The organism is Desulfocurvus vexinensis DSM 17965 (assembly GCF_000519125.1).
Classification (GTDB): domain Bacteria; phylum Desulfobacterota; class Desulfovibrionia; order Desulfovibrionales; family Desulfovibrionaceae; genus Desulfocurvus; species Desulfocurvus vexinensis.
Map to the genome: position 1 here is coordinate 1 of NZ_KI912582.1, position 56,651 is coordinate 56,651.

A 56,651-nucleotide genomic window follows, 5' to 3' on the forward strand; every position below is an offset into this window, starting at 1 on the left:
GAAGGAGCAGCGACCATGTACTTCGACGCCGAATATGAGTGTATGTCGCGCCAGGCGCTGGAGCAGGTGCAGCTTGAGCGCTTGCAGTCCACGCTCTCCCCCACCCCCTTCCCTGAAAAGGCGCTCTCGGGGGGGGCGGCCCGGGACAGCGTAATCTCCCCGGTCCGCATCAACCTTCCCAACCCCTCGCCCCTCCCCGGTCCGGGAATGCTGCGGCGGTCCCCCGCCGCAGCATTCCCGGACCGGCGTGCGGGGTCAAGGGGCCGTTGGCCCCTTGCGGGGGTCCAGGGGGCGGCGCCCCCTGGCGGGGTCTGGGGCAGCGCCCCAGCTACTCGGCGTCCAGGTCGCGGCCCAGGTAGGCGCGTTGCACGTCGCGGTTTTCCAGCAGTTCCTCGCTGGGGCCCTGGAGGATGATGCGTCCGGTTTCGAGCACGTAGCCCCGGTCGGCCACGCGCAGGGCCATGCGCGCGTTCTGTTCGACGACCAGCACGGTCAGCCCGAAGCGGTCGCGCAGTTCGCGGATATGGCGGAATATTTCGCGGCTGACCTGGGGCGCCAGGCCCATGCTGGGCTCGTCGAGCAGCAGCATCCGGGGCCGGGCCATGAGGGCGCGGCCGATGGCCAGCATCTGCTGTTCGCCGCCGGACAGGGTGCCTGCGGCCTGGGTGCGCCGGGAGTGCAGCACGGGGAACATGGTGTAGACGGCGTCCAGGTCCTGGGCGATGGCTGCGCGCTGCCTGCGGCCCCAGCGGTGGTAGGCGCCCAGTTGCAGGTTGTCTTCCACGCGCATGGGTTTGAAGACCTTGCGGCCTTCGGGCACGTGGGACAGGCCCAGGCGGACGATGGCGTCGGGGGCTGCGCGGGTGATGTCGCGCCCGTCCAGGACGATTTCGCCGCCGCTTGGGCGGTGCAGCCCGGAGATGGTGGTCAGGGTGCTGGTCTTGCCGGCGCCGTTGCCGCCGATGAGGGCGACGATTTCGCCGGGGCGCACGTGCAGGGAGGCGCGTTTGACGGCGTGGATCCTGCCGTGGTGGATGTCGATGTTGCGCAGGGTCAGCACGGTGGCCTCTAGAGCTCGTCGTCGCCCAGGTAGGCGCGCACGACTTCGGGGTTCTTCTGGATCTGCTGGGGCGTGCCCAGGGCGAGGTTGCAGCCGTGGTTGAGGACCATGATCTCGTCGGAGATGGTCATGACCAGGTCCATGTCGTGCTCGACCAGGACGACGGTGACGCCGAGGTCGTCGCGGATGCGGCGGATGAGGGCGCCCAGGGCGCGGGTTTCGGCCATGTTCAGCCCGGCGGCGGGCTCGTCGAGCAGCAGCAGGGTGGGGTTGGCGGCCACGGCGCGGGCCAGTTCCAGGGCGCGCTGCTGGCCGAAGGCCAGCTCGGCGGCTTGGGCGCTGGCCAGGTTTTCCAGGCCGACGAAGGCCAGGCGGTCCAGGGCATGGTCGTGGCAGCGGCGTTCCTCGCGGCGGTAGCGCGGGGTGCGCAGCAGGGCGTCCAGGGCCGAATAGCGCACATGGCGGTGGCAGCCGGTCATGACGTTCTCGGCCACGGTCATGTTGGAGAAGACTTCGAGGTTCTGGAAGGTGCGCACGATGCCTGCGCGGGCGCGGCGGAAGGCGGGCTGGGCGGTGATGTCGCGCCCGGCCAGGGCCACGGCGCCCGAGGCCATGCGCACCATGCCGGTGACGGCGCCAAGCAGGGTGGTCTTGCCCGCGCCGTTGGGGCCGATGATGCTGGTGATGGTGCCCTGGCGCACGGCGAAGTCCACCTCGGCCAGGGCCGTGACCCCGCCGAAGCGCACGGTGACGCCCTGGCAGCGCAGCAGCGGCTCAGCGGACATGGGGCCTCCGGGCGATGAGCAGGCGCGCCAGGCGCGCGGCGGCCCCGGCCAGGCCCTGGGGCACGAAGATGACGCACAGGACAAGGATGGCGCCGTAGAGCAGGGTTTCCACGTCTTCGAAGGCGCGCAGGAACTCGGGCAGCGCGGTGAGGAACACCGCCCCGGCCACGGCGCCCCACACGCTGGCCATGCCGCCCAGCACGACCATGACGATGAGCGTCACCGAGAAGTGGAAGCCGAAGGACGACGGGGCCACGAAGCCGAGGTAGTGGGCGTAGAGCACCCCGGCCACCCCCGCGTAGGCTGCGGAGAGCACGAAGATGAAGCGCTTGGCGCCGGTGATGTCGATGCCGGAGACCTCGGCGGCGCGCTCGCTGGTGTGGATGGCGCGCATGGCGCGGCCCACGCGCGAGTCGATGAGGTTCAGGGCGGCCCAGGCCAGCAGGGTCAGCACCGCGCCGGTGAGGTAGTAGTATTCGAGGTCGGACTCGAAGGCGTGGCCGAAGAGCGTCAGGCGCGGGATGCCCACGAAGCCGCTGGGCCCGCCGGTGAGTTCGATGGCCTCGTTGAAGACGATGTAGACGATGAGCCCGAAGCCCAGGGTGGCCATGGCCAGGGAGTGCCCCGAGAGCTTGAGGGTCGGGATGGAGATGGCGTAGGCCACGGCGGCGGTCAGCGCCACGCCGGCGGCGCAGCCCGCGCCCACGGGCCAGCCGCAGGTGGCGGTGAGCACGGCGGTGGTGTAGGCGGCCAGGCCGTAGAAGGCGCCGTGGCCCAGGCTGATCTGCCCTGCGTAGCCCAGCAGCAGGTTCAGGCCGATGACGACCATGGCGTTCAGGAAGGCCAGGATCAGGGTGGACAGGTAGTAGTCGTTGGTCAGCAGCAGCGGCATGGCCGCGACACCGGCGGCGAAGGCCGCCAGCGCGGCAAGGTTCCTGGCGCCATGGCCCATGGTTCAGACCCTGTGGGCGCTCTGGGCGCCGAAAAGCCCTGTGGGCCGTGCGAACAGCAGCACCAGCAGGATGACGAAGGTGATGGCGTCCTTGTAGGCCGAGGACACGAGCCCCGCGCCGAAGGCTTCGAGCACGCCGAGGATGAGCCCCCCGGCGGCGGCGCCGAAGGGGTTGCCCAGCCCGCCCAGGATGCAGGCCGCGAAGCCCTTGAGCCCGAGCAGGATGCCCACGTCGTAGCTGGTCATGGTCAGCGGGGCGAGGATGGCCCCGCCCACGGCGCCCACCAGGGCCGCGAGCATGAACGAGGCCAGGACCATGCGCCGCACGTTGACGCCCACCAGGGCGGCGGCCCCGGGGTCGTAGGAGCAGGCCAGCATGGCCTTGCCGTGGATGGTGGCGGTGAAGAAGGCGCGCAGCGCCGCCAGCATGGCCAGGGTCACGGCCAGCACCCACAGGCTCTGGGGCAGCATGGCCGCCCCGGCGAAGAGGATGGGCTGCATGCCCGAGAAGTGGGGCAGGGCGTGGGTGTCCTTGTCCCACAGCAGCATGACCAGCCCGCGGATGAGGATGGACACGCCGATGGTCACGATGACGAGCTGGATGGTGCTGGCGCCCTTGGCGGGGCGGATGGCCAGGCGTTCGACCAGCCCCCCCGCCAGGGTCGTCAGCACCACGGCCCCGAGCACGGCGGGCACCAGGGGCAGCCCGAGCACCTGGCCCAGGGCCACGGCGAGCATGCCGCCCAGCATCACGAACTCGCCCTGGGCGAAGTTGATGATGCCGGTGGTGTTGAAGATGATGGTGAACCCCAGCGCCGTCAGGCCGTAGGTGCTGCCCACGGTCAGCCCGGAGATGAGGTATTGCAGCAGGCTCGCCGTGTCCATGGGGCTACCGCAGCACCTTCCAGCCGCCGTTCTCGATGGCGACCATGACGAAGGAGGTGGGGTCCAGGCCGTTGTGGTCCTCGGGGCTGAAGTTGAACACGCCGGTGGCGCCCACGAAGCCGGTGGTGGCCTCCAGGGCGTCGCGGATGGCCTGGGGCTCGGCGGAGCCCGAGGTCTCGATGGCGGCCTTGATCAGCGCCAGGGCGTCGTAGGCGTAGCCGCCGAAGGTCGAGGGCGCGACGGAGAAGCGGGCCGTGTAGTCGGCCACATAGGCGGTGAGCACGTCCTTCTGGGCGTTGCCGTCCTCGATCTGGTCCACGGCGATCATGCGCCCGGCGGGCAGCAGCAGGCCTTCGGCGGCCTCGCCAGCCAGCTCGATGAACTTGCCCGAGGCCACGCCGTGGCTCATGTACAGCGGGGTGTCCATGCCGAGCTGCACGCGGTTGCGGGCGATGACGGCGGGCCCGGGGTTGGTGCCCCAGCAGACGATGGCGTCGGGGGCCAGGCCCTTGATCTTGGTCAGCTGCGGGGTCATGTCCGTGTCCTTGGGGCCGTAGATCTCGTCGGCCACCAGGGTGAAGCCCTCGGCGGGCAGCATCTCGGCCAGCACGGCGCGCCCGGCCTGGCCGAAGCCGTCGGACACGGTGAGGATGGCGACCTTGGAGAGCCCGGCCTGGCGCAGGTGCTCCAGGATGCGGGCCACGGCCTGGCGGTCGGACTGCGGGGTCTTGAAGACCCAGGGGTTCACGGGCTGCACGATCTTCTCGGCGGCGGCGCAGGAGACCAGGGGCACCTTGGCGGCGGGGAATTTGTTCATCACGGCCAGGGTGTTGCCCGAGACCGTGGGGCCGATGACGGCGACGACGCGGTCTTTTTTCAGCAGCTTGTCCACGGCGAGCACGCACTTGTTCACGTCGGTCTCGTCGTCGTAGATGACCAGCTCCAGCGGCCTGCCGAGGATGCCCCCGGCGGCGTTGATCTGGTCTTGCAGGAGCAGCAGGGTGTTCTTTTCGGGCTCGCCCAGGAAGGAGGCCGGGCCGGTGACGGAGAGCACGGCGCCGAGCTTGATGGGCTCTGCGGCGCGGGCCGGGGCCAGGGTGGACAGCAGCAGGCACAGGGCCGCCAGTACGGCGAAAAGGCGCATGGTCTTCATGCGGGTTCTCCCTTGCGGATTCAGAGGATGGACGGAAAGGGAACCGGGACGGCGGGCCTTGGGGCGCGCGCGTCCTTGCCAAAAAGCCGGGGGCCTAGCGGCTAAACTGGAAGATGCCGCCCGTGCCCGTCACGCCCCGGAATAGTCGCTGGACCATGGGGCGGGCGGTGGCGGCGGGGAAGGCGGTGGCGGCGGCGCCCGGGCGGGCGCCGCAGGGGACGGGGGCACGCCGGACCGCGCGGGGCCTGGCCAGGGCCAGGGCGTTTGCTGCGGTGCGGGTCATGCGCGTCCTCCTGGGAGAGCGGGTCGTGGTTGCGGGCCGCCCGGCCGGGCCGGAGCGTTTCCCGCGGCGGCTTGCGTGCCGCCGGGTTCCTCGTTTGTTGTCGAAACCGGGGCCGTTGTCAAGGCCAATAGATTATTGGCGCGGCGCCCCCGGGGGCGGGTGGCGGGTGGCGCGGTGCCCTGCTGCGGTCCCCGGGGGCGGGGCGTGCCGGCCCCTACTGCCCCTTGCCCGGCCCGCCCGGGGCGCACATGGCGCGGTACGCCGCGATGAGGCCGTTGGTGGAGGCGTCGTGGGCGGCGGGGTCGGGCTTGGCGGAGAGTTCGGGCAGGATGGCCTTGGCCAGCTGCTTGCCCAGCTCCACGCCCCACTGGTCGAAGGAGTTGATGTTCCAGACCACGCCCTGCACGAAGATCTTGTGCTCGTAGAGCGCGATGAGCGTGCCCAGGGTGGCGGGGGTCAGGCGCTCGTAGAGCAGGCTGTTGGACGGGCGGTTGCCCGCGAAGGCCTTGTGCGGCAGCAGGCGGGCGATCTCGGCGTCGGCGTGGCCCTCGGCGCGCAGGGCGGCCTCGGTTTCCTCCAGGTTGCGCCCGCGCATGAGGGCCTCGGTCTGGGCCAGGAAGTTGGAGACCAGCACCCGGTGGTGGTCGCCCACCGGGTTCAGCGGGTTGGCCGCGCACAAAAAGTCGCAGGGCACGAGCTTGGTGCCCTGGTGCAGCAGCTGGTAGAAGGCGTGCTGGCCGTTGGTGCCGGGCTCGCCCCAGACCACGGGGCCCGTGCCGTAGTCCACCAGGGTGCCGTCCAGGGTCGCGCTCTTGCCGTTGGACTCCATGTCGCCCTGCTGGAAGTAGGCCGGGAAGCGGTCCAGGTACTGGTCGTAGGGCAGGATGGCGTGGGTGCCGCAGCCGAAGAAGTTGTTGTACCACACCCCGAGCATGGCCAGGACCACGGGGATGTTCTGCTCCAGCGGCGCGCTGCGGAAGTGCTCGTCGGCCAGGAAGGCGCCTTCCAGCAGTTCCTCGAAGCGGGCCATGCCCACGGTGAGGGCGATGGACAGCCCGATGGCCGACCACAGGGAGTAGCGCCCGCCCACCCAGTCCCAGAACTCGAACATGTTGGCCGGGTCGATGCCGAACTCCGCCACGGCCCGGGCGTTGGTGGACAGGGCCACGAAGTGCCGGGCCACGTCCTTTTTCGCCGCGCCGGACTCCAGGAACCAGCGCTTGGCCGTGGCGGCGTTCATCATCGTCTCCTGGGTGGTGAAGGTCTTGGAGGCGACGATGAACAGGGTGGTTTCGGGGTTCAGGCGGCGCAGGGTCTCGTGGATGTGGGTGCCGTCCACGTTGGAGACGAAATGCGGCGCGGGGCCGTCGGCGTAGTGGGCCAGGGCGCGGCAGACCATGGTCGGCCCCAGGTCCGACCCGCCGATGCCGATGTTGACCACGTCGGTGATGCGCCGCCCGGTGTGGCCCAGCCAGGCGCCGCCGCGCACGGCCTTGGCGAAGGCGCCCATGCGCCCCAGCACGGCGCGCACCCCGGGCATCACGTCCTGCCCGTCCACGAGCACGGGGCGGGCGGAGCGGTTGCGCAGGGCGGTGTGCAGCACGGCGCGGCCCTCGGTGACGTTGATGGGCTGCCCGGCGAACATGGCCTCGCGTCGCTCGGGCACCTGGGCCTGGCGGGCCAGGTCCATGAGCAGGGCCATGGTCCGCTCGGTGATGCGGTTCTTGGAATAGTCGAGCAGCACGGGGCCCAGGCGCAGGGAGAAGCGCGCGAAGCGCTCCGGGTCCTTGGCGAACAGCTCGCGCATGTGCAGCGAGGACATTTCGCGGTAGTGCTCTTCGAGCGCCTTCCAGGCCGGAGACAGGGCGATGCTGGTCATGCGGGTTCCCTCGCGCGGCGCGGCTGGGGTTTGCGATGCTCGGTCAGCATGGGGGAAAAGCGCGGGCAAGTCAACGCGCCGGGGCGGCGGGGAACCGGGGGCGGGCAGGCGGGGAGGCGGCGGGCCGGCGCGGCGCGGCCGGGCGCAGGGGCAGCCCCCCGCGTCCGGCCGCATGCGTCAGTACATCAGCCCCGGCAGGAACAGCACGATCTGCGGGAACAGGAACATGAGCACGATGCCTGCCACGATGGCCAGCAGGAAGGGGATGGTGCCCTTGAAGATGGCCTCCAGGGTCATGCCCGGAACGAGCTTCTGGGACATGCCGAAGACCACATAGACGTTGATGCCCACCGGCGGGGTGATGACGCCCATCTGCGTCACCAGCACGATGATCACGCCGAACCAGATGGGGTCGTAGCCCAGGTGCTGCACCACGGGGAAGAAGATGGGGATGGTCAGCATGATCAGCGCCAGGGCGTCCATGAAGCAGCCGCCCACGAAGTAGATGGCGATGATCACGGCCATGACGCCGAAGGCGGGCAGGTCGAAGCCCGCCACCCATTCGGCCACGTTGAAGGGGATGCGCGTCACGGCCAGGAACTTGCCGAAGACCGTGGCCCCGGCCACCAGGAACAGCACCATGCACGAGGTGCGCAGGGTCTCCTCCAGGGAGGCAACGAAGGCCCGCCAGGGCAGCCTGCGCCGGGCCACGGCCAGCACCAGCACGCCCAGCACGCCGATGGATGCGGCCTCGGTGGGCGTGAACCAGCCGAAGAACATGCCGCCGATGACCAGGGCGAACACCAGCAGCGTATCCACCAGCCCGCCCAGGGAGCGCAGCTTTTCGGCGCGGCTGAAGCCCTCGCCCGCCGGGCCCAGGCTCGGGCGCAGGGCGCACTGGATGGCCACGGCGACGATGAACAGCGCCGTGAGCAGCAGCGCGGGCAGGATGCCCGAGACGAACAGCGCGCCGATGGACTGCTCGGTGAGCACGCCGTAGACGATGAGCACCACGCTGGGCGGCATGATCATGCCCAGGCCGCCGCCCGAGGCCACGCTGCCCGCCGCCAGGGAGTTGGCGTAGCCGTAGCGCTTCATCTCGGGGATGGCCACGGTGGCCATGGTCGCCGCCGTGGCGGGCGAGGAGCCGCATACCGCCCCGAAGGCCGAGCAGGCCGCCACGGTGGCCATGGCCAGCCCGCCGCGCACGTGCCCCAGGAAATGGTAGGCCGTGTCGTACAGCCGCCGCGAAATGCCGCTGTTGAAGGCCAGCTGGCCCATGAGGATGAACAGCGGGATGGTGGACAGACTGTAGGAGGAAAACGCCTCGAAGAAGCTGCGCGAGAGCAGGTTCAGCCCGCCCTTCCACGAGGTGAGCAGCGAAAAGCCGATGAAGCCCGTGAGGGTCATCACATAGGCCACGGGCATGCGGGTCATGAACAGCGCGATCATCACCGCGATGCCCAGGATTCCGGCCAGGGTCGGGTCCATCATCTGCCGTCCTTGGTGGTCAGGTGGCGCAGCACATCGCGCGCCAGGAACAGGGTGAACACGGCGAACCCGAAGGCCAGGGCCAGGACCACCAGGTGCGTCGGCAGGCCCAGGTTCATGGATATCAGCCCCGAGGCGCGCATGGTCAGGGCGTAGTCCACCATGCGCCAGGCCACCACGCCGAACAGGGCCATGGCCGTGGCGTTGGTCAGCAGGGCCACGGTGGCCCGGGCGCGGCGCGGCAGGCGGCGCACCAGGATTTCCACCCCGATGTGCACGCCCTGGGCGTGGGCATAGGGCAGGCACAGGGCCACGGCCAGGGTGGCCAGGATGGTGGTCAGCTCCTCGGAGCCGAACAGGGGCGTGTTGAACAGCCCGCGCCCGGCCACGTCGGCGCCGGTGAGCAGCGCCATGCCCATGAGGCAGGCGCAGGCCAGGGCGCGCATGACGGCTTCGAGGCGGTCCAGAAGGCGGGAGAGTGCGTGCATGGTTGTGCGTTCCGCTCGGGCAAAAGGGGAGCGGAGGCGGGCCGGGCTGGTCCGCCTCCGCTTGCGGTCGGTTGCGCCCGGGCTAGTTGCCCTGGGCCTTGAGAGCGGCCTGGGTGTACTCCAGGATCGCCTTGCCGTCCAGGCCCTTGGCGCTGACTTCCTGGACGTACTCGTCCAGGATGGGCGCGCAGATGGCGCTCCAGCGCGCGGCCTCGTCGGCGGCCAGGGGCACCACCTGCCCGCCCTTGGACAGGAAGAACTCCATGCCCTCGGCGTCGCTCTCGTCCCAGGCCTGGCCGTGGCGCACGGCCCACTCGGCGTTGAGCTCGCGGATGGCGGCCTGGGCCTCGGGGGGGATGGCCGCCCAGCGGGCCTTGTTCATAACAACATAGAAGGCGGTGGTGTAGGCCACGGCGTGGGATTCGGTCATGAAGTTGACCACCTCGCCCATTTTCCAGCCCTTGTTGGTCTCCACCGGGTGCAGCCCGCCGTTGACCACACCCTTCTGGATGGCCTGGTAGGAGTCGGGCATGGACATGGCCACCGGCGTGGCGCCCAGGGCCTGCACGACCTTGGCCGAGTTGCCCGTGGCGCGCAGCTTCAGGCCCTTCATGTCCTCCAGGGTGCGCACGGGCTTCTTGGCGGTGTGCAGCAGGCCCGGGCCGTGGGCGTGGAAGTACATGACCTCCACATCGTCGAACTCGGCGGGGCGGAACTTCTCGAACACGGCGTTGGCCACGGCGGTGGCCGCCGGGCCGCTGGCGTAGCCCAGGGGCAGGTCCACGGCGGAGATGACCGGGAAGCGCCCGCGCGTGTAGCCCGGGGCGCTCATGCCCACGTCGGAGAGCCCTTCCACCACGCCGTCGTAGATTTCCGGGGCCTTGGTCAGGGTGCCGCCGGGAAAGTAGTCCACGCGCACGGCGCCGCCGGTGCGCTTCTCCACCTCGGCGCACCACTGCTCGGCCAGCTGCGACTGGACGTGGGTGGGCGGGAAGAAGTTGGAGTAGGTCAGGGTCACTGTGCCTGCGGCGGCGGGCAGGGCCGCCAGGGCCAGGGCCAGCGTCAGCAGGGCGGCCAGGGCTTTGGTCATGGGGTTTCTCCGGGGTTGGTGTCGGGCCCGGGGCCGGGGGCCGGGGGCCTGGGGGTTGCGTAGTGGCGGATGAGCACCAGCGCGGCCTCGCGCACGTCGCGCGTGTCCAGGGTGCCGGTGCCCAGGGCGCGGTGGATCAGCAGGCCCTCGAACAGCGCGGTGTTCAGCGCGCCGAGCTTCTCGGGCGGGAAGTCCGTGGCCACATGGCCGCGCACCAGCTCGGCGAAAAGGCTGTTGGACAGCCGGTAGGCCCCGTTGTTGAGCTGAGCGCACAGGGCCTTGTCGCGCGAGACGTGCATGGTGAATTCCAGGAAGATGCGCGACCAGTCGCGGTCGTCGATGATCGACTCCAGGAAGTCCCAGATCACGTGCATGGCCTGGTCCAGGCTGCGGGCCTGGCCGATGCGCGCGTCGCGCTCGGCGCGGTAGGCCGCCAGCCGGGCCTGCACCACGTCCAGGAACATCTCGTCCTTGCTCTGCCAGTGGCGGTAGAAGCTGCCTTTGGCGTAGCCCGCGTGGCGGGTGATGTCGGCCACGGAGGTGGCGTCGTACCCCTGCGCGCCGATGAGCTGGGTGGCCGAGGCCATGAGCTCCTGGCGCGTCTGGAGCGATTTTTCCTGCTGTTTCCTGGCCATGTCCTGCCTGCCCTGTCGTGCGACCTGCGGTCAAAAAGTGACCGATGGTCACAACGGGATTATCGATTATCGCGCGGGACGGGCGGTGTCAAGGGAAAGCGGAGGGCCGGGAGCGGGAAACCAGGCGTGGGAATGCGGCGCGGCAAGAGGGCGGAGCCCGGCGCCGGGAAGGCGCGCGAGCCCGCGCGGCGGCGGGCGGCGCCAGTGCCGCAGCCAGCGCCGGGGGGGGGCGGCCCCGGCACAGGCCGCTGCCTGTTCGCGCCCCGCGCGGGCCTTGACGCCCGGGCGGGGGAGAACGCAGACTGCGGAGGCGGCTGGCGGCGGTGCCTCCGCCAGGCCCGTGCCCCCGTACTCCCGCGCCCCCGCGCCTCCGCGCCCGGGCGCCCCTGGCGCGGGGCTTGCATCCCCGCAGGGGGCGCGTCGGCTTTCCGGCGCGCCAGCATCCAGCCAGCAAGCAGCGAGGACGGCATGCACATCAAAAAACGCGTTCTGGTCACCGGCGGGTCCGGGTTCCTGGGGTCGTTCCTGTGCGAGCGCCTGCTCGCCGACGGCTGCGACGTGCTCTGCGTGGACAACTTCTTCACCGGCTCCAAGCGCAACATCAAGCACCTGCTGGACAACCCCTACTTCGAGCTCAAGCGCCACGACGTGACCTTCCCGCTCTATATCGAGGTGGACGAGATCTACAACCTGGCCTGCCCGGCCTCGCCCATCCACTACCAGCACGACCCCGTGCAGACCACCAAGACCTCCATCCACGGCGCCATCAACATGCTCGGCCTGGCCAAGCGCCTGCGGGCCAAGATCTTCCAGGCCTCCACCAGCGAGGTCTACGGCGACCCCGAAGTCCACCCCCAGCCCGAAGGCTACTGGGGCCGCGTCAACCCCATCGGCGAACGCTCCTGCTACGACGAGGGCAAACGCTGCGCCGAGACCCTGTTTTTCGACTACCACCGCCAGCACAGGCTGCGCATCAAGGTCGCGCGCATCTTCAACACCTACGGCCCGCGCATGCACCCCAACGACGGGCGCGTGGTCTCCAACTTCGTGGTCCAGGCCCTGCGCGGCCGCCCGCTGACCATCTACGGCGACGGCTCCCAGACGCGCTCCTTCTGCTACGTGGACGACATGATCGAAGGCTTCGTCCGGCTCATGAACAACACCCCCGACGACTTCACCGGGCCCATGAACCTGGGCAACCCCGGCGAGTTCACCATCCTCGAGCTGGCCGAACTGGTGCGCGAAATGGTCGGCGGCGGCTCGGACATCGAGTTCCGCCCCCTGCCCGGCGACGACCCCCGCCAGCGCAAGCCCGACATCACCCTGGCCCGCAGCGCCGCAGGCTGGGAGCCCAAGGTGCCCCTGCGCGAAGGCCTGGCCAGGACCGTGGACTACTTCGACACCCTGCTGCGCGACATGGACAGCCTGTAGCCGCAGCCCCCGCGCCCCGCGCGCTCCGGCGTCTTTCACGGGCCGCGTCCCACCCGGGGCGCGGCCCGCGCCTATGCCTGGACACCTGCCCCGGGTGTGCTACAACCACAGCTGAAGCAGCAGAACCCAGACACCCGGAGGGCGCCATGCGCACCAAGATCATCGCCACACTCGGTCCGGCCTCCATGGACAAGGAGATCATGCGCGGCATGGTCGGCCATGGGGTCCGCATCCTGCGCCTCAACTTCTCCCACGCCGACGCCGAATACTTCCGGCCCGTGGTCGCCGCCATCCGCGAGCTGGAGGCCGAGGAGAACATACCCCTCACCGTCATGGCCGACCTGTGCGGCCCCAAGACGCGCATCGGCCAGGTGGACGGCTCGCCGCTCACCGTGGAAAAAGGCCAAGTCGTCTGCCTCGGCCTGCCCGACGAGCGCCAGGGCGCAGAAACCGACAAGGTCTTCATCAGCCTCGACGTGCCCGCCCTGATGCACGACATCGCCGTGGACGACCCCGTCTACCTCTCCGACGGCATGCTCCAGTTCCGCGTGACCCGCGTGCTCAAGGCCGACCGGCTCTGCGAGATGCAGGCCCAAAACGGCGGCATCCTGACCTCCAACAAGGGCATCGCCTTCCCCGACAAGATTCACCCCATGCCCGCCCTCACCGACAAGGACCGCAAGGACCTGCGCGAGGCCCTGGCCATCGGCGTGGACGCCGTGGCCCTCTCCTTCGTGCAGACCCGCGAGGACGTCGAAGAGGCCAAGGAACTCATCCGCGCCCAGGGCCACTGGGTGCCCGTGGTCGCCAAGCTCGAACGCAAGCGCGCCCTGGACAACATCGAGTCCATCGTCGAGGCCGCCGACGTGGTCATGGTCGCGCGCGGCGACTTGGGCGTCGAATGCTCGCTCATGACCCTGCCCGTCATCCAGAAACGTATCATCCGCGCCTGCCGCCACGCCCAGAAGGCCGTCATCGTCGCCACCCAGATGATGCTCTCCATGGTCAAGAACCCCGTGCCCACCCGCGCCGAGGCCGCCGACGTCGCCAACGCCGTCCTCGACGGCTCCGACTGCGTCATGCTCTCCGAGGAAACCGCCATCGGCTCCTACCCCGTGGAGACCTGCCGCTTCATCGAAGGCATCGCCGCCAGCTCCGAAGCCTACTACCTGGAACGCCTGGGCGAACCCTACCGCCCCAGCAAGAAGCAGGATATCGTCAAGTACATGGCCTACTCCGCCTGCCTCATCGCCGAGCACGACGGCAGCCGCGCCCTGGTCGCCCACTCCTCCAGCGGCACCACCGCCCGCCAGCTCTCCAGCCGCAGGCCCGCCCAGGCCATCTACGGCCTGACCACCGACCCGCGCGTCATCCGCTGGCTCAATTTCTTCTGGAGCGTCAACCCCCGGCTGGTCACCACGGACATCGAGGACCACACCCGCCGGGCCATGGAATTCGTCAAGGCCTGCCCCGACTTCGCCCCCGGCGACAGCGTGGTCATCACCTCGGGCCGCCCCGAACCCCCGGGACAGACCAGCACCCAGACCAACACCATCCGCCTCTTCCGCAAATAGGCGCCACTCCCTCGGCCCATGCAGCATCGGCCCGGCCCGGAACACCCCCGGGCCGGGCCGTGCCGTTCGCGCGCCCGGGCCTGGCTGCCGCATTGCTGCCCGCGCGGCTGCCGGGGGCGTCGTTCGGGGGCTGCCGGGGGGCTGCCGGGGCGCCGCCCCGGACCCCGTCGGGGCGCTGCCCCGAACCCCGCCAGGGCGCTGCCCCGAACCCCGCCAGGGCGCTGCCCTGGACCCGCCAAGGGGCAAGGCCCCTTGGATCCCGCTCGCCCGCCCCAGGCGCTGCGGCGAAGCGCCGCAGCGCCTGGGGCGGGGATGTGGGGCGGGCCGGGGCGCGTTTTTCGGCCCGGGCCGGGCGTGAATCGCTGCGGGTGCAATCCTGGCGCGCGGCGCGGGCGCCGGGGCGTCACCCGGCCGTCGCCGCGCTGTAAAAAAAGGTGCAAAACAGGGCCGTTGGGGCTGGCCTTTTGCGGACGGTTCCGCTATGGCCTCAAGAGCCCCGGCGGGGTTTGCCGGCGCGAAAAATGCAGGTGCAAAAGTTGCTTAGGCAACTATTTTTGTGGCCGCGACAGTTGCTGTCGCAATCGTATTTCACATCGAGCAAGTGGGGTGTTTGTATGCGTAACGTGCTGCGGGTGGCTGGCCTGGCCTGTCTGGCCGTGCTGATGACGGCGGGTGGCGCCCTGGCCTCGGGCTTCGCCTTGTATGAATGGGACGCGCGAGGCATCGCCATGGGCGGGGCGGTCATGGCTTCGCCCCGGGACGCCTCGACCATCGCCGCCAACCCGGCGGGCATGACCGACGTGGAGGGCATGTCCCTGGTGGCCGGCGTCACCGGCATCAACCCGATGGCCAAGATCAATTTCGACGGCGCCTACAACGACGCCTCGGGCAAGTCCAACGTCTGGCTGCCGCCGCATACCTACTTCAGCGCCCAGCTCAACGACAAATGGTGGCTCGGCCTGGGCGCCTTCAGCCGCTTCGGCCTGGGCACCGAGTACGACGAGCAGTGGACCGGACGCTACAACGTCACCGAGGCCTCCATCCAGTCCCTGTCCGTCAACCCCAACCTCGCCTACAAACTGAACGACAAATGGTCCTTCGCCGTGGGTGGCGAGGTCATGTGGCTGGAGTTCCTGCAACGCAAGACCGTGGACCACGGCCTGGGCGTCGGCGGCCCCTGGGGCGTCAAGAACAACCCCAACACCACCAACACCGACACCGACGCCAAGCTGCTGGGCGACAGCATCGGCCTGGGCCTGACCCTGTCGGCCTACCACAAGCCCCTGGACTGGCTGAGCCTGGCCCTGACCTACCGCAGCCAGATCAAGCACACCGTCGAGGGTGACGCCACCTTCACCCGCCAGGGCACCCTGGCTCCGCCCGTGGCCGGCGCCTTCGGCACCGACTCCGAGGCCGAGGGCGACCTCATCCTGCCCGACAGCGTCAGCTTCGGCGTGGCCGTCAAGCCCATGGACAAGCTGACCCTGGAGGGCGACGTGGTCTGGACCCGCTGGAGCACCTACCAGGAGCTGCGCATCAAGTACAAGAACCGGCTTGTGCCCGGCGTGGCCTCCTCGAACCAGAGCACCTCCGTCAAGGACTGGCGCGACACCTTCCGCTACCAGATCGGCGCCGAATACGCCCTGTACGACTGGCTCGACCTGCGCGCGGGCTTCGTCTACGACCAGGAGGCCATCGCCCCCGACCACGCGGACTACATGATCCCCACCAACGACCGCATGCTCTATTCCGGCGGCCTGGGCTTCCACTGGGACCAGTGGACCCTGGACCTCGCCTACACCTACCTGGAAAGCAAGAACCGCGACTACGCCGCGCGGCAGAACGAGGGCGTCTTCGACTCCAAGGCCGTGGACCTGGAGACGCACATCGTCGGTGTCACCGTGGGCTACAAGTTCTAGCGCCGGGCACGGCGCGCAAAAAGGCCGGGATGGGCGACCATCCCGGCCTTTTCGCGTTCTGTGTCTGGTTTGGCCCGGCCCGGCGTGGCCCGGCGTGGCCCGGCTTGGCCTACGCGCCGGTGCCTGTTGCCCGGCGGATGGCCCCGTAAAGGTCCTGGACCTGGAAGGGCTTGTGCAGCACCGTCACCGGCAGGCCCGTCAGGTCCGGCTCGTGCCCGGGCGTGTGCCGGAAGCCGCGCAGCATGAGCACCGGCGTGCTCCCCGCCCGGGCCACCACGCGCTCCAGGTCGCGCGCCGGGGCGTCCCAGCAGACCAGGCCCAGGCGGTAGCCCGCGAAATGGTCGCCGCCGTTGAGCGCGCGCGGATGCACGGCCTCGGGCCGCAGCCCGGCCCCGGCCAGCACTTCGGCCAGCACCTCGCGCATGGGCGAGGGCGGGCAGACCAGCAGGGCCCGGTCCTGCCGCGGGCCACCGGGCGCGCCCGCAGCGGGGGCGGCGGGGGCGCTGGCCTCGGCCAGGGCCGCCAGGGCCGCGCGCATCCCGGGCAGGGTTTCGTCGCCCTGGGCGCTTGGCGCCGGGGGCAGGTCCAGGCTGCCGGGCCGCCGGGGGGGCAGGGGCGGCACCGGGGCCGGGGCGCGCCCGGGGCCTGCGGCGGGCGCCTGCCCGGGCGCCAGCACGGCGCGCAGGGCCGCCAGCTCGGCGCGCATGGCGGCCATGAGCCGGGCGCGGTCGGCCTGCCCGGCGGGCCCGTGCAGGCGCTCCAGGCGGTCCAGCCCGCGGCCCAGGCGGGCCAGCCCTTCCTGCAATCGCTCCTGGTCCTGCCGGGCGGGGGCGGCGGTGGCCAGCTCGCGCTGGAAGCGCTCGGTGGTCCGCGCGATGCCCGCCAGGGCGCCGCGCTCCTGCTTCAGGCGCATGACCGAGCCGTCCAGGAAGCGCTGGGGGCTCACGTCGCGCCGCCGCCCGGGCGTGTCGGCCTCGTCCAGGGTCTGGGCCAGGGCGGCCAGGTCGCGGGCCGCGCCGGAGCGCGGCGCGGCCTCGGCCACAGGCTTGCGCAGGCTGGCCGCAAGGCCCACGGCCTCGTCCTCCAGCACGCAGCCAAGGTAGCGGCAGTTGAGCCCCAGGTGCTTGCCCGCCGTGGCGCGCAGCTTCTCGAACACCAGCCGCCCCTGCTGGCGCCCGCGCGCGCGGTTCACGCAGATGAACGGGCTCCACCACAGCCCCGAGCGCGTGAGCACCTTGATCAGCGCATAGGCGTCGGTGATGGCCGTGGCATCGGGCGTGGCCACCACGACGAGGTCGCGCGCCGACAGGCACAGCGAGACCACCTGGGCGCTGATGCCCGGCGAATTGTCCACGATGAGGTAGTCGTAGCCGTCCAGCGCGGCGAACTGGGCCGCCAGGCGCATGCGCTCGGCGCGGGTCAGCTCGGCCAGCCGGGGCACCCCCGAGGCGCCGGACACCAGGTCCACCCCCGGGGCCACGGGCACGATGGCCTCGGCCATGGGCACGCCGCCGAAAAGCACGTCTTCCAGGGTTTTGTCCGGGCTCACGCCGAGCACGATGTCCACGTTGGCCAGCCCCAGGTCGGCGTCGAGCAGGCAGACGCGGTTGCCGCGCGCGGCCAGGGCGAAGGCCAGGCCCGTGGCCAGGCTGGTCTTGCCCACGCCGCCCTTGCCGCTGGCCACGCAGATCACCCGCGTGGGCGGCTGGCCCGGGGCCAGGGGGACGATTCTCACGACGCCTCCCCGCCCGGATCACGCCCCAGGGCGGCGGCGATGTCGTCCAGCAGGGCGTCGATCTGGAAGGGCTTGCGCACGCAGCGGAACACGCCCAGGCGCAGGGCCTTGTCGATTTCCTCGGGCCCGGCCATGCCCGTGAGCACGATGACCGGGGTGGCGCCGATGCGCTCGCGGGCGCGCTCCAGCAGCGAGAGCCCGTCGCGCAGGGGCATGCGGATGTCCACCAGCAGCAGGCTGAAGCGCTCGCGCTCCAGCAGCACCAGGCCCTGCTCGCCGTCCTCGGCGGTGCGCACGGCGTAGCCCCGGGCTTCCAGGGATTCGCGCAGGATGTCGCGGATATGCCGCTCGTCGTCCACCACCAGGATGGTGTCGCGCTCGGGGCGGCCCTGGGCCGCGGCGCGGGCCGCCTGCGGGGCCGGGCAGGACAGGGGCAGCAGCACCGTGACCTGCGTGCCGCTGCCGGGCACGCTGCGGAAGCGGATGTCGCCGCCGTGGGCCTGCACGATGCCGTAGGACGTGGACAGCCCCAGGCCTGTGCCCCGGCCCTGCTCCTTGGTGGTGAAGAAGGGGTCGAAGATCTTGTCCAGATTTTCTACAGGGATGCCGACGCCGTTGTCGGAGATTGTGAGGAAGGCGTGGGCGCCCTGGACCCCGGTGGCCACGGTGATGCGCCCGCGCTCCCGGGGCTGGGCCCGGTCGGCCACGGCGTGCTCGGCGTTGATGAGCAGGTTGAGCGCCACCTGTTCGAGCTGGCCGCCGTCGGCGGTCACGGGGGGCAGGTCCGGCGCCAGTTCGGTCACGAGGTCGATTTCCTGTTTGCCCAGGCCGCCGGCCACCAGGGCCATGGCCCGCTCGGCCACGCCGTTCAGGGCCAGGGGTTCCATGTGCGGCGGCGCAGGCCGGGCGAAATCCATGAGGTTGGTCAGGATGGTGGTGATGCGCTCGATCTGGGCCATCATCTGCCGGAAGTCCGCGCGGGTCTTCTCGTCGGGCGCGCGCAGCTCCAGGAGCTGGGCCCGGGCGTAGATGATGGCCAGGGGGTTGTTGATCTCGTGGGCGGCCCCGGCGGCCAGCTGGCCCACGGCGGCCAGGCGCTCGGCCTGGAGCAGCTTGTGGTTCATGCGCCGCAGCCGCCCCAGGGCCGAGGACAGGCGCTCGGCGCGCTCCTCCAGCCGCTCGTGCAGTTCCAGGCGGTTCAGGGCCGCGCTGGCCAGGTCCGCGAGCTGGATGAACCCGGCGCGCTCCTCGGCGGGCAGGCGCACGGAGCGCGCATCGCCCGGGGCGAAGGCCACCTCGCCCAGGAAGCCGCCCTCGGCCAGCAGCGGCAGGATCAGCCAGGGCGGCGCGCAGAGCATATGCGAGGCCTCGTCGGGCATCTCGGCGGGGATGCGCGTGAGGTATCCGGTCAGCACCGGGCGCAGCTCCTGCGGCGGGGCGTCCGGTCCGTGGCCGAACACGGGGGCCAGGTTCTTGTCCAGCCCGCAGCGGAAGGGCCGCGCGGCGCCCTCGTCCCAGGCCAGGCCGTTCAGGGTTCCGGCCCCGGAGTCCACGTGGTAGGCGAAGCCGCGCGGAGCGCCCAGGCGCGCGGGGAACACCCGCGCCAGGGTGTCGAGCACGGCCCCGGGGGCCTGGGCCCGGGCCATCTCCTGCCCGGCGGCGGTCACGGCGGTGAGCACCCGGTTGGCCCGGCGCAGGCGGCGGCGCTGGTCGTCCAGGTCGGCGTTGATGCCCGCCAGGCGCGCGTTGGCCCGTTGCAGGGCCTCGAAATAGAAGCCCGCCGCGTCGCCGTCCAGGTCGAAGGCGGCGGCGCGCTGGGCGTAGGCCTCGCCGATGCGCGCCTTGACCTGCTCCAGGGCCGCGCCCGGGATGCCCAGCAGCCCGGCCAGGGCCTCGGGGTCCGCCCCGGCGGCCACGGGCGCGTCGCACATCACCTCGTGGGCCAGCAGGTCGGCCAGGCCGACCAGGGCGGGCAGCCGCCCCTCGCGGCCCAGCCCGGCCAGGGCCTCGGGCGACTGGTGGTGCAGCCAGGCCACGTCCACCAGGGCGCGCGGCATGTCCCACTGCACCAGCAGCCACTTGCCCACCAGGGTGTGCTCGGGGCCCGGGGCCTCCAGGGCCAGCAGGGGCGCCTCGCCCGCGCGGCAGCGCCGCACCAGGGGCTCGTAGTGCGCGGGCCGGGCCGCCAGCAGGACCATCTGCCCGCAGTCGTGGACCAGCCCGGCGGTGAAGGCCGCGCCCTTGGCCTCGGGCATGGCCGTTTCGGCCAGCATCTGGGCCGTGACGGCGCAGGTCAGGGAGTGTTTCCACAGGTGGGTCAGCAGCGGGTCGCCGCCGCGCGCGTGCCCGGCGAAGAGGCTGTCGCGGATGAGCACCGAGAGCAGGGCGTTGCGCAGGGTCTCGAAGCCCAGGGTGCGCACGGCCTGGTCCAGGCTTTCGACCTTGCCCCGGTAGCCGTAGGCCAGGGTGTTGGCCATGCGCAGCACCTTCAGGGCCAGGGAGGCGTCGGTCTCGATGAGCCGGGCGGCGTCGTTGAAGTCCGCGTCCTGCCCGGCGACCATGGACAGGACCTTGCCCGCCACGGCGGGCGGCGCGGGCAGCTGCTCGATGTGCCGGACGATCTCTCTGGCTTCGGGCTGGGCCCCGGCGTCGGGTTCGGTGTGCATCGCGCGTCCTTTGGGTGGCGGCGGGTCTGCCGTCTCGGGTCTGCATACGTCACTTGCGGGCAAAAGGCAAAGCCCGCGCCCGGCGTGGCGGCCCGCAAATGGCGGGCCGCCGCCCGGCTGGACAAGAATCGATGACGTGGATTACACAAGCCGCACGGCAGCTTCCGCCGCCGTGCGGCCTTTGCCCCGCCGGGGCCGTGTGCACGCTTTGCAGGCATGGACGCCGGGAACCCGATGCACGACAAGACGATCCTGCTCGTTGACGACGAAGCCGCGCTGCTCGAAGTCAACCGCGAGGCCCTGCTGGGGCTGGGCTGCGCGGTCAAGACGGCGGGCAACGGCGCGCAGGCCCTGGAGATCCTCGACCAGGGCGGGGTGGATCTGGTGGTGACCGACCTGCGCATGCCCCGCCTGGGCGGGCGCGAGATGCTCGAAGAGATGCGCGCCCGGGGCTGCGACGCCGAGGTCATCTTCCTCACCGGCTACGGCTCGGTGGAAAGCGCGGTGCGCTGCATCCAGCTCGGGGCTGCCGACTACCTGCTCAAGCCCTTCGGCATCCGCGAACTTCAGGACAAGGTGGCCAAGGTGCTGCGCGAGCGCGAGCTGCGCCAGGCCGAGCAGCGCCGTGGTCCCCAGGGCGATGCCCCCGACCCCCGGGGCCTGGACCTGGTCCTGGATTTCAGCCAGGCCCTGCGCCGCCAGCGCGACGTGCGCTCGGTGGTCAAGGAGTTCCTGGTCCAGCTGCGCGAGACCTTCCACCCCGACGCCATGAGCCTGTTCTTCACCGAGGGCGCGCGCGCCGATCTGGGCCGCGACGTACACTGGGGCCCGTTGCTGCGCGACAACCGCCGCGTGCGCGACTGGTTCTGCGCCGTGGCCGCCCGGCTCATGGAGCGGCGTGGCCCCAGGCTCTTCGAGTCCCTGGCCGTGCGCAGCGGCGGCGGCAAGACCGCCGTGTCGGCCATGTTCGCCCCCATCATCGACGGCCAGCGGCTGCTGGGCATGGTGCTGGTGTTGCGCGAGCACGAGGTCGGGCCCTACTCCCTGCCCTCGCTCCAGCTGTTGTCCGTGTTCGCCGCCCACGCGGCCTCGGCCCTGGACAGCGTGGCCGTGCAGTGCCGCCTGCAGGACATGAACCTGGAGATCATCACCTCGCACGTGCGCTCGGTGGAAGCCAAGGACGTGTACACCAAGGGCCACTCCGAGCGCGTGGGCGCCTATGCGGCCATGCTCGGGCGCGAGGTGGGCCTGGGCCCGGCGGACCTGGAGCTGCTCTCCTTCGCCGGGGTGCTGCACGACGTGGGCAAGATCGGCGTGCCCGACCGCATCCTCAACAAGCGCGGCCCGCTCACCGCAGCCGAGTTCGAGGTCATGCGCCAGCACCCGGTGCTGGGGCGCGATATCCTGGCCGACCTGCGCTCCCTGCAGGGCGTGTTGCCCATCGTCTACCACCACCACGAGTGGGTCAACGGCCAGGGCTACCCCGACGGCCTGGCCGGGGAGGCCATTCCCTTCCTGGCGCGCATCGTCAGCGTGGTGGACGGCTACGAAGCCATGACCTCCGACCGCGCCTACCAGGACGCGCGCAGCCCCAAGGAAGCCCTGGACATCCTGCGCCGTGGCGCGGGCCTGCAGTGGGACGAACGCCTGGTGGAGGCCTGGTGCCGCATCGTGGCCACCCGCGACCTGGCGCGCGTCGCCGCCCAGACGGCCCTGTCCGTGACCCTGCCCCTGGCCTGAGCGGGCAGCGCGGCAGGGCGCCCGACGCACGAGGGCCGGGAGGCGTGATGCCTCCCGGCCCTCGCGTCGTCTGACGGGCGCGGGCCCCGCGCCGGGGGTCACTGCGACGAGGGCTCGAAGCGCTGCATGGCCTCGGCCAACTCCTGGCTCAGGGAGGCCAGGGCGCCCACGGCGTTGATGGCCTCGGGGTCGGCGGCGAGCCTGCGCGAAACCCAGGCCGCAATGTCGAGCACCTCGCCTTCGGAAATGCTCAGTCCGCTGGCGGGGATGCTGCCGCGCAGCAGCTCGCGGCGCAGGGCCTCGCGCTCGGTGATCCCGGCCTTGATCTCCAGGGAGATGGCGTCCAGCTCCTGCTCGGGCGCGCCCGTGGCCTCGCGGTCGGCGTAGCGGGCGTAGGCCGCGTTGACCCGGCGCGCGACCTGGAAGTAGCGGTCCATGAGCTGCACCAGCTCCGGGCGGCTGGCGTAGGTCTGGAAGGTCCGGCCGATGTCGCGCGTGCGCGCGGCGTAGAGGTCGAACATCTCGCGCACCTGGGCCGGGGTCAGGGGCCGCTCGGCGAACCCGCCGGAGGTGGCGAACTGGCGGGTCTGCCCCGCTCCGGCCCGGGCCATGGCGCGCAGCAGGTCCTCGGCCAGCAGGTCGTAGGCCAGGCGCAGCACGATGGGCGACATCAGGTGGTCCAGGGCCTGCCTGCGGCCCGCCTGGGGGTTGGCGTGGTCCACGTCCAGCCCGTGCAGTTCCACGCCGTAGCGCATGTTGACCTTGCGGAAGGTGGCCGTGGTCAGGCCCGAGGAGCCGAGGTTCTCGCTGCTGCCTCCGGGCTGGTAGGCGGCGGCCAGGTAGGCGGCGAGGTCCTCGATGAAGTCCAGGGTCAGCACCTTGTCCGTGCGCGGGGCGGCGGCCTGCATGGTCACCGAGGGCGTGGGCTCGGGCCCGGGGTCCGGCGGCACGGGCGCGGCGGCCTCGGGCTGCGCGGGCAGGGGCGCGGGGGCCGAGGGCGGCAGGCTGGGCTCGGGCCGGGCCGAGTGCTCCTCCAGCTGTTCCTTGGCGGGGAGCTGTATCTCCATGCCGTTGTTCTTCATGTAGAAATAGCCAGCAACGGCTGCGGCGGCCAGCACCAGCAGCACGGCCAGGGCCTTGCCCGCGCCGCCTCCGGGCGCGCTCTTGGGGGGGGTGTCGTAGTCGCTCACAGGGTCCTCCGGGCCGGGGCGCAGGCCCCGGGCAGGTGTCGTGCAGGGGGGGTCATGTTTCGTCGTCCGGCCTGCCGGCCCGCCGGGCGAACTCGCGGCGCAGGCGGGCCAGCACCGTGTCGTAGCCCTGCGGGGCGTGGGGCAGGGTGCAGCCGGTGCAGTCCTTCACGCCGCCGCGAAAGGCCGGGGTGCCGTCGCAGTCCTCAAGCCAGTAGAGCGGGCAGAAGCAGAACAGGCAGTTGAACTGCGTCTCGTCGTCCACCTCGTGGCAGGGGAAATAGGCGCAGGCCGTGTTGCGGAAGAAGCGGTGGCTGTTTTCAGGCATCGCCGCTCCCGGCGCCCGGGGCGCTGTCTGCTGCGTCCGCGCCCTGTTGCGCTGCGTCGGCGCAGGCGTCCGGCCCGGCGCAGCGGCGGGCGAACTGGGCCAGGGTCATGTTGTGCGGGCTGGTCTTGGCCGAGGCCACCAGCCCGGCGAACACCGGGTCCAGCGCTGCCAGCCGGGGCCCCAGGGCCCGGGGCCCGGCGCCCTGGCGGTAGCGCGACAGGGCCAGCATCACGTCCACCATGCGCACCGAGTCCGGCGGGCGCGCCAGGGTGTAGGCGCCCTCGGGGTGCGCCCCGGCCACGCGCAGCACGATGCCCGCCCGGGCCAGCATGTGCATCACATCGCCCACCAGGCGCACCGGGGCGTCGAGCTGGCGGGCCAGCTCTTCGTTGCCCGGGCGCGGGCCGCCCTGCATGAAGGCGCGGGTGAGCAGGGCCAGGGCCAGGGCGGCCAGCTTCTGGCGGTCGTCGTGGCTGTAGGCGTCCAGGGTCGCCTCGCGCTGGTAGGTGCCGCTGTTCTGCACGGCGAAGCTGATCTGCGCGCCCAGCAGCACGATGGCCCAGCTCACGAACAGCCAGATGAGCAGCAGCGGCACCTGGGCGAAGCTGCCGTAGATGGCGTTGTAGTTGCGAAACGAGGCCTGGTAGGTGATGTAGCCCCACTGCACCGCCTGCCACAGGCTGCCCGCCAGCACCGCCCCCGCAGCCGCCGCGCCGAAGCGCACCCGGGTGTTGGGGATGAAGGTGTAGACGAAGAGCAGGGCCAGCCAGGTGCTGATGTAGGGCAGGGCCTTGAGCAGCCCCAGCCAGGCCGTGTGCAGCACCGAGACGTCCAGCAGCGTGCGGACCACGGTGGAGCTTTCCAGCGAGGCCGTGGCGCTGATGGCGATGAGGATGAGCAGCGGGCAGACCAGGATCACCGTCAGGTAGTCCGAGAACTTGCGCCACAGGGTGCGCTGGGACTTGAGGCCCCAGATGCTGTTCAGGGATTTCTCGATGCTGCCCAGCAGCGAGACCACGGTGACGAAGAGCAGGCCCACGCCCACGGCGCCCAGGGTGCCGACGTTGGTGTTGTTGATGTAGCCGACGATGGCGGCCACGGTCTCCTCGCGCCCGGCGGTGACCTGCATGAGCAGGTTGTGGATGAAGTCGGAATTCTGGATGCCGAAGCCCTTGGAGATGGAAAAGGCCACGGCCAGCAGCGGCACCAGGGACAGGGCCGTGGTGAAGGCCAGGGCCGAGGCCCACAGCAGGCATTGGTCGGCCACGAAGCCGTGCCCGACCATGGCCGCCCAGCGCGCGGCGCGCAGGGCCAGGGCCCGGGCGGCGGCCCGGCGGCCCGGCGCGCCGGGCGGCGCTTGGTGTGGCGGCGTCGGCTTCATGGCGCGCTCCTTGCCGGGCTCAGGCCAGGCCCGTCTCGGCGGCCACCGTGGCCATGGCCGGGATGGCCAGCAGGAAGAAGTCGTCCAGGGTCAGGCCCAGGCGCTCGCATTCGCGGATGCGCTCGCGGCTGACGGCGGCGGCGAAGGCTTTGTCCTTCATCTTCTTTTTTAGGCTCTTGGGCTCCATGCCCTGCATGCGCGTGGGCCGCACCAGGGCGGCGGCGCTGATGAGCCCGGTGGCGCTTTCGGCGGCGCGCAGGGCGAAGTCGAAGGGGCTGGCCGCGGCCACGCCGGTGCATTCCTCGTTGTGGGCGACGATGGCGCGCAGGGCGTCGTCGGGCATCCGCCCGGTGAGCAGGGCGGCGGCCTCCAGGCCGTGGCGGGCGGGAGTGTCGCGGGTGGCGGGGTAGTCCAGGTCGTGCAGCAGGCCGGTGACGCCCCACAGTTCGGGGTCGTGACCCAGGCGCAGGGCCAGGGCGCGCATGATGGCCTCGGTCTGCACGGCGTGGTGAACCAGGTGCGGTTCGGGGCCTTGGGCTTTGACCAGCGCCAGCGCCTCGTCGCGGGTGAGCATCCGGAGTGTCCTCCCTGCTGGGGGTTGCGGGTTGCGGCCAGTATAAGCATCGCCGGGAAAAGGGCAAATGCTTTGCGTTCCGGGGCCCTGGCGGCGGGGCACGCTTCTTGCTCATCCCCCTGCGGCGCGGGCGTCCCTGTCGGGAACCCGACGCCGCAACCGCAGCCGGATACGGAACGAGCGATGGCCGTGAACCCCCTGCATTTCACCCAGCCCGTGGCGGGCATCAGCGAAACACTGGACCGTTCGGGCGCCGGATTTGGCGGCGCCGGATTGCCCGGGGCCGGTGCCCAGGCCCTGCCTGGCGCGGCCCTGCGTTTTGCCGGGGCCCTGCGCCAGGCCCTGGAGAGCGGCGGGCCCGAGGCCCTGGACCAGATGGCCCAGGCGGGCATGGGCGCGCAGTTCATGACGCTCATGGAGGGCGGCGAGGGCGCCGGGCAGGCCCAGGGCCTTTCGGACATGCACGCGCTGCTCGACGCCCTGGAGGGCACGGGCCAGGGCGACGGCGCGGGCTTTGCGGGGCTTTCCGGCGGCACCGTTCCCGGCGGCAAAGGGGTGCAGGCCCTGATCCGCGCCCTGAGCGCGGGCGGGCTGTCGCCCGTGGCCGGAACCCAGGACGCGGCGGCGGCCCCCGGCCCCTGGGGCGCCCAGGGCCCGGAGCGCGCCGACGGTCTGCGCCGGGTGGGCGCCAGCCAGGGCCCGGCGGGCGGGCTGGCCCCCGGCGCCCGCGTGGGTGCGCCCGCCGCGCAGCCTGCGGCGGCATCCGAGGCCCCGGCCCGCGAGGCCGAAGCCGCGGGCGCGGCCCGTACCGCCAGGGCCCACCGGGCCTACGGCAAGGCCGCCGCGCCGGGCGCCTCGGGGGTGGACATCCTCGGGCTGCTCTCGGCCCGCTTCGAGTCGGGCGGCGACATCGGGGCCGTGGGCTACGACCGCGTGGGCGGCACCTCCTACGGCAGCTACCAGATTTCCTCGCGCGCCGGGACGTTCACGCGCTTCCTCGAATTCCTGGACAGCGCCGCGCCGGACATCGCCGGGCGCCTGCGCAAGGCCGGGCCCGCCAACACGGGCAGCACCCGGGGCGCCATGCCCGAGACCTGGAAGGCCGTGGCCCGCGAGGAGCCCGAGCGCTTCTCCCGCCTCCAGCACGAATTCATCAGCCAGACCCATTACCTGCCCGCCCTGCGCAAGATCACCGACCTGACGGGGGTGGACCTCTCCGGGCGCCACCAGGCCATCGCCCAGGTGCTGTGGAGCACCGCCGTGCAGCACGGGGCCAGCGGCTCGGCGCGCATCTTCTCCGCCGCCCTGGATGCCCTGGGCGGCATGGCCCAGGGGCCGGACTTCGAGCGCGGGCTGATCCGCGAGGTCTACGCCCGGCGCGCGGGCCGCTTCGGCTCGTCGGACGCCCGGGTCCAGGGCGCGGTGCAAAGCCGCTTCGCCCGCGAGATGGGCGCGGCCCTGTCCATGCTCGACGGCGCGGCCACCCTGGACCACAACGCCTGACCCCCGCCGGACGGCGGGACGGCCTCGCGGGCCGCGCCGGAACCTCCGGCGCGGCCCGCGCGCGTTGTGGGCCCCGGGGCTCAGGCCGCCGGGGGCTCGGGGTGCAGGGGCAGGCGGATGCGGAAGCGGGTGCCCTGGCCGGGCTCGCTGCGGACCTCAATGGTCCCGCCGTGGTTCTCGGTGATGATGAAGTAGGACACGGACAGCCCGAGCCCGGTGCCCACGCCCGGGGGCTTGGTGGTGAAGAAGGGCTCGAAGATGCGCCTGCGCGTGGCCTCGGGGATGCCCGGGCCGTTGTCGCCCAGCTCGATCACGGCATGGCCGCCCTCGCGGCGCAGGCCCAGGGTCAGGGTCGGGGCCTTGGCGCCCATGTCGGCGGCGGCCATGGCCTGGGCCGCGTTGCGCAGCAGGTTGAGCAGCACCTGTTCGATCTCGGACCCCACGCAGGGCACGGGCGGCACGTCGCTGGCGTAGTCGCGCACGATGACCACCTTGCGGAAATCGTAGCTCTTGGTCAGGTCGTATTCGTTGCCCGCCAGTTCGACGCTGCGGTCCAGGACGCGGGACAGATCCACAGGCCGCCTGCTGCCCGCCGAGCCGCGCGAGAATTCGAGCATGCTGCGGATGATCTCCGCCGCGCGCTGCCCGGCCTCGCGGATGGATTCGAGAATCTTGTCCACCTTGCGCAGCCGCAGGTAGGCCGCCAGGGCCGCCGGGGGGCACTGCGCCTCGGCCAGGGCCGCGCGGTTGACCTCCAGATCCGGGTCCAGGCGGCGCTGGAGGTTCTGGGCTCCGGTGAGCACCCCGGCCAGGGGGTTGTTCATCTCGTGGGCCATGCCCGCCGCCAGCCCGCCCACGGACATCATCTTTTCCGTCTGGACCATGACCTCTTCCATGCGCACGCGCGCGGTCACGTCGTCCAGACGGATCACGGCGCCCACGGCCCCGGCCTGGAGCAGGGGGAAGACGAGGATGTCCTCCTGGCGGGCCTGCCCGTCCTGGTGGAATATCTGCTTGTCCAGCCGCCGGGGGCGGCCTTCGTCCATGGCGCTGCGGATGTCGCCCAGGCGGTGGCGCAACCGGGGCAGGGCCTGGTCCACGGGCTGGCCGACCACCTGGGCGGCGGGAACGCCGGTGGTTTCGGCGGCGGTGCGGTTCCAGTGCGTGACCCGGCACTGGTGGTCCACGCCGATGACGATGGAAGGCATGGAGTCGAGGATGGCCCCGAAGGCGTCGTGGGCCCGGTGCAGTTCCTGCTCGGCGCGCACGCGCTCGGCCACCTCGGCGCTCAGGCGTGCGTTGGCCGCGTGCAGGGACCCGGCGCGTTCCTCCAGCTCCCCGGCGGCGCGGCGCAGGCTGCGGGCCATGTCGGCGAAGCTGCGCTCCAGCTCGCCCAGCTCGTCGGCGCGCCCCGAGGGCGGCGGCACCTGCTCCCAGTCGCCCGCGCCGATGGCCCGGGCCGCCCCCGACAGGCGCAGCACCGGATCGACCACCGAGCGCGACAGGCGCACGAAGACCAGCCAGCCCAGCAGCGAGACGGCCAGGAAGATGGTTCCGGCCTCCAGCAGGAAGGCGTTGCGCGTGCGGTACATCTCCCCGGTGCTCACCGAGACCAGCAGCAGCCAGTCCCAGTCGGGCAGGGTCTGGAAGTGGCCCACGCGGTGCTGGTCGTGCAGCACGCACTCCTGGAAGCCCCGGCCCTGGGCGAGCATTTTTTCCAGGCAGCGCGGGGCCAGGGGGGGCGCCCCGGGCGGGCCGTCGTGCAGCACGGGCCGCCCGTCCAGGGTCAGCACCGTCAGCTGCCCGAAGCGCGTGGGGGCCTCGGCGCGGAATTCGGCGAGCAGGTCGGCCTTGGCGCGCTCGATGTATTCCCGCACTCCGGACAGGCCCGTGGCCACGAGCACCTCGCGGGCCTGGGCCACCTGCCGGACGTAGGCGGCCAGTTCCGAGTCCAGGAGGTTGTGGTTCAGGTCCTGGGTCAGGCGCTCGATGGTCAGCACCGCCGCTGCGGTGGTGGCCAGGGCGATGGCCGCCACCAGGGCCAGCCCGGCCAGACGGACGCGCAGGCGCAGGGTCACGGGCTTTCCTGGCCGACGATGGTCGCCGTGCGCAGCAGCGACAGCGGCAGCACCAGCCCGGCGGTCCGGGCCAGGGTCAGGTTGACCAGGAGGTCCACCTGGCGGTTCTCCACCAGGGGGATGTCCGCCGGGCGCTCGCCGTCGAGCAGGCGCAGCGCCGTGGCGGCCATCCACTGGCCCTGCTCCTCGGGGCGCTTGGAGAAAGTGAACACGCTGTAGGGCGCGAGGTAGGCGTCGAAGCTGCCCGTGGGCACGGCGGTGTGCGCGGCCAGGAAGGTCCGGGCCTGGGCGTCGTCCCAGTCCGTGATGCCGCCGTTGCCGCCCAGGAGGATCATGTCCGCCTGCTCCTGGGCGCGCAGGAAGGCCGGGCCGAAGTCCTCGAAATGGCGCACGAGGAAGGGTGTCCAGCCCTGCGCCAGGCCCCGGGCCTTGTAGATGTCCAGGCTGCTGCGCTCGCTTTCGGTGTCCGCCGCGATGAAGGCTACCCGGGGGCCCTTGGCCAGGGGGCGCATCAGGTCCAGGGCCTCGCGCAGCAGGCTGACCTCGAGCATGCCCGTGACGTTGGGCCCGGGGTAGCCGTAGTGTGTGGCGTCCCAGTTCACGCCGCAGAAGACCACGGGCATGTCCCCGCCCAGCAGGAAAGGCACCACGAAGTGGCGTTGGGCGTTGTCGTCCGAGGCCATGACCACATGGGGCCGGAAGGCTTCCAGCTCCGCCCGGGCGCGCTCTCCGGCCCGGCGGGCGAACTCGGGGGAGTCGTTGCTCTTGGTGTCCATATGCACGACGCGCAGGTCCACGCCGGTGCCGTCCAGCACGCTTTCGACCCCGCGCACGATGCCGTCGGTCCAGGCGTAGCCCGTGGTGTAGGAGTCCACCCACAGGATGCGCTTGCCCGCGTAAGGCTCGTCGCGGGCCGGGGCCGGGGCGGCGGCCAGCAGGGTGGTGGCCAGCAGGGCCAGAGCCCCCAGGGTGCAGCGCACCGTGGCCACGGCTCCCGAGGGCGCGCGGCGGCGGGTGGTGTCGGACATGCGTGTCTCCCTTCCGGAGCGCAGCAGACTCCGGGACTTGATACTTTAACTCAGGACCAGGGGCCAGGGCAAGGAGAACCGGGGGAAAGGCGGCCGCGCTGACCCCGCCCCGCCCGCCGGACCGGGCACGGCGGGGGTTCATTTCCGGGGCCGGGTCATGTACAACCGGGCCTGGCCCACGCCAAGCACAACCGACCGGAGGACGGATGGACACCACCCATGGATTTTCGCTGCTGCGCGAGCAGGAGATCGCCGAGGCGGGCTGCACGGCCCGCCTGTACTGCCACGACAGGACCGGGGCCCAGCTCGTGTCCGTGGCCTGCCCCGACGAGAACAAGGTCTTCGGCGTGACCCTGCGCACCCCGCCCGCCGATTCCACGGGGGTGGCCCACATCCTGGAACACTCGGTGCTGTGCGGCTCGCGCCGCTACCCGGTGAAGGAGCCCTTCGTGGAACTGCTCAAGGGCTCGCTGCACACCTTCCTCAACGCCTTCACCTACCCGGACAAGACCTGCTACCCCGTGGCCAGCACCAATCTGGCCGATTTCCGCAACCTGGTGGACGTGTACCTGGACGCGGTGTTCCATCCGCTGATCAGCGAGGACATCTTCCGCCAGGAGGGCTGGCACTACGAGCTGGACGCCCCCGAAGGGCCGCTATCGCGCAAGGGCGTGGTCTACAACGAGATGAAGGGCGCGTATTCCTCACCCGACGGCGTGCTGCACGAGGCCTGCCAGCAGGCCCTGTTCCCCGACACGCCTTACGGCCTGGACTCGGGCGGCGACCCCGAGGCCATCCCCGGGCTGACCTACGAGGCGTTCAAGGCCTTCCACACGACCTACTACCACCCGGCCAACGCCCGCTTCTGGTTCTACGGCGACGACCCCGAGGCCGAGCGGCTGGAGCGCCTGGGCGCCTTCCTGGAGGAGTTCGGGCCCCTGGAGGTGGACTCGCGCATCCCCGCGCAGGCGCCGCTGCCCGCCCCGCGCCGGGTGGAGAAGCCCTTCGACGCTGGGGACGAGCCCAACGGCATGGTCACCCTGAACTGGCTGCTGCCCGAGGTCACGGACCGGCCCCTGGCCCTGGCCCTGGAAGTGCTCGAAGAGCTGCTCATCGGCCTGCCGTCCTCGCCGCTGCGCCGCGCGCTCATGGAATCCGGCCTGGGCGAGGATCTGGCAGGCACGGGCCTGGAAAACGAGCTGCGCCAGATGTTCTTCTCCACGGGCCTGCGGGGCGTGGACTTGCACGACGAGGACGCCGTGCAGGCGCTGGTGCTGGACACTCTGGAGCGCCTGGCCGCCGGGGGGCCGAGCCGCGAGATGGTCGAGGCCGCGCTGAACACCGTGGAATTCGACCTGCGCGAGAACAATACCGGGCGCTTCCCGCGCGGGCTGTCCATGATGCTGGCCAGCCTGACCAGCTGGCTCTACGACGCCGACCCCTTCGAGCCCCTGGCCTTCGAGACGCCGCTGGCGGCCCTCAAGGCGCGGCTGGACGCGGGCGAGCCCGTGTTCCAGGAGCTGATCCGCACCCATCTGCTGGACAACCCGCACCGGGTGACGGTGGTGCTGCGGCCCGACCCCGGCCTGGGCGCGGCCCGCGAGGCCCGCGAGGCCGCCGGGCTGGAGGCGGCTCTGGCCGGGATGGACGAGGCCGCCCGGGCCGGGGTCATGGCCCAGGCCCGCGAGCTGGCCCGGCTCCAGGAGGCCCCGGACAGCCCCGAGGCCCTGGCGACCATCCCGCGCCTGGATCTGGCGGACATCCCCCGCGAGGAGAGGCCCATTCCCACGCGCGCCGGGGCCACGGCGGCGGCCATGACCCGGCTGCACGACATCCCGGCCCGGGGCATCATCTACCTCGACGCCGGGCTGGACCTGGCCTGCGTGCCCCAGCACCTGCTGCCCCTGGTGCCGCTGTTCGGCCGCGCGCTGTTCGAGATGGGCACCGCGCGCGAGGACTTCGCGGAACTGTCCATGCGCATCGCGCGCAAGACCGGCGGCATGGGCCCCGAGGTTTTCACCTCCACGGCCCTGGACGCCGCCGCGCCCGTGGCCCGGCTGTTCCTGCACGGCAAGGCCACGGCGGCCAACGCCCCGGAAATGCTCGCCATCCTGCGCGACGTGCTGCTCACCGCGCGGTTCGACGACCGCGAGCGCTTCCGGCTCATGGTCGGCGAGGAGAAGGCGCGCATGGAGCAGTCCCTGGTGCCCTCGGGGCACATGGTGGTGCTCTCGCGGCTGCGGGCCCGGGCCAGCCTGGCGGGCTGGGCCGCCGAGCGCATGGGCGGGCTGGAGGCCCTGGAGGCCGTGCGGGCCCTGGCCCGCGAGGTGGACACGGACTGGCCCGGGGTGCTGGCCCGGCTGGAGGAGCTGCGCGGGGTTCTGGTGCGCGCGGGCAACCTGGTGCTCAACGCCACGGGCAGCGCGGCGGACCTGGCGGCCTTCGAGGGTCCGCTGGCGGAGTTCGCCGCCGCCCTGCCCGCCGGGGCGGCCCCGGCGGCGGCCTGGGCCCCGGCGCCCCTGCCCCCGCGCGAGGGGCTGACCATCCCGGCCCGCGTGAACTACGTGGGCAAGATCGTGCGCCTGGGCGAGGCGGGCTGGCGCTTCCACGGCGCGCAACTGGCGGCGGTGAAGTACGCGCGCATGGGCTACCTGTGGGAGAAGGTCCGCGTGCGCGGCGGGGCCTACGGCGCCTTCTGCGTGCTGGACCGCTTCGCGGGCACCCTGGCGTTTGCCTCCTACCGCGACCCGGCCCTGGCGGGCACCCTGGCGGCCTTCGACGGCGCCGGGGCGTTCTTCCGGGGGCTGGACCTGTCCGCCGACGAGCTGGCCAAGGCCGTCATCGGCGCCGTGGGCGACATGGACACCTACCTGCTGCCCGACGCCCAGGGCCTGACCGCGCTGCTGCGCGAGCTGACCGGCGACACCCCCGCGCGGCGCCAGGCCATGCGCGAGGAGCTGCTGGGCGCCACCCAGGCCGACTTCCGGGCCTTCGGTGAGTGCCTGGAAGGGCTCATGGCGGGGGGCGAGGTGGTGGTGCTGGGCGCGGCGGAGGCCATCGGGGCCTCGGGCCTGGACTTCAGCGTGACCCGGGTGCTCTAGGCTCCCGCTCTCCCTGCGGAAAACGCAACGGCAAAAGGCCCGTGCGCACTCCGGTGCGCGCGGGCCTTTCCCTTCCGCCGCGCGGCCTCAGCCCTGCTGCTGGGACTGGAGCAGGGTCAGCTCGGCCTGCTTGGAGGCCAGTTCGGCCTGCTTGGCCTCGAGCTGCTCCTTGGCCTCGGGGTCCTTGGCGGCCTTGGCCTGCAACTCCTGGATCTCCTGCTCAAGCTCCTCGATTTCTTCTTCCAGCTCGTCGATCTGGTCGCTGCTGTCGGAGGAGCCCGAGCCCTGGGCGCCGCCGCCCCCGCCCGCTCCGGCCACGGCAGCCCCGCCGCCGGAGGCCGGGCCCTGGCCGGTGGTCTGGCCCTGGGCCTGCCCGCCGGATTCCACGGCCCGGGTCTGGGCCAGGGCGCGGGCCTCGGCGGAGATTTCCACGCTGTCTCCCGTGGCCGTCGTGGTGCCCGCCTGTTCCCTGTTTCCTGCGGCCAGCCGCTCGGCGTACTGCTGCCGGACCTGTTCCAACTGTTCCGGGGTCAGGGCGTAGCCCTGATCCGTGGTCCCGATGCCGTCCACCATGGTGATATCCTCCTGTTGAGGTCCCCCGATGGCATATTCTTCCCATCGGCCGAAACGCGGAGGACTTGAGTGCAAATTTCGTGCGTCAGCCCGCCGCGCCCTCCAGGAGCACGGCGCGCACGGGGCTGGCCTCCACCCCGGGCAGGTGCAGGGGCAGGCAGACCAGCAGGTGGCGGCCCGGGGGCGCCGCGGCCAGGGCCAGCCATTCCATGACCAGCACCCCGGCGCGCATCAGGGTTTCGTGGGCGGGCACGGGGCCGCCGTAGGGGTCCACCGAGGGCGCGTCGATGCCCACCAGGGAGGCCCCGGCGTCCACGCAGGCCCGGGCGGCCTCGGGGGAGAGGGCCGTGAAGTCCGTGCGCATGGCGCCCGAGGCGTCGGCGAGCCCGCGCGCGGAGTTGTCCGTGCGCACCAGCAGCGCCTCGCCGGGGCGCAGGCCGCTGCGGCGCACGGCCTCGGCCCCCGCCAGGGGCCCGGGCCCGGCGTCCACCACCACGGCGGGCAGGATGAAGCGCTCCAGGCCGAAGGCGTCGAGCAGCGGCGCGCTGGGCAGGATATGCCCGGGGGCGTCGATGTGCGTGCCCGCGTGGGCGCTCATGGTCAGCACCGAGGTGTGCCAGCCCGAGGTGGCGAAGGTGTGCGCGGGGCGCACTTCCAGGGGCGGATCGCCGGGCCAGGCCGGGGCCTGGGTGCCGATGGCCAGGGAGATGTCGATGATGCGCGCGGCGGTGAACACAGGGCCCTCCGGGGGTTCGCCTTGACAGAACGGCGCGGGACTGAATACATGCCAAAAAAGTCACGTCAGCGAGAGAGATGTCATGAAGGAGCCGCAGGCGGTTTTCACCGAGTTCCTGACCAGGAAGAATCTCAAGATGACGCCGCAGCGCCGGCTCATCCTGGACGTGTTCCTGGCCGAGGACGGCCATCTCGCGTCCGAGGATCTCTACAACAGGGTCAAGGCCCAGGACAAGTCCATCGGGCAGGCCACGGTCTACCGGACCCTCAAGCTGCTCTCCGAGTCCGGCCTGGCCAAGGAGGTCCACTTCGGCGACGGCGTGACGCGCTACGAAAAGAAGTACGGCAGCGCCCACCACGACCACATCCTGTGCGAGCGCTGCGGCGCGACCCTGGAGGTCGTGGACGAGCATATCGAGCGCCTCCAGGAGGAGCTGGCCAAGGCCCACGGCTTCGTGCTCACCGGGCACAAGATGTACCTCTACGGCATCTGCGCCAAATGCCGGGGCAAGGTGGACTGACCCGTCCGGCACCCCCGCCCGGCAAAACAACGGCGCCCCCGCAAGGGGGCGCCGTTGTTTTTGCGGGCCGCCCCGCGCGCGGGGGCGGCGGGCTCAGGCGCCTTCGGGGCAGGTCTTGGCGGAGTCGGGCAGCACGCGGGGCAGGCGGATGGTGAAGGTCGAGCCCTGGCCGGGTGCGGAGTCCACGCTGATGGACCCGCCGTGCTGGCGGATGGTCTTGTCGGAGACGAACAGGCCCAGGCCCGTGCCCTTGCAGCCCTTGGACGAGAAGAACAGCGTGAACATGCGCTCGCGGGTTTCGCGGTCGATGCCCGTGCCGTTGTCGGCCACGGTGAAGGTCAGGGCGCTCTCGTCGGCGCGCACGCCGAAGGTCACGGCGTGGGCGGGCTTGGCCGTGTCGTCCACGCAGGCGTCCACGGCGTTTTCCAGCAGGTTGACCAGGGCGGCGCTGAGCATGGTCGCATCGGCCTCGAAGTGGCCCAGGTCGCCGGGGGGCAGGCTGCGCACGAAGGCCACCCCGCCCCTCTGGGCCTTGGGCTCCACCAGCCGGGCCACGCTCTCGAAGAAGGCGCCCAGGTCCGTTGCGGCCCAGTTCAGCTCGCGGTGCTTGGCGTAGTGCAGCATCTGCAGGACCATGGCGCGGATGCGGCTGACCATGTCCTTGACCGTGCCCCAGCCGGACTGCACGCGCGCGGGGTCGTCGTTCTTGAAGCCGGACTCCACGCGGTAGACCCCGCCGTCCAGGGCCGTGAGCATGCCCTTGATGCCGTGGGACATGGAGCCGATCATCAGGCCCAGGGAGGCCAGGTGGTCCTGGAGCTCGCGCAGCTGGGTGATGTCCGTGGCCATTTCCATGACCTCGGTCACGGCGCCGGAGGCGTCGCGGATGGGCGCGGTCCACAGCAGCACGTTGTAGGGCTTGCCCGTGCGCGAGGTGACCACGGTCTCCCACTGGTGGCTCTGGCCGGTCTCGAAGGTCCGGGCCACGGGGCATTTGTCGCAGGGCTCGTCGCGGTGGGCGTAGACGGCGTGGCAGCGCACGCCCTCGCCCGGGGCGCCGAAATGCTCCTTGAACAGGCGGTTGGCGGCGGTGATGCGGAACTGGCGGTCCTGCACGGAGATGAAGCAGGGCGCCTCGTCGAAGAGCAGCTGGTACTTGGCCTGGGTGCTGCGCAGCTCCTCCTGCAGGCGGCTGATGGCCGTCAGGTCGGCGGTGATTTCCAGCACCAGCTCCACCTCGCCGTCGCTGCCGCGGATGGGCGCGGTGTGCACCAGCACGGGGATGCGCTCGCCCTGGGCCGTGCGCACGGTCATCTCCATGCGCTGGGCCGCGCCGGAGCGGAAGGTGCGCCCCACGGGGCAGTCGCGCGGCTCCGCGTCCGCGTAGACCTCCCAGCTGCCGCGCCCGGCCATTTCGCCCAGGCGCGCGCGGTAGAGCGCGTTGGCGGAGACGACTTCCATGTACTGGTTGTGGATGGAAATGAAGCAGGGCAGGTCGGAGAGGGTGGCCGCGCTGTCCTCGATGTCCCCGGCGATGTCGCGGATGGCGCCCGACAGGCTTTCCACCACCTGGCCCACGGCGGCCTGGCGCTCGAGCTGGACGATGCGCTGGCTTTTCTCCTCCACCAGGCGTTCCAGGTTCTCGGTGTGGCGGCGCAGCTCGGCGCGCATGGCGATCTTCTCGCTCACGCGGGCCAGGGCCATTTCCAGGACTTCGTTGTTGATGGGCTTGGTCACGAAATCGGCGGCCTGGAACTTGAGGCTCTTGATGGCCAGGTCCATGTCCGCGTGGCCGGAGATCATGATCACTTCGGTGTCGGGGCTCTGCTCCTTGATGCGGCGCAGGAGCGCGATGCCGTCCATGCCGGGCATCTTGATGTCCGTGAGCACGATGGGCGGGCGGTGGGCGGCGAAGACCTCCAGAGCCTGGCGCCCGTCGGCGGCGGTGAGCACCTCGTAGCCCAGGTCGGCCAGGGAGATGCCCAGGAAGGTGCGGATGCCGTCCTCGTCGTCAACCAGAAGCAGCGTGGTGCCCATGATGCCCGCCCGGGTCGGAGCCGGGGGGCGGCGGGCCCGGGGGCCCGCCGCGCCCGGCGTTGCTAGCCGATGGTGTCCTTGACGATGCCCAGCACCTGGGCGGGATCGAAGGGCTTGTTGATGGTAGCCACGGCCTTCTTGATGGCCAGGTGGATGCCCGACAGGCCGCTGATGACGATGACCGGGGTGTCCTTGAAGGCGGGCATCTGGGTCATCTTGCGGTAGAAGCGCGGGCCCCATTCCTTGGGCATTTCCAGGTCCAGGGTCACCAGGTCGGGGGCCTCGGCCTCCAGCAGCTTCAGGGCCTGGTCGCCGTCGAAGGCCGAGCAGGTGTCGTAGCCGTTGTCCTTGAAGAGCGTGACGAGGTAGTCAACGATGTCGCGGTCGTCGTCCACGACCATGATCTTCTTGGCCATTGCTGTTCCTCCCGTGTGTGCCGGATGATCCGGCGCGGCCCGGCCCGGGGGCGGGCCCGTTGTGCGCGGCGTATATGGGTTGCGCTAGCGGCCCAGGACGGAGCCGACGATGCCCAGCAGTTCCTCGGGATCGAAGGGCTTGGTCAGGGCGGCCACGGCCTTGGGGATGGCGTACTTGTTGCCAGCCAGGCCGCTGACCACGACCACCGGAATCCTTTTGAGTTCCGGGTCCTGGGAGAGCTTGCGGTAGAAGCGCGGGCCCCACTCCTCGGGCATCTCGATGTCCAGGGTGATGAGGTCGGGGCGCTCGGCCTTCACCACGTCCAGAGCCTTGGCGCCATCGGAGGCGGAGCAGGTCTGGTAGCCGTTGTCGGTGAAGATGTCGGTCAGGTAGGTGACGATGTTCGGATCGTCGTCCACGATCATGATCTTGGCCATGTCGGGTTTTCCTCCATGGGGGGTATGGCCCTGCGGCCCGCGCCAGGGGCGGGCCGCAGGGCTCCTGCTGTTTCGCGTGGGGCTATATCTTGTCCGGGTGGTTCACGCTCACCACCGGGCAGTTGGCGCGCAGGATGACCTGCTCCATGGTGCTGCCGATGCGCGCGGCCTCGAGGTCGGGGTCGCTGGCATGGTGGGCCAGCACGATGAGGTCGGCCAGGCGCTCGCGCGCGAACTTGACGATTTCCACGTAGGGCGTGCCTTCCCAGACCTCGACCTGCCACTTCTTGAAGCCTTCGGGCATGCGCGCGCCGTAGGTGGCGTACATGCGCTTTCTGGCCTCGATGAGCCGGGCCTCGATCTCGTCCTGGTCCATGTCGCGGCCCATGCCGCCCTTTTCGATGTCCAGGGTGTGGAAGAGGTGCAGCTCGGCGTCCAGCTCCTGGGCGACCTTGGAGGCGAAGGCAAAGGCCGACTCGGCGGGCTTGGAGAAGTCCGTGGCGAAGACGATGCTGCCGATGCCGCCCCAGTAGGAGGCGTGGGGCCGGTGGACCGAGAGCACGGGGCAGCGGGCGGCCTTGGCCACGCGCTGCAGGGTGCTGCCGGCCATGCCCCGGCGGTAGAACTTGCCTTCCTCGCCCTTGGTGCTGGCGCCCATGATGATCAGGTCCGCCCCGCTGGAGCGGGCCTGGCGCAGGATCTCGCGGTGCGGGTAGCCGGTGACGATGGACACGGTGCAGGCCGCGGCGCAGCCCGCGAGCTGCCGCTCGTAGTAGCTCTTGAGTTCGTCGCCGATGCAGGAGAGGTAGTTCTCGTCAACGCTGACCTCCTCCCCGGTGCGCACGTCCTTGACCACCTGGCTGTAGGCCCTGGTGGGCACGCCGGTGACGTGCAGCAGTTCCAGGGCCGCCTGGTAGCGGCCCGCCAGGTCGAAGGCGACCCGGGCGGCGTCGTCGCTGGCGGGAGAGCCCGACGTGGCGAACAGTATCTTCTTGAACATATCCCACCTCACACGTTGGGGTGAGGGCCGGGGCGCTGCCCCGGCCCGGACCGTCGTTTCCCTCGGGCCCCTATTCTTCCTCTTCCGCAGGCCGCAGATGCTCGGGGATCACGACCATCTTGAGGAGCAGCGGCTTGAGGAAGGTCCAGCGGATGCCGATCTCGAACTCTTCCTCCAGGTCGCGGATGGCGTCCCAGCAGTTGTGGCAGGGGGCGATGACCAGCTTGCAGCCCGTGGCCAGGATCTGGTCGCGCTTGGTCTTGAGGGCCTTGTTGCGCTGGGCGCGGTAGCGCCCCACGCCGTTGAACCCGCCGCCGCCGCCGCAACAGTAGTTGTAGTCCTTGTTGGGCGCCATTTCCACGAAGTATCCGGGCTCCACGATGTAGCTGATGATCTCGCGGGTGATCTCGGACAGGCCGTAGTTGCGCACGTAGTTGCAGGAGTCCTGCAGGGTCACGGGCTCCTTGATGCGCTTGGCGGGGTCGATCTTGAGCTTGCCGGTGCGCAGGGCCTCGGCCACCCATTCCACGTAGTGGATGTAGGGCGCCGGGGGCTTGCCGTCGGGCCGCCCGCACCAGTAGGGCCCCTCGATGACCGAGGCGCGGTGGGCGTGGCCGCATTCGGTGCCCACCACCCGCTTGGGCTTCAGGCGCTCGATGGCGTCGTAGACGTTTTGGACCTGCATCTTGCAGGCCTCCCAGTCGCCAGCGAACATGCACAGGGCGGTTTGCTCCCAGCCGCTGCTGGGCACGGTCCAGTTCTCCCCGGCGATGTGGAAGAGGATGGCGGCCTCGGCCACGTCCTCGGGGTAGTGCTTGGGCTCGCGGGCGTTGCAGGTGTACATGATATCGGCGTTTTCCACGTCCACGGGGATGGTCAGGCCGGGGTATTCCTCTTCGTTCTCCTCGGCCATCCACTCGCAGGTTTCGACCCAATCCTCTTCGGTCACGTCCATCTGCGCGCGGTAGACGCGGTGCATGCCCGAGCCGATCTTGAGCTCCCACGGCACGAAGCCCTGGGAGTAGAGCAGGCCGCGCGTGTAGGAGATCATCTGGCCCATGTCGATGCCGTGCGGGCAGTACTGGGCGCAGCGCGAGCAGCAGGTGCAGCGCGACCAGCAGACTTCCATGGCGTGCAGCATGAACTTGGTGTCCACGTTGCCGTTCTTGCGGACGATCTCGCCCAGGGTGGTCTGCACCTTGTAGGACGGCACCTGCTCGGGGTTGCGGTCGTTGACGCGGTACAGGAAGCAGCTGTCGGCGCACAGGCCGCAGCGGGCGCAGATGTCCAGCCAGGTGCGCAGGCGCGACTTGCAGGTGGCGTCCAGGCGCTTCTTGAGCGCCTCGGTATCGACCTCAAGCTCTTCCATTTCCTTGTAGTAGTTCGTCCCCCTGGTGTCGGAGAGCAGATGCAGGATGTCCTCCTCCGTCTGCAGGGGGCGTCTGAAGCAGTATTTCCCTTCAGGCATGGTATCTCCTTGCCCCGTGGGCATGGATGGCGTTGCTTACCAGACGATGCCCCGGCCACGCTCGCCGCCGCGCTTGATGCCGAAGTCCATTCCCAGCTGGGCCCGGGAGCAGAAGTACAGCACCATGTGCGAGAGCTTGGTGAACGGGATGGCCAGGAGCATCAGGTGGCCGGTGACGAGGTGGGCCAGCAGCCAGCCCTCGGCGCCCGGCAGGTCCATGCGGCAGGCCAGCCCGGTGACGAAGGGCGCCATGGTGATGGCCAGCAGCAGGTAGTCGTAGCCCGTGGTGATGATGCGCACCTCGGGCAGGGCCAGGCGGCGGATGACGAGCCCCGCGCCGGCCACGAGCATGGCGATGGTCAACCCGTCGGCCAGCCCGGCGGGCATGGACGGCCAGGCAATGCCCAGGCGCTGTTTGGCCACCACGGCGTGGGCCTCCAGGAACAGGGGCACGAAGACGATGCCGATGTGGAACGCGAAGAACAGGATGGTCATGCCGGGCTTTTCGCGCCAGCTCCGGCTGCCGAAGGGCACCAGCCAATAGAAGACGGACTTCAGGGCGTGTCTGGCGCCCAGGGCGAAGTGGGGTCGGTAGGCCACTCGGTCGAGCTGCCAGGACAGGCCGCGCACGTATCGCACGACGCGCCAGATGCAGCCGACGATGAAGACCGTGAACGTCACCCACAGCATGGGTCCGGTCAGGAATTCATACATATTGAGACTCCTTCGATGATGGCGGGTTGGGGTCGCACCGGGCTAGTACATGCGCTGCTTTTCGTCGCGCGCGGTGAGGAAGCGCCAGAAGCCCAGCGCGGCCACCAGGCCCAGGCCCATGAGCGTGTACGTCCAGCCCTTGGAGTAGATCATGAAGTCAAGCAGGGTGTGGAATGCGTGTTCCATGACGGTCTCTCCTTAGTGCTCGCCCTTGTACTGGGGGTGCTCGTAGAACACGGGCATGCGGGTCACGATGAAGCGGTAGGCGATGAGGCCCACGGTGACCACGAACACCGACACGCCGATCTCCATGATGGAGGGGAAGTAGCGCTCGGCGGAGGGCAGCTGCCAGTTGAAGGCCACCAGGCTCACGTTGAAGCGGTTGAGCACGATGCCAAGCACCGTCCACACCGCCGTGGCCTTGATGAGCCCGATGTTCCGGTCGCGGTAGCCGATGGCGTAGGCCAGGCAGGGCAGGGCCACGAAGCCCACCAGCTCCACCAGGAACCACACGCCCCAGCCCGTGCCCAGGTAGGCCCACTTGTCCTCCAGGGCCAGGCCCAGCACCTTGATGGCCAGGTAGCCGAACATGATCCAGGAGCAGGCCTTGGCGAAGCCCAGGGCCACGCCGTCGGCTTCCTGCTTGTGGGCGGTGTCCATCAGGTGATGGAAGTTCCTGTGGGCCAGGGAGCTCTCGAAGAGCACCATGGACATGCCCGCGAACATGGAGCTGATGAAGAAGTACAGCGGCAGGTAGGTCGAGTACCACAGCGGGTGCAGCTTGTTGGGGGCGATGAGGAACAGCGCGCCCAGCGAGCTCTGGTGCATGGTGGAGAGCACAACGCCCATGATGGTCAGGGCGATGGTCCAGCCGTGGATGATGTTGCGCAGCTTCTTCAGGCCCAGCCATTCGAAGGCCATGGGGGTGAACTCGATGGCCAGCACCGAGAGGTAGATGAACACGCAAAGGCCCACTTCGAACAGCAGGGACGAGGTGCCCTGGGAGACGAAGACGGGGTAGGGCAGGCGCCAGGGGCGGCCCACGTCGTAGTGCAGGGCGAAGACCACCAGCGCGTAGCCCAGAAACGCCGTGAGGATGGCCGGGCGCACGGCGCTGTGGAAGCGCTTGATCCCGAACAGGTAGCAGGCGGCGGTGGTGGTGTAGCCTCCGGCTGCCAGGGCGACGCCGCACAGCAGGTCGAAGGAGATCCAGATGCCCCAGGGGTTGTTGTGGTCGAGGTTGGTCACTGCGCCCAGCCCGCCGGTGAAGCGCAGCCAGGTCAGCACCAGGCCGATGATGACGATGATGCCGGACACGATGGTGAACGGCGTCAGCGCGGAGCGGCCCGCAGCGTTGGTTTCGGCGTTCATCAGGACTGCGCCTCCTCTTCGGAATCCGTGCCCTTGGCCTGCATGGCCTGCTCCACGGCGTTCTTGACTTCGACCTCGATGCGCCGCCTGTTGGCGACCTCGGCCTTTTCCAGCTCGGCGGCCAGCTTGGCCTCGGCCTGCTCGGCGGCCTTCTTGAGGGCGGCGGCCACGGCGGCCTCCTTCTCCTGCTTCTCCTGCTTCTCGCGCTTCTTGGAGATGGCGTAGACGCCGGTGAGCAGGATGGGCCACAGGCCGGTGACCACAGGCACGGCGGCCAGGGCCCCGGAGGTCAGCTCGGGGGCGCTGGTGGTGCCCAGGTCGCCGGGCAGGCCCAGCTCCGTGAAGGGCACCCCGGAGATGTACAGCCAGTTGGTGCCGCCCATCTCGCGCTCGCCGTAGATGTGGTCCACGTAGCGGTCGGGGAAGTTGCGGATGCGCTGGCGCGCCACGTCGAGGAGCTCCTTGCGGGTGCCGAAGGTCAGGGCGCCCTTGGGGCAGATCTCGACGCAGCCGGGCAGCTTGCCCTCCAGGATGCGCGGGTGGCACATGGTGCACTTCATCACGCGCGGGGACAGGGCCTCGTCGTACTCGTAGGCCGGGACGCTCCAGGCGCAGGCGATCATGCAGTAGCGGCACCCCACGCACAGGGTCGGGTCGTAGACCACGGCGCCCTCGGGGGTCTTGATGAAGGCCTTGACGAAGCAGGCCGAGGCGCAGGCGGGCTCCTGGCAGTGGTTGCACTGCTGCTTGCGGAAGGCCACGCCGGGGCGCGAGGTCTGGTACTGGTTGACGACGGTGTAGTCCTTCTCGGTGGTGCGGCGCTTGGCCTCGAGCACGGTCAGGTCGTCGAAGGGCTTCTCGGGCCGGGGCAGCTCGTTGACCACGTTGCAGGCCTCCTCGCACTTGCGGCACCCGATGCAGAGCGTGGCGTCGAACAGGACGCCTTTGGCTCCGGGGTGTCCCTCGAAGTGGTGGTTGCCCGCAGCGTGCGCCGCCTGGCCCGTGGCGGCCACAACGGAGGTTGCGCCGAGCAGGCCGAGAAACGTTCTGCGATTAATGGACATATGCGATTCCTCTGGGTTGGCTGCGGTTCCCTACTTCTTCCGTTCCTTGTGGCAGTCGGCGCAGGCGGTGGCCGCGGGCTTTTCGAGGCCCATGGACTGGTGGCAGCCGATGCACTGCTGGTGGAACGCGGTCATCAGACCGGGCCTGGCGTCGGTTCCGGTGCCGGGGGTGGCGGCGTGGCAGCTCGCGCAGCGCGGCGGGGTGGCCGAGGCCGGGCTGTTGTGGTGGCAGCCCTGGCAGAAGGTGCCCTGCTCGCGGTGGAACCGTGCGGCCATGGGGCTGTCCCCGATGAGCTTGAGCATGGTCTGCGCGATCTTGCGGTGCGGGAACTCGGCGGGCTCGTACTTGTCGGCCAGGTCGCCGATGGCCACGGTCTCGGGAATCTCGTCCAGATTGTAGGTGCCCACGGGCTTACGGGCCGAGATGGCGGCCTGGGCCAGGGCGGTCTTGTCCTGGTCGGTCAGGGCCGTGGCGGCCTCGGGGCTTGCGGGCTCCAGGGCCTTGTCGTGGCACGAGGCGCAGCTGGCCTGGCTCGCGCGGGCGGAGGGCATGAGGTTGTGGCACCCGGCGCACTCGGGCGCGGTGGTGCGCTGGGCGTGGCAGCCCACGCAGCTTTCCTGGGCCGAGACCTTGTGCATGGCCTGCTCCAGGGTCACGAAGCCGCCCTTCTCGTTGCCCGCGCGGGTGTGGCACTCGGCGGAGCAGGAGGCGATCTTTTCGTGGTGGCAGCTGCGGCAGTCCTTGACGTAGCCCTCGTGGGACTTGTGGTCGAAGGCCACGGGGCTCATCAGGCCCTTGACGGGCCGGGCGCCTTTTTCGGGCGCGGCGGGCAGGCCCATGAGCACGGCGTCGGCCTGGCCGCGCTCCAGGCGGGGCACGTCGGGCACGACCTTCACGGCGGCCTGGGCCTGGGCGGTGTGGCAACCCTGGCAGGTCGCGGGGCCGGAGTCGGCGCCCTTGGCGGCAACCTGCACGTGGCAGGACACGCAGGCCAGGTGCGCGGCGTCGCGCAGGGCGCGCACATCGCCATCGGGCCCGGCGACGGCCAGGGGGCCGTGGCAGGCGGCGCAGGAATCTTCCTTGTTCTTGGCGTAGACCAGCTTCTTGGTGGCCTGGTCATATTCGTGGTGGCAGGCCGCGCAGGTGCGGTCCTCGGCGTCGCGGGCCACGGACTTGGAGTCCAGGTGGCGGAAGTGCAGCGACTTGTCCATGCCGATGGGCGTCCAGGCCGAGGTGTCGGCCGGGGCGGTGGAGTGGCAGCTGCGGCAGGCCACATCCGTGGGGCCCGTGGGCTGGCCCTGGGCGGCCAGGTCCTTGTGGCAGCCGATGCAGTTGTCGTGGTAGACGGCCTTGACGGTGGCGGCATCGGTGTCCGCAAGGCGCTTGAATTTGAGCACCAACCGGTCCTTGTCGGACTCGTGGCAGGTGGTGCAGTCGGTCTTGCCGAGCTTGGCAAGGGCCTCGGTGTGCTGGTCGTGCCGGAAAGCGACCGGCGCTTCCTCGAGCGCTCCGAACGCCGCAAGCGAGTCGATCATCAGGATGTCGGCCCGCCCGTCGCCGCCGCTGGGGGGTGTCGGCACCACGCCCACGGCCTCGATGGCGTATGCGGAAAGCGCTGCGAGAACGGCGACGACCCCGGCCCATCGCGCCAGGAATCTTCCCTTCTTCATGCTGTCCCTCGTTCCTTTGGCTGAAATGAATGTCCACGGCCAATGCAACGCATCGCATCCGCAGTTCGCATCCTCCGGCCATCCAGGCGGCCCCGGGCGCCCATGCGCCCCGGGTCGTCTTCCCACCAGCCGACGGTGAGCGGTCTGTGGCTGCTCCCTTTCCGGTTCTGGCGTACGAGGCGGTATCCCGGCATCCTGAATTGCCCCTCAGGGGTGCCGAAATAATGCGGAAATCCGGTAAGTTACGCCATTCCAGGAAAAAGTCTCCCTGGAGAGTATAGAATGGGAATATACCCGTCAAGTAGGGAATTTGCGATTGGATGACGAAATGTGAAAAAAAGAATTATTGAGGATGGTTGGAAAAAATCCGCCCCCCGGCGTGCCGGGGGGCGGATGCTGATTGTGCGCTCAAACCGGGCCGGAGCAGGGGCCTGCGGCGTCCTTGAAGCGGCAGCCCGGCCTGGGGCAGGCGCGGGCTTCGGCCACCAGTTCGGAGAAGGAGATGGAGTCCAGCTTCTCGAACATGGCCTGGCTGGCCTCGTGCCAGACGCGCAGGGTGACGCAGCGCTCGTCGCTGGTCACGGCTGCGCCCGGGCCGAGGAATTCCTCGAGCTGGGCCTGGCCTTCCAGCGCCCGCACGATGTCGCCCACGGATATTTCCGCCAGCGGGCGGGTGATCAGGTGTCCGCCCCGGGGGCCGCGCTTGCTCTTGATGAACTTGGCGTCCTTGAGGGTCCGGATGAGTTTTTCAAGGTATTTGACGGAGATGCCCTGGCGCCGCGAGATGTCGCCAATGCGTACCGGACCGTCATCGCCGTGCAGGGCGATGTCCAGGAACATCTTGGCGCCATAGCGGCTTTTGGTGGTCAAACGCATGGAGGTGTCCCTGATTGGACGGCACACGGAGGCGTTTTGCGCGCCAGGGGCGGGCGCGCAAGGGTGGGGGGATGGAACGCCGTGCCGCGTTATAAAACTCTACGGCGTAGGTATGGAATAATTTCCCGCACGTCAAGTGCGGAGAATCCATCCGGTGCAGGTCTGGAATTTCCCGGGCGTGGCGGGGCAGTCGGAGCGCAGGTGGAGATATGGCGGAGAGCAGTCGAAGCGCGGGGGCGGAGAGCAGGGCGGCCCTGGAATGTGCCAGCCCCCCCCCCCGGCGTGCGGAGTCCCGGGGGGCGGCGCCCCGGCAGCGCCTGTTTGCTAGGGGTGGCGGAAGGTGGCGGCCATGTCCCGGGCGGTGCGGCACTCGGAATCGGGCACGTCGGGGAACAGGTCGGGCAGCAGGCCGAGCATGTTGTTCTGGCGCAGCTCCTGGACCAGCTCGGCGAAGGTGATGGTTTCCAGCTTCTCGAACATGGCGTTGGCCGCGGCCTTCCAGACGCGCCGGGTCAGGCACATGGGCTCGTTGACGCAGCAGTGGCTGTCGGAGGAGCATTCCACGAGCATGGTGTCGCCTTCGAGGATGCGCACCAGGGCGCCCACGGTGATCTGCTCCAGGGGCTTGGCGGGCAGGTGCCCGCCCTTGGGCCCGCGCTTGGACTCGATGAAACCGCCGTCCTTGAGCAGGCGCACGAGCTTTTCCAGATACTTGAGCGACAGGCCCTGGCGTTCGGCCACGTCCTGGATGCGCACAGGGCCGTCGTCGGCGTGCAGGGCGATGTCGAGCATCATGCGAGTGCCATACCGGCTGCGGGTGGAAATCCGCATCGCGTACAATCCGTCCAGGTGTGGGTTTGGGGCAGGTGGCAGCCGCGACGAACGCCGCAACTTTCTCTTCTTCCGGCGCAACCATACGCAGGGGAACGCTTTTCCGTCAAGGGGGGGGCGCCATGGCGTACGGGCCCGCTCCAGGGGCGCACCCCTCTTGGCTTTGGGCGCGCGAGCCGCGACCGCCGCGTGCCCGGGCGCCGGGATTCGGGCTCTGCGCGCCTGAAGAAGGGCGTCCGCAGCCGCCGCTCGCCCGGGGCGCGCGGCCTGCTGCGGGCCCCGGCCCGCCCCCGGGTGCCCGGTGGCGGTCAGCCCTGCTCTGCGGGCTCCTCGGGCGCCGGGGGGAACTCCACGCGGAAGCACGCCCCGCCCCCGGGCACGGACCCGGCGTGGATGGTGCCGCCGTAGTCCTTGACGATGCCGTAGCTGATGGACAGCCCCAGGCCGGTGCCCTTGCCCACCTCCTTGGTGGTGAAGAAGGGCTCGAAGATCTTCTCGGCAACGGCCGGGGGGATGCCCGCGCCGGTGTCCTCGATCTCCATGACCACGCGCCCGTCGCGCACCAGGGTGCGCAGGCGGACCTCGTCGGGAGCTGCGGCCTGGGCGTCGTCTTCGCCGTCCCCGGGCAGGGGGGCGTCCTCGCCAGCCGTGGCGCGTTTTTCCTCGATGGCGTCGCGGGCGTTGATGAGCAGGTTGATGACCACCTGCTCCAGGCGGTTGGGCTCGGCCAGCACGGGGGGCAGGCTCTCGGCCAGCTCCCAGCGCGGGGCGATGCCGCGCACCTTGAACTGCTGGTCGAAGATGTCGAAGGCCTTGCGCAGCACGGCGTCCAGGTGCACGCGCTCGAGCCGCAGGCCGGGCTTGCGCCCGAACTCGCGCATGTGCTCGATGATGCGCGCCGCGCGCTCCACGTTCTGGTCGATGCCCTCGGCCATGAGTATGAAGGTCTTCTCGTCCACGGGCTCCTTCCTGCCCAGCTTGCGCATGAAGAAGCCGGAGATGGTGCGGATGACCGACAGGGGCTGGTTCAGCTCGTGGGCCACGCCGGTGCTCATCTCGCCCAGGGTGGCCATCTTGCTGGCCTGGATGAGCTGCTGCTCGGTTTCCAGGCGGTGGGTGATGTCGCGCGAGATGGCCAGCAGCACGGGCCGCTCGGCGTATTCCGAGGCCGCCAGGCTCAGGTCCACATAGATGGGCTGGCCGCCGCTGGTCTTGTGGCGCACCTGGTTCATGGCGCCCTCGCTGCGGATGCGCGCGGCGTGCTCCGCCGGGTCGCCGCCCGCGAACAGCGCCAGGAACCAGGTGCCCAGCAGCTGTTCGCGGGTGTAGCCGTACACGGGCAGCACGGCGTCGTTGCAGTCCAGGATGTCCAGGGTCTGGCGGTCGAGCACGAAGACCGGGTTGGGGATCTGGTTGAAGATGGCGTGGTACTTTTGCTCGGAGCGTTCGAGCTTCTCCTCCAGCAGCTTGCGCTGGGTGATGTCCAGGCACATTTCCATGGCCGCCACGACCTCGCCGCGCTCGTTGCGGATGGGCTTGGTGTGCACCAGCCAGTAGGCCCGGGAGCCGTCCTTGTTGAGCCCGGCCTCTTCGCTGAAGTGCGGCCTGCCGGTGCGGAAGGTCTTCTCCACCGGGCAGTTCTCGCAGCGCTCGTCGCGGCCCTTGTAGGCGTGGTAGCAGTAGTCGCCGTCCTGGGGCGCGAAGCGCTCGGCGAACTCGCGGTTGTATTGCAGCAGGCGGTAGTTGCGGTCCTGCACGGTGATCAGGCAGGGCACGGCCTCGAACAGGCCCTGGTATTCGTCGCGCTGGCGGTTCAGTTCGGCCTGCTTGGCGGTGATGTCGCGGCCCATGCGGTTGATGGCCGCCACGAGCTGGCCCATCTCGTCGGCTTCGTCCAGGTCGTCCATGGGGATCTGCTCGCCGCGCGCGATGCGCCGCGTGCCCTGGATGAGCGCCAGCACGGGCTCCTTCACGAAGCGCAGCACGAAGAGCAGGATGATGTAGGTGGTGAACAGGAAGACCAGGGCCGCCAGGGCGATGGAGTTGCGCTGGTAGCCCGCCAGGCTGGCGTCGGCCTCGCGCAGGGAGATGACCATGTCCAGGGCGCCGAGCACGGTCTTGTCCGGCGGGTGGAAGTGGCAGGGCGGGCCGGAGCAGGAGGGCTCGTTGTGGATGGGCGTGAGGATGCCCAGCATGCGCGAGCCCGAGGGCGCGGTGAACACGCGGGTGCGCTGGTCCAGCGGCACGCTGGTGCGCGGCGGGTCCTCGCGGTGGCACACATCGCAGGCTTCGGCCTTGATGTTGGTGGTCTGGCCGACCTCGCTGTAGAGGCTGGAGAACTGGATGGTGCCGTGCTTGTCGTAGATGCGCACGGCCTCCACGTCGCTCTGGCGCCCGACGTTGCGGATGATCTGGCGCAGGTCGTCGCGCGAGTTGTGGAGCATGGCGTAGTGCGAGGCCAGGCGGATGGTGTTGGACAGCCTGTCCGCGCCGGTGACCATGTGGGCCATGGTCGTCTGCTGGTGGTGGTGCATGTTGAACCACGTCCAGCCCGCCACCCCCGCGAGCAGGGTCAGGCTGACCGAGGCGAAGATCTTGGTCAGCAGGCTGTGGCGCAGCCCGGCGGTGCGTCCGGTCATGGGGGGTCCTCCCGCGCCTGTGCGCGTCAGCCGATTCCATACCCCAGGGGTGGGTTTCTGGCAACAGGCGAAGCCGGGCGAAGCCGGGCGAAGCCGGGCGGGAGGGGGAGCGGGGTGAGGGGGCTGGGGTGAGGTGGCGCGGGCGCCCGGGGGCTAGCCCAGGCCCAGGGCGCGCCCGCCCTGGAAGACGGCCACGGCCAGGGCGTAGGCCAGGGCGGTGTTGAAAACCACGGCGAAGGCGGCCCATTTCCACGAGCCCGACTCGGAGCGGATGGCCACCACGGTGACGAAGCAGGGCGCGTAGAGCATGATGAAGACGATGAGCGCCACGGCGTGCAGGCGGGACCATTGCGGGGCGTCCCGCAGGCGGTCGGCCAGGGGCTTGGCGTCCTCGGGGTCGGTTTCGCCCAGGGAGTAGGCCGTGCCCAGGGTGGAGACGATGACTTCCTTGGCCGCGAACCCGCCCACCAGGGCGATGTTGGTGCGCCAGTCGAAGCCCGCCGGGGCGGTGACGGCCTCCAGGGCCGCGCCGAGGCGCCCGGCCAGGGAGTGGCGCAGGGCGGCTTCGCGCTGGATGTTGTCCGCCAGGGCTAGGCGCTCGGCCAGGGTCTGGCGGGTTGCCTCGTCCTGGGCGGGGTCGGCGGCTGCGGCCTGGATGGCCTCGCGCTCGGCGGCGTACATGGCCGCGCGCTCTGCGGGCAGTTGCGGGAAGGTCATGGCCGCCCACAAGAGGATGGAGATGGCCAGGATCACCGTGCCGGCCTTCTTGATGTACTGCCAGGTGCGCTCCCAGGTGTGGATGAGCATGCCGCGCAGGGTGGGCAGGCGGTAGGGCGGCAGCTCCATGACGAAGGGCGTGCTCGGGCCCTTGATGACCGTGGAGCGCAGCAGCCGCGCCACCAGCAGGGCGGCGGCCCAGGCGCCCAGGGTGATCAGGAACAGGGCCGTGGCCTCGGCTCCGGGAAAGAACACGCCCGTGAGCAGCAGGAAGATGGGCAGCTTGGCCCCGCAGGTCATGAACGGGGCGGTGAGCAGGGTGGCGAGCTTTTCGCGCGGGCTGCGCAGGGTGCGCGCGGCCATGACCCCGGGCACGGCGCAGCCCCCGGCGATGCCCCCCGAGACGATGAACGGCATCACCGAGCAGCCGTGCAGCCCGAAGATGCGGAACACGCGGTCGAGCATGTAGGCGATGCGCGCCATGTAGCCCGAGTCTTCCAGGAAGGCGATGAACAGGAACATGAGCATGATCAGCGGCACGAAGCCCATGACCCCGCCCACGCCGTCGATGACCCCCGAGACGAGCAGCGACTTGAACAGCCCGTCGGGCAGGGCGGCGTCGGCGGCCTGGGCCAGCAGGCCGAACAGGGTCTCGACCCAGCCCATGGGCACCTCGCCCAGGGCGAAGGTCGCCCAGTAGACGGCCAGCAGCACCCCGAGCATGCCCAGGGGCCCGGCCACGCGGTGGGTCAGCACGCGGTCGAGCATGTCCGACACGTCCACGCGCGAGGGCTCGTCGGGGCGGGTCAGCACGCCCTGGCGCAGCACCGAGGTGATGAACCCGTAGCGGTAGTCGGCGATGATGGCTTCGGGGGAGGTGCGCAGGGTGCGCTGGCAGTGGTCGGCCACGCGCCCGGCCATGGCCTCCAGCTCGGCGGCCAGGGGCCCGGCGGCGCGTCCGGCGGCCAGCACCTGCTCGTCGGACTCCAGGTATTTCAGGGCCAGCCAGCGGGCGGGGTAGCGCCCGGCGAGCAGGCCGTCGGCCTGGATGCGCGCGGTCATCTGCGCCAGCACGGGGTCGAGGTCCGGTCCGTAGGAGATGGCCAGGGGCTCGCGCACGCCGCCGGTGGCCCGGGCGTGCCCGGCGGCGGCCCGCAGCAGGCGGCCCACGCCCTCGCCGGTGCGCGCCACGGTTTCGACCACCGGGCAGCCCAGCAGGCCGCCCAGGCGCTCGGCGTCCACGGTCAGGCCCTGCTTGCGGGCCTCGTCCATCATGTTCAGGGCCAGGGTCAGGGGCAGGCCCATTTCCAGAATCTGCACGGCCAGGTAGAGGTTGCGCTCCAGGGCCGAGGCGTTGAGCACGCCGACCACCACCCCGGGGCGCTCGTCCACCAGGGCGTCGCGCGCCACCAGCTCTTCCTGGGTGTAGGCCGTGAGGGAGTAGGTGCCGGGCAGGTCGAGCACGTGGAAGTCGATGCCGTCCACGCGGGCGAAGCCTTCCTTCTTCTCCACGGTGATGCCCGGGTAGTTGCCCACGTGCTGGCGCGCGCCGGTGATGGCGTTGAACAGGGTGGTCTTGCCCGCGTTGGGGTTGCCCGCCAGGGCGATCTTGACGCGCTGCATCAGGGCAGGGGCTCCACGAGCACGAAGTCGGCCTCGTTGTTGCGCAGGGAGAGGGTGAAGCCCTGCATGCGCAGGGCTACGGGGTCCTTGAGGGGCGCGCGGCCCACGATCTCCACCTGCGCGCCGGGCACCAGGCCCATGTCGCGGATGCGGCGGCCCAGCTCGCCCTGGGCGGAAACGGTATGGATGACGGCGCGCTGGCCGACCTGAAGTTCGCGCAGCCGCAGGGGCTGGGGCATGGGGTGGCTCCTTGGGTCCGGCCCGGGTGCGTCGCGCGGGCCCGCGCAGGGGCGGCGATGGGCCGGAACTCAGGGGCGATAATGGTTTTCAACAGGCCTGTCAAGGGCTGGCGGGCCGCTGAGCGGGCTGCGCGGGGCGGGCTGCGAAGGTGGGAGCTTTGGGGCCGGGGCTGCGGGCCGGGGCGTGGGGAGGCGGGCGTCAGGCTCAGGCCCGGGAGTCCTCGCCCAGGGGCAGGACGGTGACGGCGGCGGCCAGGTCGTCGCCGAGCACGATGTCGGCGTCGCGCACGCGCAGGCAGCAGGCCCCGCAGTGGGAGGCGCTGACCTCGGCGGTGGTCCCGGGGGTCAGCCCCAGGGCCAGCAGGCGGCAACGGTCCTTGGGGCAGCAGGAAAAGCTCTGGATGCGCACCCGGCTGCCCCGGGGCGCGTCGCGCAGGGTCTGCCCGTCCCAACCGTGCCTGTGCTTGCAATGTTCTCGCATGGCGCCACGATAGTGATACTGAGAATGAATGTCAAGGGCGCTTGTCGTCAGCGGCTGCCCCGGGAGGGGGCGGTACGGGCATGGGCTCCCCGGCAAAGGCGCGCAGGCGGCGCCTGCGCTCTGTGGCCTGCGCCGCGCGGGTACGGTGATGCCTTGCGCGGCCCAGGCTCCGGGGGCTTGGCTCCCGCGCGGGCGCGGCGGCGCCAAAAAACCTTGTGTCAACGAGACCAATCAACCGGCTCCCGCGTGGGCGCGGCGGTGGCCGTGTCCACGACGTAATCGGCGACGTCCATCGCCCCGGCCCCCGCGTGGGCACGGCGGCAGGTTCCCCCTGGCAGCGGGGCGTTTTTCGCGACTCTTGTGAAAATAGGGGCATTGTCCGACAAACTTGTCTGTATAGTGGAAAAGCTGGTACAAAGTGTCACGGTTTTGTGTCCTCATTTCCACATCCCGGGGGCGGCGGCTTGCAACCCGCCGATATTATTGAAATCAGAGGGTATATCCATGAGTATCCGTTTGAAGGTGGCCCTGCCCGTGGCGGCCACGGTGCTGATTCTGGGCGGGTTGGGGCTGTGGCTGCTGGTCAGCAATCTGCGCGAGCTGGAGTCCCGCTCCGTGGAGACCATCGTGGCCAACAAAGCCGCCGAGATCGACTCGGCCATCCAGGCCGGGACGGACCGCGCCACGGAACTGGCCGCCCTGTTCACGCGCATGCCCGCCGTGGTCCAGGCCCTGGAGCTGGCCGCCCAGGGCGACATGCGCGACGAGCGCGACCCCATGGCCCAGCAGGCCCGCGAGATGCTGCGCCGCGAAATGGCCCCTGTGCTCGAAGGCTACGAGCAGATCCTGGGCACCAAATTCCAGCTCCACGTCCACCTGCCCACCACCCGCAGCCTGGCCCGGCTGTGGCGCAAGCAGCAGGTCAGCCGCGATGGGAAATGGATGGACGTGTCCGACGACCTGTCGTCCTTCCGCCAGACGGTGCTCGACGTGAACGCCTCGGGCCGCGCCCTGGGCGGCATCGAGCTGGGCAGCGGCGGGTTCGCCATCCGCGGCATCCTGCCCGTGCGCTCCGCAGCAGGCAAGCACCTGGGCTCGCTGGAAACCCTGGTCGAGTTCGGGCCCATCCTGGCCGCAGCCTCCAAGCGGGAGGGCGAGGCCCTGGTGCTCTACATGAACGCCGACCAGCTGCACATCTCCACCCGCCTCAAGGACGACCCGGCCAAGCACCCCGTGCTCGACGGGCGCTTCGTCCTCGTGTCGGGCACCAAGGACCAGGCCGTGGAGAAGCTCGTCAGCGCCGACTTCCTGGAAGCGGGCAAGGCCGGGCAGCACGTGGTGCGCCACGGCGACCTGGCCCTGGCGGCCTTCCCGGTCAAGGACTACAAGGGCGAGCAGATGGGCATCCTGGTCTACGCCCTGGACACCGCGGCCACCGAAGCCATCATCTGGCGCACGGGCACGACCATCGGGGCGATCTTCCTGGCCATCCTGGTCCTGCCGGTGCTGGTGACCTGGGTCTTCCTGACCCGGGGCGTGCTGCGCCCGGTGCAGGCCATCATGGGCAAGATCCGCGACATCGCCGACGACCGTGCCAACCTCTCCGAGACCCTGGACGAGAGCGCGCGCGACGAGATGGGCGCCCTGGCGGCGCAGTTCAACAGGCTGCTGCACAAGCTCGACGGCATCCTGTGCCAGACCCAGATGTACGGCTACATGATCAACGCCGTGCCCGACCCCATCTTCGCCGTGGACGACGACATGAACTTCATCGTGGCCAACGCGGCCACGGCACGCCTGGGCAAGAGCACCGTGGAGGCCCTGCGCGGCACGCCCTGCCGCAACGTGTTCAACACCTCCCTGTGCGGCACGGCGGACTGCCCCATCGAGCAGTGCAGGCGCACGGGCCAGCCCTACGCGGGCAATGTCATCTCCGCCGACCTGGGCGGGCGCACGGTGTACATCCAGCCGACCTCGGACGTGCTGCGCGACTGCCACGGCAAGGTCATCGGGCGCATGGAGATCGCCCGCGACGTGACCCCGCTGGTGGAAAAGGAAGCGGCCCTGCAAGCCAACCTGGAGCAGATCCGCAGCGTGAACGAGCGCGTGGCCGGGGCCGCCGCGTCCATCGCCGAGGCCTCGGGCGAGCTGTCGGGGCAGGTGGCCGAGGTCACCGACGGCGCCGAGCAGCAGAAGGCCCGCGCCGGGGAAACGGCCCAGGCCATGGAGCAGATGAACGAGACGGTGATGGACGTGGCCCGGGGCGCCAGCGAAGCCGCCGAGCAGGCCGACGGCTCGCGCCGCCGCGCCCAGGAGGGCTCGGAGGTGGTGGCCAAGGCCGTGGCGGCCATCGCCGAGGTCCGCGAGCGCTCGGCCAGCCTGAAGGCCAACATGGACGCCCTGGGCGAGAAGGCCGAGGGCATCGGCCAGGTGCTCAACGTCATCTCCGACATCGCCGACCAGACGAACCTCTTGGCGCTCAACGCGGCCATCGAGGCCGCGCGCGCGGGCGACGCGGGCCGGGGCTTCGCCGTGGTGGCCGACGAGGTGCGCAAGCTGGCCGAGAAGACCATGACCGCCACCCAGGAGGTGGCCCAGGCCATCGGGGCCATCCAGTCCGGCGCGCGCGAGAACATCGCCGCCGTGGACCAGTCGGACAGGGCCGTGGCCCACGCCACGGAGATGGTCAACGCCTCGGGCGGCGCCCTGCGCGAGATCAGCGACCTGGTCACCGCCACGGCGGACCGCATCCGCGCCATCGCCACGGCGGCCGAGGAGCAGTCGGCCACCAGCGACGCCATCAACCGCGCCGTGGACGAGGTCAACGCCGTGGCTCAGGAGACGGCCCAGGGCATGATGCGCGCGCGCGACAACGTGGAGCGGCTGGCCGAGCTGGCCGAATCGCTGCGCGCCCTGTCCAGCGAGGTGCACGTCTAGGTCGGGCACAGCCCGGCATAAGGCGAGGGCCCCTTCCGGCGTTGCCGGAAGGGGCCCTTTCGTTGCCGCGCGCCGGGGGCGGGGTCAGCGCCGGGTGATGGAGCCCATGAGCTCCTCCACGTCCATGTAGTAGTCCTGGACGTTGGGCAGGTTCTCCAGGGCGTCGGTGTACTCCACCTCCACGGCGCCCGAGGCGCTGGCGGTGATGGTCGTGCAGCGGAAGACCGGCATCCCGCCCAACTCGGGCGCCATGCAGCGGTAGACGTGGCGGATGACCCGGCCCTGGGCGTCGTAGTCCAGGCTGGCGCTGGAATAGCCGGGGATGTTCTCCTCCACGAGGGCGTCGTAGGCCTCGGGCCCGGCGAAGAGCAGCTCCGCCGCCTCCCGGGGGTAGAGGAACACGCGCACCGTGGGCAGCATCCCGGTGTGGGCCGAGCGCTCGCTGTGGATGTAGAAGTGCTTGATCAGCGGGCTGGCCCCGGCCCGCAGGGGCACCTCGAACCAGCCCCGGGGCAGGGTCATGGCCACGCCGTCCACCTCGCAGGTTTCGCGGTGGGCGGGGTCGGCGGCCAGGCGGGCCTTGTAGGCCTCGAAGGCCGGGCCCGCCTCGGGGCCGAAGCGGTTCTGGGCGCAGGCGGCCAGGGTCAGGGTCAGGGCCAGGAGAAGGGGAAGCAGGCGTGCGGACGGCATGGCGACCTCACAAAGGGTGCGCAAAGAGTGCGAAAGGGTGCGAAAGGGTGCGAAAGGGGCGCGGGTGCTGCTCGGGCGCGGCAGGGCGCGGGGCTCAGCCCTGGCCGACAGGGACCACGGCGCCCACGGCGGCGGCCAGCCCGTCCACGTCCGCCGGGCCGAGCAGGAAGATGCGCTGGGGCGTCTCCAGGCACAGCACCCGGTCGCCGCGCGCCACCACCACGGCCTCGCGGCCCGCAGCCGTGCGGAAGACCCCGCTGCGGTAGCCGAAAAAGGCCATGCTGCCTTCGCTTTGCATGGCCGCGAACTCGGCCTCGTCCGCCAGGGAGCAGACAAAGGCGCGGCTCACGGCGGCCAGGGGCTGCGACGCCTTGAAGAACGGCGGCGCGTCCACCAGCAGGGCGTCGCCCTCGACCATGATGCGCGTGTTGGCCGGGTTGGCCACGATCATGAACCAGTACAGGACGATGATGGGCACGGCCACGGCCAGGACGCAGATGCCCGTCCACACGAAGCCGGAGCCGAAGCTCCACACGGCGGCCCCGGCGGAGAAGGCCGCGAAGGCCAGCAGCATGAGGATCACCTTGCGCGCCATGGGAACGGGAAAAATCGCGGCCATGCGGACTCCGGGGCGGGCCCAGGGATTGTGCGTTGTGCGGATCGG

General features: G+C 70.7%; 47 protein-coding genes. 8 read left to right on the plus strand and 39 right to left on the minus strand.

Going from position 1 to position 56,651, the window contains the following annotated elements:
• Positions 1-328 precede the first annotated feature (328 nt).
• The 11 genes from G495_RS0114610 to G495_RS19520 all read right to left on the minus strand — a co-directional run bounded on the left by G495_RS0114610 (position 329) and on the right by G495_RS19520 (position 10,701).
• Positions 329-1,060, minus strand: coding sequence for an ABC transporter ATP-binding protein (locus tag G495_RS0114610; protein ID WP_028588374.1), 732 nt, complete (start codon positions 1,058-1,060; stop codon positions 329-331).
• Positions 1,061-1,068: 8 nt separating this feature from the next.
• Entirely contained in the window at positions 1,069-1,845 is a 777-nt protein-coding gene (locus G495_RS0114615) for an ABC transporter ATP-binding protein (protein WP_028588375.1), read from the minus strand.
• Positions 1,835-2,797 carry a branched-chain amino acid ABC transporter permease gene (locus tag G495_RS0114620; RefSeq protein WP_028588376.1) on the minus strand — a complete coding sequence of 321 codons (963 nt, stop codon included), beginning with the start codon at positions 2,795-2,797 and terminating at the stop codon, positions 1,835-1,837. The genes G495_RS0114615 and G495_RS0114620 overlap by 11 nt, the downstream gene beginning before the upstream one ends.
• 3 nt (positions 2,798-2,800) lie before the next feature.
• Positions 2,801-3,682 carry a branched-chain amino acid ABC transporter permease gene (locus G495_RS0114625; protein WP_028588377.1) on the minus strand — a complete coding sequence of 294 codons (882 nt, stop codon included), beginning with the start codon at positions 3,680-3,682 and terminating at the stop codon, positions 2,801-2,803.
• Positions 3,683-3,686: 4 nt separating this feature from the next.
• Positions 3,687-4,826: an ABC transporter substrate-binding protein gene (locus tag G495_RS0114630; RefSeq protein ID WP_028588378.1), complete on the minus strand. Its 1,140-nt coding sequence runs from the start codon at positions 4,824-4,826 to the stop codon at positions 3,687-3,689.
• A gap of 103 nt (positions 4,827-4,929) precedes the next feature.
• Positions 4,930-5,118: a hypothetical protein gene (locus G495_RS21880; RefSeq protein WP_028588379.1), complete on the minus strand. Its 189-nt coding sequence runs from the start codon at positions 5,116-5,118 to the stop codon at positions 4,930-4,932.
• 214 nt (positions 5,119-5,332) lie between these two features.
• Positions 5,333-6,997 (minus strand): glucose-6-phosphate isomerase, encoded by a 1,665-nt coding sequence (gene pgi, locus G495_RS0114640; RefSeq protein WP_028588380.1) that lies wholly within the window; start codon positions 6,995-6,997, stop codon positions 5,333-5,335.
• Positions 6,998-7,174: 177 nt separating this feature from the next.
• Positions 7,175-8,488: a TRAP transporter large permease gene (locus tag G495_RS0114645; RefSeq protein ID WP_028588381.1), complete on the minus strand. Its 1,314-nt coding sequence runs from the start codon at positions 8,486-8,488 to the stop codon at positions 7,175-7,177.
• Positions 8,488-8,976: a TRAP transporter small permease gene (locus G495_RS0114650; RefSeq protein WP_028588382.1), complete on the minus strand. Its 489-nt coding sequence runs from the start codon at positions 8,974-8,976 to the stop codon at positions 8,488-8,490. Before G495_RS0114650 ends, G495_RS0114645 begins: the two co-directional genes overlap by 1 nt.
• A gap of 82 nt (positions 8,977-9,058) precedes the next feature.
• Positions 9,059-10,066, minus strand: coding sequence for a TRAP transporter substrate-binding protein (locus G495_RS0114655; protein WP_028588383.1), 1,008 nt, complete (start codon positions 10,064-10,066; stop codon positions 9,059-9,061).
• Entirely contained in the window at positions 10,063-10,701 is a 639-nt protein-coding gene (locus G495_RS19520; protein ID WP_084458344.1) for a TetR/AcrR family transcriptional regulator, read from the minus strand. Before G495_RS19520 ends, G495_RS0114655 begins: the two co-directional genes overlap by 4 nt.
• A 468-nt stretch (positions 10,702-11,169) precedes the next feature.
• Between G495_RS19520 and G495_RS0114665 the strand changes: the two genes are divergently transcribed.
• The 3 genes from G495_RS0114665 to G495_RS0114675 all read left to right on the plus strand — a co-directional run bounded on the left by G495_RS0114665 (position 11,170) and on the right by G495_RS0114675 (position 15,625).
• Positions 11,170-12,132, plus strand: a complete 963-nt coding sequence (locus tag G495_RS0114665) for a UDP-glucuronic acid decarboxylase family protein (RefSeq protein ID WP_028588384.1) — start codon at positions 11,170-11,172, stop codon at positions 12,130-12,132.
• Positions 12,133-12,278: 146 nt separating this feature from the next.
• Positions 12,279-13,706, plus strand: coding sequence for a pyruvate kinase (gene pyk / locus G495_RS0114670; protein ID WP_028588385.1), 1,428 nt, complete (start codon positions 12,279-12,281; stop codon positions 13,704-13,706).
• A 614-nt stretch (positions 13,707-14,320) separates the two neighbouring features.
• Positions 14,321-15,625, plus strand: a complete 1,305-nt coding sequence (locus G495_RS0114675) for an OmpP1/FadL family transporter (protein ID WP_028588386.1) — start codon at positions 14,321-14,323, stop codon at positions 15,623-15,625.
• 109 nt (positions 15,626-15,734) lie between these two features.
• On the opposite strand, the gene G495_RS20620 is transcribed toward G495_RS0114675, so the two are convergent.
• Together G495_RS20620 and G495_RS0114685 are read right to left on the minus strand one after the other, a co-directional pair.
• Positions 15,735-17,360 (minus strand): MinD/ParA family protein, encoded by a 1,626-nt coding sequence (locus G495_RS20620; protein ID WP_051445419.1) that lies wholly within the window; start codon positions 17,358-17,360, stop codon positions 15,735-15,737.
• The gene (locus tag G495_RS0114685; protein ID WP_028588387.1) at positions 17,357-20,026 is read right to left on the minus strand and encodes an HDOD domain-containing protein; all 2,670 of its coding nucleotides are present in this window, start codon (positions 20,024-20,026) and stop codon (positions 17,357-17,359) included. Before G495_RS0114685 ends, G495_RS20620 begins: the two co-directional genes overlap by 4 nt.
• Positions 20,027-20,242: 216 nt before the next feature.
• On the opposite strand from G495_RS0114685, the gene G495_RS19530 reads away from it, so the two are divergent.
• Entirely contained in the window at positions 20,243-21,766 is a 1,524-nt protein-coding gene (locus G495_RS19530; protein ID WP_245588455.1) for an HD domain-containing phosphohydrolase, read from the plus strand.
• A gap of 98 nt (positions 21,767-21,864) precedes the next feature.
• Here G495_RS19530 and G495_RS0114695 read toward each other — a convergent pair whose 3' ends face one another.
• Genes G495_RS0114695 through G495_RS0114710 form a run of 4 tightly spaced genes read right to left on the minus strand, consistent with a single transcriptional unit; the run spans position 21,865 to position 25,236 of the window.
• On the minus strand, positions 21,865-22,956 hold the full coding sequence (locus G495_RS0114695) for a hypothetical protein (RefSeq protein WP_028588388.1): 1,092 nt from the start codon (positions 22,954-22,956) through the stop codon (positions 21,865-21,867).
• Positions 22,957-23,008: 52 nt separating this feature from the next.
• Positions 23,009-23,281: a cysteine-rich small domain-containing protein gene (locus tag G495_RS0114700; RefSeq protein WP_028588389.1), complete on the minus strand. Its 273-nt coding sequence runs from the start codon at positions 23,279-23,281 to the stop codon at positions 23,009-23,011.
• Positions 23,274-24,662 carry a YhjD/YihY/BrkB family envelope integrity protein gene (locus G495_RS19535; RefSeq protein ID WP_051445421.1) on the minus strand — a complete coding sequence of 463 codons (1,389 nt, stop codon included), beginning with the start codon at positions 24,660-24,662 and terminating at the stop codon, positions 23,274-23,276. Before G495_RS19535 ends, G495_RS0114700 begins: the two co-directional genes overlap by 8 nt.
• A gap of 19 nt (positions 24,663-24,681) precedes the next feature.
• The gene (locus tag G495_RS0114710) at positions 24,682-25,236 is read right to left on the minus strand and encodes an HDIG domain-containing metalloprotein (protein ID WP_028588390.1); all 555 of its coding nucleotides are present in this window, start codon (positions 25,234-25,236) and stop codon (positions 24,682-24,684) included.
• Between the two features lie 189 nt (positions 25,237-25,425).
• On the opposite strand from G495_RS0114710, the gene G495_RS20625 reads away from it, so the two are divergent.
• The gene (locus G495_RS20625) at positions 25,426-26,739 is read left to right on the plus strand and encodes a VgrG-related protein (protein WP_169734402.1); all 1,314 of its coding nucleotides are present in this window, start codon (positions 25,426-25,428) and stop codon (positions 26,737-26,739) included.
• 80 nt (positions 26,740-26,819) lie between these two features.
• On the opposite strand, the gene G495_RS22110 is transcribed toward G495_RS20625, so the two are convergent.
• Positions 26,820-28,817, minus strand: coding sequence for an ATP-binding protein (locus G495_RS22110; RefSeq protein ID WP_051445423.1), 1,998 nt, complete (start codon positions 28,815-28,817; stop codon positions 26,820-26,822).
• Complete coding sequence (locus G495_RS22115) at positions 28,814-29,845, minus strand: ABC transporter substrate-binding protein (RefSeq protein ID WP_051445424.1); 1,032 nt, start codon at positions 29,843-29,845, stop codon at positions 28,814-28,816. The genes G495_RS22110 and G495_RS22115 overlap by 4 nt, the downstream gene beginning before the upstream one ends.
• Before the next feature lie 206 nt (positions 29,846-30,051).
• Between G495_RS22115 and G495_RS0114730 the strand changes: the two genes are divergently transcribed.
• Entirely contained in the window at positions 30,052-32,946 is a 2,895-nt protein-coding gene (locus tag G495_RS0114730) for an insulinase family protein (protein ID WP_028588391.1), read from the plus strand.
• An 87-nt stretch (positions 32,947-33,033) separates the two neighbouring features.
• Here the strand turns inward: G495_RS0114730 and G495_RS19560 are convergent, their stop codons facing one another.
• On the minus strand, positions 33,034-33,519 hold the full coding sequence (locus tag G495_RS19560; RefSeq protein ID WP_051445425.1) for a hypothetical protein: 486 nt from the start codon (positions 33,517-33,519) through the stop codon (positions 33,034-33,036).
• Positions 33,520-33,604: 85 nt separating this feature from the next.
• Positions 33,605-34,255 carry a cyclase family protein gene (locus G495_RS0114740; RefSeq protein WP_028588392.1) on the minus strand — a complete coding sequence of 217 codons (651 nt, stop codon included), beginning with the start codon at positions 34,253-34,255 and terminating at the stop codon, positions 33,605-33,607.
• An 82-nt stretch (positions 34,256-34,337) separates the two neighbouring features.
• On the opposite strand from G495_RS0114740, the gene G495_RS0114745 reads away from it, so the two are divergent.
• Complete coding sequence (locus G495_RS0114745) at positions 34,338-34,775, plus strand: Fur family transcriptional regulator (RefSeq protein ID WP_028588393.1); 438 nt, start codon at positions 34,338-34,340, stop codon at positions 34,773-34,775.
• A 93-nt stretch (positions 34,776-34,868) separates the two neighbouring features.
• On the opposite strand, the gene G495_RS0114750 is transcribed toward G495_RS0114745, so the two are convergent.
• The 16 genes from G495_RS0114750 to G495_RS0114825 form a co-directional block, all read right to left on the minus strand.
• Positions 34,869-36,812: a response regulator gene (locus G495_RS0114750; RefSeq protein ID WP_028588394.1), complete on the minus strand. Its 1,944-nt coding sequence runs from the start codon at positions 36,810-36,812 to the stop codon at positions 34,869-34,871.
• 62 nt (positions 36,813-36,874) lie between these two features.
• A complete protein-coding gene (divK, locus tag G495_RS0114755) occupies positions 36,875-37,228 on the minus strand; it encodes a DVU0259 family response regulator domain-containing protein (RefSeq protein WP_028588395.1) in 354 nt (117 codons plus the stop codon).
• An 84-nt stretch (positions 37,229-37,312) separates the two neighbouring features.
• A complete protein-coding gene (divK, locus tag G495_RS0114760; protein ID WP_028588396.1) occupies positions 37,313-37,666 on the minus strand; it encodes a DVU0259 family response regulator domain-containing protein in 354 nt (117 codons plus the stop codon).
• An 82-nt stretch (positions 37,667-37,748) separates the two neighbouring features.
• Positions 37,749-38,666 carry a universal stress protein gene (locus G495_RS0114765; protein ID WP_028588397.1) on the minus strand — a complete coding sequence of 306 codons (918 nt, stop codon included), beginning with the start codon at positions 38,664-38,666 and terminating at the stop codon, positions 37,749-37,751.
• Positions 38,667-38,736: 70 nt separating this feature from the next.
• The gene (hmcF, locus tag G495_RS0114770; RefSeq protein WP_028588398.1) at positions 38,737-40,134 is read right to left on the minus strand and encodes a sulfate respiration complex iron-sulfur protein HmcF; all 1,398 of its coding nucleotides are present in this window, start codon (positions 40,132-40,134) and stop codon (positions 38,737-38,739) included.
• A 36-nt stretch (positions 40,135-40,170) separates the two neighbouring features.
• Positions 40,171-40,848 (minus strand): sulfate respiration complex protein HmcE, encoded by a 678-nt coding sequence (hmcE, locus tag G495_RS0114775; protein WP_028588399.1) that lies wholly within the window; start codon positions 40,846-40,848, stop codon positions 40,171-40,173.
• A 42-nt stretch (positions 40,849-40,890) separates the two neighbouring features.
• A complete protein-coding gene (gene hmcD, locus G495_RS22120; RefSeq protein ID WP_169734403.1) occupies positions 40,891-41,034 on the minus strand; it encodes a sulfate respiration complex protein HmcD in 144 nt (47 codons plus the stop codon).
• 12 nt (positions 41,035-41,046) lie between these two features.
• Positions 41,047-42,219 carry a sulfate respiration complex protein HmcC gene (gene hmcC / locus G495_RS0114785; RefSeq protein WP_028588400.1) on the minus strand — a complete coding sequence of 391 codons (1,173 nt, stop codon included), beginning with the start codon at positions 42,217-42,219 and terminating at the stop codon, positions 41,047-41,049.
• Entirely contained in the window at positions 42,219-43,277 is a 1,059-nt protein-coding gene (hmcB, locus tag G495_RS0114790) for a sulfate respiration complex iron-sulfur protein HmcB (RefSeq protein ID WP_028588401.1), read from the minus strand. Before hmcB ends, hmcC begins: the two co-directional genes overlap by 1 nt.
• Positions 43,278-43,313: 36 nt before the next feature.
• Positions 43,314-44,954 (minus strand): sulfate respiration complex hexadecaheme cytochrome HmcA, encoded by a 1,641-nt coding sequence (gene hmcA, locus G495_RS0114795; protein WP_028588402.1) that lies wholly within the window; start codon positions 44,952-44,954, stop codon positions 43,314-43,316.
• Between the two features lie 408 nt (positions 44,955-45,362).
• Positions 45,363-45,830, minus strand: coding sequence for an RrF2 family transcriptional regulator (locus G495_RS19565; RefSeq protein WP_051445426.1), 468 nt, complete (start codon positions 45,828-45,830; stop codon positions 45,363-45,365).
• Between the two features lie 324 nt (positions 45,831-46,154).
• Positions 46,155-46,661 (minus strand): RrF2 family transcriptional regulator, encoded by a 507-nt coding sequence (locus G495_RS19570; RefSeq protein ID WP_084458348.1) that lies wholly within the window; start codon positions 46,659-46,661, stop codon positions 46,155-46,157.
• A gap of 308 nt (positions 46,662-46,969) precedes the next feature.
• Complete coding sequence (locus tag G495_RS0114810) at positions 46,970-49,300, minus strand: PAS domain-containing sensor histidine kinase (RefSeq protein WP_028588403.1); 2,331 nt, start codon at positions 49,298-49,300, stop codon at positions 46,970-46,972.
• Positions 49,301-49,453: 153 nt separating this feature from the next.
• Complete coding sequence (gene feoB / locus G495_RS0114815; protein WP_028588404.1) at positions 49,454-51,643, minus strand: ferrous iron transport protein B; 2,190 nt, start codon at positions 51,641-51,643, stop codon at positions 49,454-49,456.
• The gene (locus G495_RS0114820; RefSeq protein ID WP_028588405.1) at positions 51,640-51,879 is read right to left on the minus strand and encodes a FeoA family protein; all 240 of its coding nucleotides are present in this window, start codon (positions 51,877-51,879) and stop codon (positions 51,640-51,642) included. Before G495_RS0114820 ends, feoB begins: the two co-directional genes overlap by 4 nt.
• Before the next feature lie 205 nt (positions 51,880-52,084).
• The gene (locus G495_RS0114825; protein ID WP_051445427.1) at positions 52,085-52,360 is read right to left on the minus strand and encodes a FeoA family protein; all 276 of its coding nucleotides are present in this window, start codon (positions 52,358-52,360) and stop codon (positions 52,085-52,087) included.
• A gap of 504 nt (positions 52,361-52,864) precedes the next feature.
• On the opposite strand from G495_RS0114825, the gene G495_RS0114830 reads away from it, so the two are divergent.
• The gene (locus G495_RS0114830; RefSeq protein ID WP_028588407.1) at positions 52,865-55,297 is read left to right on the plus strand and encodes a methyl-accepting chemotaxis protein; all 2,433 of its coding nucleotides are present in this window, start codon (positions 52,865-52,867) and stop codon (positions 55,295-55,297) included.
• 84 nt (positions 55,298-55,381) lie between these two features.
• Here the strand turns inward: G495_RS0114830 and G495_RS0114835 are convergent, their stop codons facing one another.
• Both G495_RS0114835 and G495_RS0114840 read right to left on the minus strand, forming a co-directional pair.
• Complete coding sequence (locus G495_RS0114835; RefSeq protein ID WP_028588408.1) at positions 55,382-55,987, minus strand: hypothetical protein; 606 nt, start codon at positions 55,985-55,987, stop codon at positions 55,382-55,384.
• Between the two features lie 94 nt (positions 55,988-56,081).
• Positions 56,082-56,582 (minus strand): PH domain-containing protein, encoded by a 501-nt coding sequence (locus tag G495_RS0114840; protein ID WP_169734404.1) that lies wholly within the window; start codon positions 56,580-56,582, stop codon positions 56,082-56,084.
• Positions 56,583-56,651 lie beyond the last annotated feature (69 nt).

Excerpts from the sequence above, each read along its gene's own strand:
- G495_RS0114810 (WP_028588403.1), bottom strand. The coding sequence starts at position 49,300 with ATGACCGGACGCACCGCCGGGCTGCGCCACAGCCTGCTGACCAAGATC.
- G495_RS19565 (WP_051445426.1), bottom strand. The coding sequence starts at position 45,830 with ATGCGTTTGACCACCAAAAGCCGCTATGGCGCCAAGATGTTCCTGGAC.
- G495_RS19520 (WP_084458344.1), bottom strand. The coding sequence starts at position 10,701 with ATGGCCAGGAAACAGCAGGAAAAATCGCTCCAGACGCGCCAGGAGCTC.
- G495_RS0114820 (WP_028588405.1), bottom strand. The coding sequence starts at position 51,879 with ATGCCCCAGCCCCTGCGGCTGCGCGAACTTCAGGTCGGCCAGCGCGCC.
- G495_RS0114745 (WP_028588393.1), top strand. The coding sequence starts at position 34,338 with ATGAAGGAGCCGCAGGCGGTTTTCACCGAGTTCCTGACCAGGAAGAAT.
- hmcE (WP_028588399.1), bottom strand. The coding sequence starts at position 40,848 with ATGTATGAATTCCTGACCGGACCCATGCTGTGGGTGACGTTCACGGTC.
- G495_RS0114830 (WP_028588407.1), top strand. The coding sequence starts at position 52,865 with ATGAGTATCCGTTTGAAGGTGGCCCTGCCCGTGGCGGCCACGGTGCTG.
- G495_RS19530 (WP_245588455.1), top strand. The coding sequence starts at position 20,243 with ATGGACGCCGGGAACCCGATGCACGACAAGACGATCCTGCTCGTTGAC.
- G495_RS0114825 (WP_051445427.1), bottom strand. The coding sequence starts at position 52,360 with ATGCGAGAACATTGCAAGCACAGGCACGGTTGGGACGGGCAGACCCTG.
- pyk (WP_028588385.1), top strand. The coding sequence starts at position 12,279 with ATGCGCACCAAGATCATCGCCACACTCGGTCCGGCCTCCATGGACAAG.
- hmcA (WP_028588402.1), bottom strand. The coding sequence starts at position 44,954 with ATGAAGAAGGGAAGATTCCTGGCGCGATGGGCCGGGGTCGTCGCCGTT.
- G495_RS0114620 (WP_028588376.1), bottom strand. The coding sequence starts at position 2,797 with ATGGGCCATGGCGCCAGGAACCTTGCCGCGCTGGCGGCCTTCGCCGCC.
- G495_RS21880 (WP_028588379.1), bottom strand. The coding sequence starts at position 5,118 with ATGACCCGCACCGCAGCAAACGCCCTGGCCCTGGCCAGGCCCCGCGCG.
- G495_RS19535 (WP_051445421.1), bottom strand. The coding sequence starts at position 24,662 with ATGAAGCCGACGCCGCCACACCAAGCGCCGCCCGGCGCGCCGGGCCGC.
- G495_RS0114645 (WP_028588381.1), bottom strand. The coding sequence starts at position 8,488 with ATGGACCCGACCCTGGCCGGAATCCTGGGCATCGCGGTGATGATCGCG.
- hmcC (WP_028588400.1), bottom strand. The coding sequence starts at position 42,219 with ATGAACGCCGAAACCAACGCTGCGGGCCGCTCCGCGCTGACGCCGTTC.
- hmcF (WP_028588398.1), bottom strand. The coding sequence starts at position 40,134 with ATGCCTGAAGGGAAATACTGCTTCAGACGCCCCCTGCAGACGGAGGAG.
- hmcD (WP_169734403.1), bottom strand. The coding sequence starts at position 41,034 with ATGGAACACGCATTCCACACCCTGCTTGACTTCATGATCTACTCCAAG.
- G495_RS0114840 (WP_169734404.1), bottom strand. The coding sequence starts at position 56,582 with ATGGCGCGCAAGGTGATCCTCATGCTGCTGGCCTTCGCGGCCTTCTCC.
- G495_RS19560 (WP_051445425.1), bottom strand. The coding sequence starts at position 33,519 with ATGGTGGACGGCATCGGGACCACGGATCAGGGCTACGCCCTGACCCCG.
- G495_RS0114650 (WP_028588382.1), bottom strand. The coding sequence starts at position 8,976 with ATGCACGCACTCTCCCGCCTTCTGGACCGCCTCGAAGCCGTCATGCGC.
- G495_RS0114675 (WP_028588386.1), top strand. The coding sequence starts at position 14,321 with ATGCGTAACGTGCTGCGGGTGGCTGGCCTGGCCTGTCTGGCCGTGCTG.
- G495_RS0114700 (WP_028588389.1), bottom strand. The coding sequence starts at position 23,281 with ATGCCTGAAAACAGCCACCGCTTCTTCCGCAACACGGCCTGCGCCTAT.
- G495_RS0114750 (WP_028588394.1), bottom strand. The coding sequence starts at position 36,812 with ATGGGCACCACGCTGCTTCTGGTTGACGACGAGGACGGCATCCGCACC.
- pgi (WP_028588380.1), bottom strand. The coding sequence starts at position 6,997 with ATGACCAGCATCGCCCTGTCTCCGGCCTGGAAGGCGCTCGAAGAGCAC.
- divK (WP_028588396.1), bottom strand. The coding sequence starts at position 37,666 with ATGGCCAAGATCATGATCGTGGACGACGATCCGAACATCGTCACCTAC.
- divK (WP_028588395.1), bottom strand. The coding sequence starts at position 37,228 with ATGGCCAAGAAGATCATGGTCGTGGACGACGACCGCGACATCGTTGAC.
- G495_RS0114835 (WP_028588408.1), bottom strand. The coding sequence starts at position 55,987 with ATGCCGTCCGCACGCCTGCTTCCCCTTCTCCTGGCCCTGACCCTGACC.
- G495_RS19570 (WP_084458348.1), bottom strand. The coding sequence starts at position 46,661 with ATGCGGATTTCCACCCGCAGCCGGTATGGCACTCGCATGATGCTCGAC.
- G495_RS0114630 (WP_028588378.1), bottom strand. The coding sequence starts at position 4,826 with ATGCGCCTTTTCGCCGTACTGGCGGCCCTGTGCCTGCTGCTGTCCACC.
- G495_RS0114710 (WP_028588390.1), bottom strand. The coding sequence starts at position 25,236 with ATGCTCACCCGCGACGAGGCGCTGGCGCTGGTCAAAGCCCAAGGCCCC.
- G495_RS22115 (WP_051445424.1), bottom strand. The coding sequence starts at position 29,845 with ATGTCCGACACCACCCGCCGCCGCGCGCCCTCGGGAGCCGTGGCCACG.
- G495_RS0114615 (WP_028588375.1), bottom strand. The coding sequence starts at position 1,845 with ATGTCCGCTGAGCCGCTGCTGCGCTGCCAGGGCGTCACCGTGCGCTTC.
- G495_RS0114730 (WP_028588391.1), top strand. The coding sequence starts at position 30,052 with ATGGACACCACCCATGGATTTTCGCTGCTGCGCGAGCAGGAGATCGCC.
- G495_RS0114655 (WP_028588383.1), bottom strand. The coding sequence starts at position 10,066 with ATGACCAAAGCCCTGGCCGCCCTGCTGACGCTGGCCCTGGCCCTGGCG.
- G495_RS0114685 (WP_028588387.1), bottom strand. The coding sequence starts at position 20,026 with ATGCACACCGAACCCGACGCCGGGGCCCAGCCCGAAGCCAGAGAGATC.
- G495_RS0114625 (WP_028588377.1), bottom strand. The coding sequence starts at position 3,682 with ATGGACACGGCGAGCCTGCTGCAATACCTCATCTCCGGGCTGACCGTG.
- G495_RS0114665 (WP_028588384.1), top strand. The coding sequence starts at position 11,170 with ATGCACATCAAAAAACGCGTTCTGGTCACCGGCGGGTCCGGGTTCCTG.
- G495_RS0114765 (WP_028588397.1), bottom strand. The coding sequence starts at position 38,666 with ATGTTCAAGAAGATACTGTTCGCCACGTCGGGCTCTCCCGCCAGCGAC.